This is a genomic window from Sphingobacterium sp. xlx-96 (assembly GCF_011007365.1).
In the GTDB taxonomy this organism is placed as follows: domain Bacteria; phylum Bacteroidota; class Bacteroidia; order Sphingobacteriales; family Sphingobacteriaceae; genus Sphingobacterium; species Sphingobacterium luzhongxinii.
Genome location: NZ_WFKM01000003.1, coordinates 461,372 through 519,042 on the forward strand (window position 1 = coordinate 461,372; position 57,671 = coordinate 519,042).

The following is a 57,671-nucleotide window of genomic DNA, read 5'->3' on the forward strand; positions in this document are numbered from 1 at the left end:
AAGTACGAATTTGGCAATAAGTGCCGAAAGCACGCTAAACGGCACCAACATCAGACCTGCCGAGGCAGCTGTATGTCCCATATCACTTTGTAACATCAAAGAAATCAAGAATAAAAAGCCAATAAAGAAAGCTCCTTGAATAAAGAACACCAAATTGGAGATCACCACAGAAGGGTGGTTAAATAAACTGAGCTTTATCAAGGGTTCTGACACGGTCTTTAACCTATAAATAACGATCCCCAATAAAAGGAGCCCTATCAAAATAGAACCGATAACGATTGTTGGGGTCTCTTTGAAATCTGGCAATTGATGCGAACCGTAAGCAAGGCTTAGCAACCCCAGCACCAGCAAAATTCCGGACAAGGTATCCGTACGCTGTGAATCTGCAGAAGCTTCATCCTTCGGTATGTAAAAGTAAGCCAGCAAAAGCGTAACGGCCAAAATAGGGACATTGATCAAAAATACCCAGTGCCAACTCAGGTATGTACTTAATAACCCTCCTATGGACAGTCCACTTCCCGATCCTATTGCAGCGAAAGAGCTGAAAACTCCGATCGCTCGATTACGCTCCTGCGTCTCCCTAAAGGTGTTTGTTATAATGGACGAAGATGCAGGCATAATAAATGCGGCACCCAAGCCCTGCAAAGCGCGAAAAATAGCCAATGATTCAAAAGAAGTCGACAGCCCTGCTCCCAGCGAGGTTAGCATAAATACCAAACCTCCCCAAAGAAAGACCTTCTTACGTCCCTTCTGATCCGACATCCTTCCTCCGATGATCAAGAATCCTCCAAAAAGAAGGACATACAAAGTCTGTAGCCATTGGGCCTGTTCTACCCCAATGTGAAACTGCTCCTGGATAGATGGAATAGTCAAATTTATAATCGCAATATCCAACGCTTCCACAAAAGTGGCCACAGAGGCTATTATTAAAATAAGGTTCTTTCGTAACTGCATTATCAGAAAATTTTCGGCAAAGGTACTCTTTATCAAACAAACAGAATAAGATACTTCCCATTTTGTTTATCTTTATAGGTATAATAATGCACACAACACCTCAAATCACTAGAAAAACATGGAATTCAGAAAATTAGGCAACTCAGATATAGACGTATCCGTAATTACTTTCGGGGCTTGGGCCGCCGGCGGCTGGATGTGGGGCAGTACAGATCGTAAAGAAGCCATCGAAGCCATTAAAGCATCCTACCACGAAGGTGTTACCTCCATTGACACGGCTCCGATATATGGTCAGGGAGTTAGCGAGGAGATCGTTGGCGAAGCCATTAAAGGCATACCCCGTGACAAAGTACAATTACTTACCAAATTCGGTATGCGATGGGACCTTGAGCAACCCAAGGGTATATTGGCAATGCACAGCAAAAATAATGAAGGGCTTCCCATAGATATTTACAAATATGCCGGCAAAGAGAGCGTCATCAAAGAAACCGAAGCCAGCTTGAAAAGGCTAGGTACAGATTATATCGATCTGATGCAAATTCACTGGCCCGATGTCACCACACCAATAGACGAAACGATGGAAGCCTTAGAAACACTAATTCAACAAGGCAAGATCCGTGCAGCCGGTGTGAGCAACTATACGACAGACCAAGTCAAAGAGGCGCGTCACACCTTAGACATTGTAAGCAATCAAGTACCTTACAGCATGCTTAACAGAGGCATAGAACAAGAACTAGTACCTTATGCTCAGGAAAATAATCTAAGTATCATTGCATATAGCCCTATGGAAAGAGGTCTACTCACCGGTAAATACTTTAATAAGCTCACCCTACAAGAGGGAGATCATCGCAACCAATATTTCAAAAACTTTGATCTGGCAAAAGTCAAGTCCTTCCTCGATCAAATCGCACCATTGGCCAAAGAGAAGCAAGCATCGTTATCCCAACTTGTATTACGATGGACTAGCCTACAGCCTGCTATTACAGTAGTTTTAGCAGGAGCACGTAATGCAACACAAGCTATTGAAAATGCAAAAGCTTTCCAGGTTAATCTATCACAGGATGAATTACAATTCATTCGCGAGGAGCTAGACAAGATTTAGCTATTAAAAAAGTCATCCCGCTATAGCGGGATGACTTTTTTAATAGCTACGCATAATACGCCTCAAGGAAGTTTTTAACCTGTAAAGGAGTTCTACCTAAAATAGCTTCGAGATCCATTCCCGTCTTATCAAACTCTCCTGCCTTTATACTTTTTAATATTCCAACAAAGAGACCTACAACGATCGGCGGCAAACCAGCATCGAGCAATGCCTGCTGGTATTCTGTATCCGAGACATTCAAATACATTATCTTCAATTTGAGAACATCGCCCAATTGATCAGCGATCTCCTGAAAGCAAACACGTTGACCATTCACCAGATCTATTATTCTATTCTCAAATCCATCATTTACTAATACGTTTGCCGCCGCTTGCGCTAAGTCGTTACGGGATGTAAAGGCCACGGGGGTATCACCCGCTGGGGCAAAGAGGACTTTTCCTTCCCGGATAGCAGGACCGATAATATCAGGCAACATATCCATATATATACCATTGCGTAGAATAGTGTAGGTCAAGCCACTCGCGATCAACAGATCCTCCGTAGTCTTATAAACAGGCATCAACCCATTGGGCGAATCTCCAGCTGTAGATTGGTATTGAAAACTTGTAAAAATCACATGATTTACTTTGGCCGCCTTGGCTGCCGCGATCACATTTTGATGATGTGACGCTCTATTCTCCAAATCACTAGAAGAAACAAAAAGAAGCTTTTCAACGCCTTTAAAAGCATTAACCAAGGATTTATAGTCATTATAATCTCCAATTTTTACCTCCACTCCTCTTTCGGCCCATGATTTTGCTTTTTCATGATTCCTACTTAATACCGTTAGTTTGCTTGCTCCTTCCTGTTGCAAAAAAGCTTCTGCCGCAGCATTTCCCAAATGCCCTGTTACCCCTGTTATTAAATACATAGTTGTTATATTTTAATTTTTTATACTTACTTTTGGTAAGTCAAAGGTAAAAAGTAAGCTATAGATATACAAGAACTTAGCTCTTCGTAATTCACTTACCTAGAGGTTAGCATTACTGATTATCAGCACAATAATTTTTGATAAGTATGAATAATTTTTCAGATGCGAGCTCCTGTCCTGTACGCAATGTCCTCGATCGACTTTCCGACAAATGGACCATATTGGTTATTTTGGTTCTCGGTGAGACAGGCACCATGAGATTCAATGAGATTCACAAGCAGATTGGCGACATCTCCGAAAAAATGTTGACGGTATCACTGCGTAAACTGGAAGCCGATGGTCTTATTTCGCGTGAAGTTTATCCAGTCATTCCTCCTAGAGTAGAGTATAACCTGACTCCCTTGGGACAAGAATTACTTCCATTAATCGATACGATCAGCAACTGGGCCAATCGGCATATGCAACAAATATTAACGAATAGGCAACAATATAACGGATAAAGCTATTTAAAATTAAACACGGCCCTCAGCACAGCCATTCTTCCCCGCAAGTCGTAACTGTTCTGTGCTTGCATATTTGCCGAGATGGTATAGGTTTCAAACTTTTTAATATTCCCGATATTAGAAAGGTTCAATTCAAAATCTGTGTTCCACTTTTTATGCCTATATCGGACAAAAGTATCAAAAAACACATAGCTGATATTCTTCAATCCAGGTTGACGGGTATATAGATGACGGGCACTCACATTGAAATGAAATACGCGATACATTGTAATAGGGAACCCCATATTCTGCGATAGACTAAACGTATTCCGGTCCAGTCCATCAGCTCCTTCCAGCTGTCGGGTCGTATTCCATGATAGCTGACTTCTGTAGGATAAATTAACCGACTTCCATAACCGGGCTTCCATAGATGGAGTCAGGTTGTAGGCTATATTTTGAAAAGGAAGCAGCTCCTTGTTAAAAAGTTGATTATAATCTGTCAAGCTCCAACTGAAACCAAGTTTAACCGTACTCGCCAATGGAAATATATATTTATCTACACCAAGACTCGCATTATAGGAGTTAACTTTGTTTTCCTGAGCAATCAATTCTGTCTGTGTAATATCATCATTAATCTCATTGGATAGCATCGTAGTGGATAAAGAGTTGCTGTAGTTTATCCCGAAATTTACAAACAACAACTTCACTGTCTTAGAAAGCTTATAGTTCAATCCCAGATTATTACTTCTATTTTCATTAATCCCACCACTATTACTTGCCAACGTTCTATAATTTCTTAGAATCAATCCACGGTACACATTTTCTATATTGCCAAAACTATTCCCTCTTTGGTACGAAAAACTCAGCTCATCCTCCCGCCTGACGATATACTTTGCGTCAAATGCAGGATTAAAAAGAAGCTTGTTTTGGGTCTGGTCCAGGCCAAAATATGGGTCACTATAACCCGTCCGCTGCAAAGACAATGGAAGCGACAATCGGGAGGAAAATCGATTCATACGCCATTCGTATTCTGCACGAACGAAAAGCGACGATCGGAGCCAATGCATATCATTTTGCGAAGAGTCTATATCCACATCAACCACCTTCCCGGCCGTAGATACGGCTATCACAGAGCTCAGCTTTTGATCTTCAATAGACAACCCAGCGCTATAATACTGTCCTATCCTTCCTTTTGGGAGTCTATATCCCACAGTAGCCTGTGTAAAAAGAGTAGGTACCTTTAACCGTTGCAGTGTTTCATTATACGGTACTCCCGCATTAAAAATGTCTGGAAAAACACCTGGATTCAATGACAGTATCTGTGGTTTATTCGCATAGCTAAAATACCAATTGACCTGAATGATATCCCCATTCTTAAGTACAGGAACATATTCCAACTGATTCGAAAATCCTTTAATCTCGTGTTCCCGTCTTACATTTATCAACCCATTGTTACTATAGATATCGGCCGATCCATCCTCTTGTTCGTACTCTAGCGACAATGCATTACTGATATAAGCATTAGAAGCATTCTTATTCATATTCAGTCTTAACGCCCCCAGCCATTCCTTAATGGAAGTAGCCTGTCTTTCATCAAAGGAATAAACGTTCTCTCCGGTATTGTAGGATGTATTTCCAGCATATTCCAGTGTATTCCTGTCCCGCAACAGCTGAATGTTCGATTTTAACTGCCAGTCCTTTTTCAAGTTCACTAAATTATTTGCATCCAGCGCGACCGAATTGTTCATAAAATAATTCGATTTCGCCAAGGGAGGCGCCCCCACTGTTCCTAAAGATAGAAGGTTATTCACGGCAGAAGTCCCCATACTAGATAGAACAGTCTGTTTGTTAAAACCAGAGAATCCCCCACTTAGGTCGTTTCCGATATTATTACCCTGCAATACATTCAGAAGTTTATGCTTCTTATTGAATAAGATTGCATTAACCTCCCCGTCGTATTGCTTTGGTAATCCTCCACCCAATTTGACCTGACCGGTCAGCTTAAGCTTTGCATCATCTTTAATCACGAGGTTAAGCGCTACCTCATCCGTATATCGTTTGTTTTTAAGCACCTTTTTATGCTCATGGTTATTGAGCACCTGTACATCCTGCACCATTTTATGCGGTATTGTTTTTGAACCTATCGCATAGCGGTCATCCAGAAGATCGTCTCCATCGATATAAAAATTAGAGATCGACTTGCCTTGGTATTTTATTTGTCCCGATTCCGAGACCTCTACGCCGGGCATTCGTTTTAATACATCCCCTATGGATCGATCTTCCTCCTTCGCAAAAGACGACACATTATAAGCCAACGTATCACCGATACGATGTACACGAGGTCTGCTCTTTACATCCACGTCTTCCAAACGTATAGAAGCCTGTTCCAGCTCTATCCGCAACTTCTGCACAGGGCCCAAGGGGACAGACTTCTTTTTGTAGCCAAGATGATTGATTTCCAGATAAGCTTCTGCTATATCTCTGCTCGTGGTCAGCACGAAATTACCCTCTTTATCCGATGCTTTAAAAGCAATTATCTTATGCTCCGAGGATTTAAGTAATACGGTAATGGCTTTCAGTGGTTCCTGCGAGTTCTTATCGACCAATACCCCTTGGATAGTAGATTGCTGCGCCAAAGTTTCAAAAGCTGTGCATATAAAAAGGAAGAAAACGGCTAGTCTTATCAACATACTTAAGGAGTCAGTTCAATCGGGTTATTTGTTGTTTTCGAAGGTTTATAACTATCATCATTCTTAACTGACATCGACTTAATCTTTGAGACATCCATCGCCGGGTTTGATCCCCCTTTAGCGGCACGTCCTACTGCAACACCATTTGAACCTACCGAGATCATATTGCTACGACCACTTCTAGAATCCATGTAAGCACTTGGATTCGCTCGGAACGCCTTTTCCAACTTTTCTACCTCCACGGCTGTAGATGGAATTGCCTTTGCAGAAGGCGCTATCCGAATAGTAGTTTCCGCTTCCAGTTTATCAAAACCGGCATAGGTAAACTCGACTTCTCCTTTATCATCTTTAGCAGATAGTATTAAGCCAGGTAAACCATGCAGCTTCCAGGGGCCTGCGGAAAAAGGAATGTCCGTGGTAAACCAAGCCGTATAATTACGGCCCTTAAATTTCGTGGTTGCCTTCTGGCAGTTGTACCCTCCTACTTCTTGAGATTCTTCAAATATCTCCCATTCTTGCTCTGGATACACTCCTGACAGGATAAATTCATCCGAAGCCACCCTCGCTATCTCGATCAACTGTTGTTCTGTTGGTTTGATAATATAAGATTCTTTAATAGCTGTTGTTCTATTTATAATGACAAGCTGTCCATCAAAAACGGGATCTTCTATCTGCGTCTTGACATCCTCTTGCATACGTGTGGCCGAGTAGCTGGTATAATAGGAATCCTTTTCGCCCAGGTAAGTCACTACTTCGTCCCTGACATGTTTATCTCGCTGGGTCGTGTCGTTCACATGTTTAAAGATATAATGCACTTTTGCCAAAGGCTTCTCTTGTGCTTTAGATAGTGTAGCCCACAGCACCATGAAGCTAAAAAACAGAATTCTTCTCATATAATTACGGTTTAAAAGTAAATATACGATTTTTTCGTAATCAACAAATTATTAATTCACCTTTACTAAAAAATTATTTTTTTGTAACAAATTGTGAGTACAACAGACTTACTGTACAGATCACAGATTAATCTTAACAGCATAATGATAAAACAAATAATAATTTCTTCTATGCAAATAAACTTCTGCACATGCAAGGTATCTTGCCCACGGCAAGGCATGCGCTGTCATAACATAAACCAGGTAACATACCGCACACTATAACTATCGTCAGACTGTGAACCAATTAAACGAAAAACTATTCTTAAACCGCCTGGAAGAGCACAAGAGTATCCTTCACAAAGTAGCCCGTATGTATATGGACAACAAAGAGGATCGTGAAGATCTCCATCAGGAAATCATTGCACAACTGTGGAAATCCTATTCCAATTTCAAAGGAGATGCAGCCTTCTCTACCTGGATGTATCGTGTAGCTATTAATACCGCCATCACTTACTTCAAGAAAGACAAACGCCGTAGGGATAGGTATAACTACGCGCAAGCCGAAGAACCCGAAAATGAATCGTACGACAGTAAAAAAGATAAACAGCTTGAGATCTTCTATACAGCAGTACAGCAATTAAATCCGATAGAAAAAGCTTTAATCTTCTATTTCATGGAAGGGCTCTCCCACCGAGAAACCGGTACCCAGCTAGGAATTAGTGAGGGTAATGTACGCGTGAAACTCAACCGAACGAAAGAAAAACTACAACATATAATAAAGAAATTTAATTATGAATCTTGATGAACTAAAATCGGCTTGGAACGCAGAGAGCCCCCAAGATGTAAATATACCCACACACATCAAACAGCTACGCCAAGCCCAACATCCTTTGGATAAACTAAAGCGCAACATGAGAAATGAATGGTATATGCAGATCGCAGCCATTATATTTATGGCCTTTGCCCCGCAGTTATTTGAGATACACCCAAGCACTTACCTTATATACTATACGGCCTACACTGTCGTATTGATCGTTTCCATATATTATTTGAACATTTTTCGTTTATTTTACAAACGAATCAGCCATTATACGGCAGATACCAAAGATAATCTCAACGAGATCTATTACGAATTCAAGCTAAATATTGAGCGCTATCATTCCTTCGGATTTCTATTGATTCCTTTCGTGCTTGTATGGGCCTCTGTGTATACGTACAGTCGTCTTTTAGCAGAAGGACAAGACCTCTCTAATATGCCAGAGTCTGTAAAAAAAGCCTTTCTACTTATAGCATTCATTACCACAATTCTAGTTACGTTAGGTGTATTAGCCTGGACCAAATACTTCTATACGCCTTATACTAAACAGATAAAAACTGTTCTAGACGAATTGAAAAAGGACGAAGACTAAAGCAGGTGTCGACCTGATGGTCGACACCTATAGAAACACCTGTGTATCAACAAAAAAAACAGCCGTTTTTGTGACAAACGATAAATCGATCGTAAAAAAATAAATTCCTAATCAAAGGCAAATTCCTTTCCTGATCGTATAAAAAGAACATTGGAACCACGTAGAAATCACTTTCACAAAACCACTTCGATTTTTGTAGCGGCAATCCTACAGTATATCTAGTTATTTTTTTTATAACTTTAGTTTAGGTTTTTTTTCCAAAATACCCTCTCAAATAACACTAAGAGAAATTTGGCAAAAAAACAGCTACTAATGAATCAAAAATTATAAAACTTAAAATCATGACAAAAAAACTATTCGCCGAATTTTTCGGCACATTTTGGTTAGTCTTCGGCGGCTGTGGCAGCGCCGTTTTCGCAGCTGGAGTTCCGGATATTGGGATAGGCTTGCTCGGTGTTTCTCTCGCCTTCGGCCTCACCGTCCTTACCATGGCCTATGCAGTCGGACACATTTCGGGAGGACACTTTAATCCTGCTGTCTCCGTTGGATTATGGATAGGCGGTCGATTTTCAGCCAGTGAACTAGTTCCTTATATCATCGCTCAGCTATTGGGCGCTGTAGCAGCCGCAGCATGTCTTTATACCATTCTAAATGGTGCAGGCGCATTTTCTACAGATGGCCCTGGCGCTTTCGCCACCAATTTTTACGACATGCCCGGCTATTACGGTAGGAGCTACAGCATGGTAGCCGCATTCTTAGCCGAGTTTTTGCTTACCGCATTCTTTTTGATCATCATTCTTGGCGCAACGGACAAATGGGCAAACGGTAAATTTGCAGGTATAGCCATCGGTCTTGCTTTAACCTTGATTCATTTGATCTCCATTCCGATCACCAATACATCGGTCAACCCAGCCCGTAGTACGTCACAGGCTCTTTTTGTTGGCGGTGAAGCTTTATCCCAGTTGTGGCTGTTCTGGGTGGCACCGATATTGGGCGCCGTTGTAGCAGGTATCATCTATAAGTTTCTACTTCAGAAAAAAGACAGCAGCGTAGCTGCTTAGCACCAGTTCCATACGACAATAGCCTCTTTTCAACCGGCAGGGGCTATTGTTTTTAATGGCAATATGATGTATATTTCCATACCGATCTATCGCTTTGATTGTCACTTTTTTTCACTTAGAACACAAAAAGAGTCGCTAATTTTCACATTAATCACCTATATTTAACTGCATTTTATAGAGAGGTCAATTTTCACTTCTCTTTGTGGGTACCCCACCGGTTCATAATGATGGACCAACTATGAAAAACATTAGGCTGATCAAAGATTACTTTATCGGCTTTATTTATGTATCCCCTGTAGTGATTATCAATTGATCCATACGCAGAAGGGATGTATTTTTTTTAACTGGAAATTAGAATGGAGAGCAATTTTAATTACGTTCAATTCTTTAAATCAATTCCGTGTCCGTCTGTTATCCTAAAGGTCAATAACAATGGCTTCGAAATCGTTGATGCGAATGATGCGTACTCAAGACTTTGCACATTAAATATAAAAGATATTATCGGAAAAGAGTTCTTTGAACTTTTCCCGATCAGTCCTTATATCTATCCCGAAATATGGTCAGACAGCTTCGAATCGGTATTGAAGGAACAAAAAGCCATAAATCTAGGCGTTCGAAAACTCGTAGCCCCGCTCAATACCCATACCACCTTCTTAAATATTAGGCATTATGAAATACATCACCTGCCCATATTCGACACCGAGGGCAATATCGAGTATATTGTACGCTCACTTACTGATGTAACACAACAAGTCATCCAAGAAGAACTTTACAACGAGTCTCAGGCCTCAGCACAATACGGCAATTGGTGGTTGAATAGTGAACAAAATACAATGGAATGGTCTACGGGATTTAAGGATATCCTGGAGATATCTCATGATTTTCAGCCCAGCATCGAGTCCGCTAGACAATTTTATCATTGTGAAGAGGAAGAAGCAAGTTTTTACAAATCTGTCGACGAGGCGATCGAAAACAAAACGATGTTTAAGACTGTCCTGTCCATTATCACAGCAAACGGTAATGAGCGATGGCTTTTATTGATTGGGAAACCAATTATTGTTGAAGATATCTGCGTAGGCATGCGGGGCGTCGCAAAAGACATCACTGAAAAACTTGCCTACATTGACCAGATTGAAAACCAGCACAACAACTTGAGAGATATTGCTTTTGCGCAATCCCATCTCGTCCGTGCTCCCTTAGCACGGATACTTGCTCTTGTACAATATTTGAAACAAGAATATAATGAAGGACCTTCCGAGACCACTCTACTTGATGCACTTAACCACTCCGCTAAAGAACTGGATTTGGTGATTCATGATATTATCAAGAAGACCGCCCCCGAAGAAATGTTAAGATAATAAGTAATTAAAAGCCATGAAACTAACCACCGCTATAGTTGATGATGATAAAATATTTCATTTCCTAATGGAGATACTGCTCAAAGAAGCAGCAATTTCCAACGCTCCAATAGGTCTTCATGGAGGACCTCAATTTTTAGAATGGTGGCAAGACAGACAAAGCGCATCCGAGGCTTCGCTCGTCTTTCTAGACCTCAATATGCCGTTAGTAGATGGCTGGAAGGTGCTAGAAAAATTACACGAACAAGGTGCGAAAAACACCTTCGTTGTCATTATCACCTCCTCCATAGATCCTAAAGACAGAAAAAGAGCAGAAAGCTACCCGATGGTTATCGATTTTCTTGTCAAACCTATACTTTTAGAAAATCTGACCGCTATAAGGCAGTCACCCTTTCTTAAAGAACATTTCTAGACATACTTAGGTGCCAAAAAAAATAGGCTGATCATATGACCAGCCTATTCTTTCGATTATCGGAATCAAGTTCCTTATTTTAACAACTCCGCTAATTTCTTGTGAAGCTCTTCGCCTCTCAAGTTGCTTGCTACAATTTTACCATCAGGACCGATCAAATAGTTCTGCGGAATTCCACGAACACCGTACAAAGTTGAAGCCGCATTTTTCCATCCTTGTAAATCACTTACATTTGTCCACTCCAATTTATCATCAGCGATAGCTTTCAACCAATTATCTTTTTTACCCGGATTATCCAAAGAAACTCCCAATACCGTAAAGTTTTTGTCTTTAAACTTATGGTATGCCTCTACTACATTTGGATTTTCGTGACGGCAAGGGCCACACCATGATGCCCAAAAATCAAGCAACACATATTTCCCCCTGAAGTCTGATAATTTCACTGGCTTGTCGTTTACATCATTTTGTGTAAAATCAGGAGCAATGGCACCTACTGCAGTGGTTTTTGCGGCAATAATACGTTTACTAAATGCCTCTCCTGCAGGGGTACTCTTCACCTCAGCACTCAATTTATTAAAAGCGGGTTCAGCAAAATTGACATCAAGCTGCGAACCAGATAGATCCTGTAATGCCAACAATGCAAAATAAGAGGTCGGGTTTTTAGTTAAATAATCTTTCTGCGCACGCTTCTTCTCTTCCATCAATGGAGCAGCCATACCTCTCAATTTTTCGGCCAATTTACCGTCTTTACGTTGTTCATCTGTAGCGCCATACCACTCTCTATCCAGAGCGGCCAAACCTTGGGTAGAGCGCTCTAATGATTTTGCATATTGTGCGTATTCAACACTAAGTGGTGATCCTGAAACGGTTGCATTCTTTATCGAATCAGTAGCCAATAATTTTGCAGTGCCTTTATCGATGTATAAGCTGTACGAATCCGCATTTTGTGCGCGACGATCCAACTTGCCGGTTGGCACGTAAGTAATCGTCATCGGCGTAGGACCTTCTACTGTTCCTGCAAAAGAAAATTTGCCCCCTTTTACAACAACGCTATCCTGTGTCATACCATTACCTGTACGGTAAGATAAATACGCTTTCGCATTGTCATTTGATTTCTTTACCTGAGCTTCGATTTTAAAGCTCCCTTGCTGTGCTAACACCGACAGTGGTAAGGCTAGCATCATTGTTAAAAATGTTCTGTTCATCTTAAAATTTAGTAATTGATTACATGGTAACCAGAAGCTAAATTAGATATTTTCAAATTCGTCTGCTATTAATACACGTATCAATTACGTTACCACTCCTTTCAAAACATAATTACGTAGCCTACAACAGGAGAACGAACAATATAAAGCAGACTTGAAAAACTACTTAGCACGAATAGGGTCAAGTAGGATAAACAAACAATAGACACTAGGCAGACATCCCGGCCGATACACCAACTGATACAAACGATACATCAGATGGCCTGAATGATCAATTTGTTGGTACCATCCCCATAGATGTGATAGTTGGTGTAGACCACTCGCCCCACCGCAGATGATACCGTCGTTGAAAGAACTCTCAAAGTATGATTTCCAAGCGACAAAAATCTTATCGCTACATTAGACGGATACACAGAGGGAGTAAATCAAGTGGGTTTCGTTGATTATGTCACATCCAATAAGGCTCGAGCTGTACTGTATATACTTATAACGAACTGAACTCGAATAAAGAATTATGCACGCTTAAATTTATTTTTAGCGCACCATTTGCCTCAATAAGTCTAGCGCGAGAAACTATTAAATGTGGGATTGGAGAAAGAGGTAGATAGCTAAACTTCAATATTCAAACGGCACTAAAACACGCTATTCTCTAAAATTTTGTATATTTTTATCCCCTATATTATAAAAGTATAATCTGTTTTATGGAAGGCTAGCTAATTTTCGGAATTCTTCCTTTGAGATATTTAAGCACAAAATGGCACCAACTATTATAAATAATGAATGCTTGCTGTTAGCAAGAATAGCTAAAGGTGATCAACAGGCATTTGAAAAAATATACGTCTCTTATTTTCCTAAATTATACACATTTGCCTACCACATCCTGAAATCTAAGGCTATAGCACAAGAAGTAGCTCAGGAAATAATGCTATCAATATGGCTAATGGGCGAAAAAAGTACAACCATACAAAACCTTGATGCGTACCTAAAAACGTTAGCTAAAAGAAGAGCTATAGACCAACTGAGGCGAATAGAAACAGGACGAAAAGCAGCTAATATAGCTGTACATGATTCGAATGAAATACATAACGAAACCGAAGAGTCTGTCATTCTGAAGGAAACTAAACGAATAATCGAAGAGGGTATAGATCTACTCCCTCCTCAACAAAAACTGGTATACCAACTCTGCAAACAGCAAGAACTAAAGTATGAAGAAGTAGCACTGCAACTCAATATATCGCCCGGGACAGTACATCGGCACATGAAACTGGCGCTACAATTTCTCAGGGCTTTTTTGAAAAAACGCATGGACATCCCGGTATTATTAATCTTAATGGGTTTGTAAAAAAAAATAAAACACTCACAAACAACATCTTATAATATATTTCATTTTTACATTGCCCCTCTCCCGCCCTTATAAACGACTACTCCCTAAAAACTGTTAATAATTTTCTGAATAAACAGTAAATACAAAACCTACACATGGAAGAAAAATATATAGCCTACTTATATCAAAAGTATCTACTAGGTATATTGAGCATAGAAGAGCAAGATGATTGGTACAATGTGGTTATAGATGAAAAATATGAATACGTCCTGTCTCGAATGATCGATGGTGACTGGAGTCGAGAAAGTCTTTTGGCTCCCATTCTTGATCAAAAAGACCAACAGGCACTATTCGAGTATATTATCGCTCATGACCAACCAATAAGTGTAAGGATGAAGGTGTTTAAAATAGTCCGTATTGCAGCAGTAGCCTGCCTAGCTGTAATCATATCGACCACAATGGTATGGATGCACCACCAAGAACAAGAGCCTAAATTATCTGACGATAAGGTTATAAATAGCCTGATCACACCAGGAAAGACAGGCGCAACACTGACGTTGGCGGATGGGACACGAATAAACCTTACAGAATCGGAAAATGGCGAATTGTCGACACAAAAAGGTGTATCGATAAAGAAAGGTAATAACGGGCAACTAACCTATATTGTCGAAGGAGATGTAGACCTTAACAATAGGTCAGAAGGAATAAACACGTTGTCTACAGACAATGGGGAAACTTATCGTATACAGCTACCTGATGGATCTCAGGTATGGCTGAATGCTGCTTCTAACCTATCTTTTTCATCAAATCTCCTTCGCGATGGTCAACGAACGGTCAGACTAAAGGGAGAAGCATATTTTGAAGTAACAAAGGACAAAAAACACCCATTCGTGGTAGAAACTAATAATCAGAACGTAGAGGTATTGGGTACACACTTTAATATCACTGCTTATGAAGATAAAGCGCAAATTGCGACAACGCTATTGGAGGGAAAAGTAAGAGTGCACTCTGCTAACAAATCGGTACTGCTAAAACCTGGACAACAAGCGTTATCCGACAATGGGAAACTGCAGATAAAGACGTTACCGTCACCCCAACAGATGGTAGCGTGGAAAAATGGGGAGTTTAGTTTTGACAATTTAACACTTCACGAGATTATGATGCAAATAAGCCGCTGGTACGATGTAGAGATAAGCTATGCGCCCCATGTTTCGGATCCAGGTTTTGGAGGCACCATAAAACGCTCCAAAAGCATTGATGAGGTATTAAAAGCACTAGAAAAAACACAAGGAATTAAATTTAAAATCGAAGGAAGGAGGATACATGTAATGCCATGAAACTAGACTGGAGAACTAAAGCTGGGAGGAAGTGCGCGAACACTCCCGCCCAAAAAATGGGCTCCATAATAAAAATTATGTTCGAAAAATGTATTTAACGAAATGATATCACTAAAAGCCTCCATCGCATATGGTAGAACGATGGCTGTAGTGATATAAAACCCTAACCAAATGTACAAAAAAATACTAACCAAGGGAAAGCTCTCTCCTGGAGACTATTCCAATTTAAATAAATGGATGATGCGAATCAAAATCACCGGCCTATTGATATTGTTTGCATTCTTGCAAGCAGGATATTCAGCGCACGGACAAAAAATTTCGATCCAAGCTGAAAGCATATCTATTACCTCTCTTTTTAGAGAAGTGAAAAAACAAAGTGGATACGACTTTGTCTACACCAATAACCTGATAAAAAGTGCGAAACCTATCCATATCGACGTTAGGAACATCGCACTTAAAGATGTACTGGATATGTGTTTAGCTGACCAACCGTTTGACTATGTGCTCCAAAATAGAACCGTAATCGTGGTACCCAGAAAAAACACCGAAAGCGCTGTGTCAAAAACAATAAAAGGAAAGGTGGTAGACCAATCTGGAAAGGCTGTATCCGGGGCATCTGTTATTGTAAAGACAACTAAAAATGGAACTTCGACAAATGAGAATGGAGAGTTCGAGCTGCAAGAGGTTAATATTGGTGATATCCTACTAATAACCCACATGGGATATAAAGGAAAAGAATGGACTCTTAAAGATCTTGACGATATCCCCGTAATCACGCTGATGGACGTCACTACCGAGCTGGACGAAACGGTAGTGATCGGCTACGGTACAGCCAACAAGTTGACTTATACCGGAAGTGTATCTACGGTAGAGTCTAAGGATATCGTAAAAAACGGAACTCCAAACATCACGGACGCACTAATAGGTCGTCACTCTGGACTAAATGTCGTACGGCCAAATGGAAATACACCGGGTAGCAGCGCTTCTTTTAATGTGCGGGGGATGAATACCATAAATGATGGATATCATACAAATACGCCGCTAATAATCATCGATGGAATGCAACGGAACTTCTCTTCGGGACGTACAGAAACAGATGTATTTGCCTCAATAGATCCAAATGACATTGAGAGCATATCGGTACTTAAGGACGCAGCCGCGGCCGCAGTATATGGTGCCCGAGCGGCGAATGGTGTTATTTTGATAACCACAAAAAGGGGAAAGGAAGAAAAGCCAACATTAAGCTATAACTTTTTGTACGGCGTTGACAAGCCAACCCGAATGCCTAAACCTCTTAATTCCTGGGACTGGGCAACACTGTATAACGAAGCTCTTAGAAATGATGCACGAGATGAAAATGGGAATATACCTGCCAGTTTTAAACCCATATACTCGGACGAGGATATCCAAAAATTCAGAGATGGATCCGATCCAGATATTTATGCGAACACGAACTGGCTGAAAGAAATATTAAAACCAACGGCGCAACAGCAACAACACAACCTGTCGCTGCGCGGGGGCAGCAAGAATATCAACTATTTTGTTTCGCTAGGCCATACCGATCAGGGAGGATATATCGACAATTATAACTTCAAGCGATATAACTTAAGATCTAATATCGATGCTAACGTCAATAATACACTAAAGGTATCTGTAGATATGGCTGGTACATATACACAAACGGATAGCCCTCCAGGATACTCATACACTATATTCGGAGATATGCTCAAAGCTTCTCCAGTGTACCCCAACCGATACCAAAGTGACCCTAGCAAGTATGGTGTAGTGTCTGGGGCCAATGACCGTTATAACCCTTATCTATCGACCCAAAGAGGATATGACCAGAGTAATAAGATGTCGCTGTTCAGTACGTTGAGTGCAGTACAACAACTGAGCTTTGTCCCCGGATTATCACTCAAAGGTTTGTTCTCTTTTAACAAAACATACGGCGATCAAAAGACTTGGTCAAAGAATTATAGACTCTTCACAGATGATGGAATGTATTATAAAGAAAATACATTCGGAAGCGCATACCTAAATGAAGGTAATAGTAGATTCCAAAGTGTGACGAGTGAGTTACATCTAAACTATGCAAGATTCTTCGGTGCTCACGATATAAAAGGTCTCCTTCTATTTACGCAATCGAAAGACTATACAAGAAGCCTGAACGCTTCGAGAAGAAATTTCTTGTCGACCGCAGTAGAAGAACTGTCTGCTGGTGAAGCTGAAGGACAGGAGATTAATAACGGATTTGAAGAGTCCGCACGCCAAGGTTTTGTAGGACGATTTAACTATAGCTACAACAAAAAGTACCTTGTGGAAGCAAACTTTAGATATGATGCTTCATCCAACTTTCCTAAGGATAGCCGCTGGGGGCTTTTCCCTTCTTTCGCCGCAGGCTGGAATATATCGGAAGAAAATTTCATCAAAAACAATACGGCTTGGTCATTTGTCGATCTATTGAAAGTCAGAGCCTCATGGGGACAGCTCGGAAACGACAGAATATATGCTTCATTTGCCTACCTCGATCAATTCAACACGAGCTATAGCAAGATATATCTTGGAGATAAAGCTATGTCTATCTTGACACCTAGTGCGATGTCAAATCCGGATATTACCTGGGAAAAAGCGACGACCTCGAATGCAGGGGTAGAAGCCTTATTATGGAACGGATTGTTGGGTTTGGAATTTGATTATTTTAAAAAGCGGACAACAGATATCTTAGCACAACCCACTTTGGCATTTCCTGCGACATTTGGCGCATCACTGCCGATGATGAATAATTCGACTGTACGAAATGAAGGTTTTGAAATTGTGTTGAGCCATAGACTAAAGCGCGGAGATTTCTCCTATAGTATTAGACCAAATATTGGCTTCTCAAAAAGCAAGATTGAATATATGCCCGAAAATCAGGCTAATCCAAACCTTGTAAAATCAGGACGAACACAAGACTACCTCGCATTTGGCTACCAGAGCATAGGCTTATTTCAATCGTATGAGGAAATAGCCAATAGTCCTAAACAGACCTTTGGACGGGTGCAACCTGGAGATATCAAATATGCAGACATCAGTGGTCCGGATGGTGTACCCGACAACAAAATAGATGCATTTGACCTATCACGCATAGGTAATCCAAGCGAACCCAAAATCACGTACGGAATATCAGGAGATATAGCTTATAAAGCATTCGACATGAGCTTTCTATTTCAAGGGGCAGAGAAAACTTCATTAAACCTTTCTGGAGATCCAGGGTGGGCCTTTGCCAGCGGCCTATTGACCCTAGGAAGTGCCTATGAACATCATCTAGACCGTTGGACTCCAGAAAATACCGATGGAAGCTATCCGCGCTTATTCTACAGTAGTAATAATAATAAAAGGGGATCGAGCTACTGGTACAGAGATGCCAGCTATCTAAGACTCAAAAATCTGACTGTTGGATACACACTGCCAAAAGAGATTACGGAAAGAATAAAAATGAGTTATTTCAGGGTATTTGTGAGCGGCACAAACCTAGTCACTTGGGACAAACTAAAAACATTTGACCCTGAACTTAGGGGGGTATTTAGTAGTGGTGGATTCTACCCCTTACAAAAAACGTTTAATATAGGTGTTAACATTAATTTCTAGTCTTGAAACGATTCGCTTAAAAAATTATAGTGAACTATTGTGAGGCAATCATTGCTAAAACTAAAAAGACCGTGATTTGCAAATAATGAAATAAAAATGAAAAAAATAATATATATAGCACTGGCAAGCACCCTGGCCTTTACGGGATGTAAAAGTGACTTTCTAGACCTGAAACCAGCGTCTTATTCCGAAGATAATCTATTCTCGGACATTGCCCTGTCCGAAGCTTTTGTTAATTCGCTATACCTTAGCATACCGCTAGATGTGGCAAACTACCCCCTAAATCTAAACGCTGCATCTGACGAAGCCAAGACGACAAATCCAATAGCAAGAGCTAATTATATCACGCAAGGCAACTATGACGCTACGACGAATACCCTGAGTACCTGGAACGGTAGTTATCAGGCAATACGTAATGCCAACTTGTTCTTAAAAAATTATGAACAGCTCCCCGCCGGAGACGAACGTGATAGACTAAAGGGCGAAGTGTTGTTCATGCGGGCATTTTACTACCAAACCTTGTTAAAGCAATATGGTGGTAAAGGTCTCGGAATACCACTAATACTACACCCACAGAATATCAATGAGGATATATATGTAGACCGGGCTTCCTACGAGCAGACTGTAGAAATGATCGTAAAAGACCTAGACGAGGCTACAGATCTGCTACCCATACCAAATAAAACAGCTGCCGCTAGAGCCTCCAAAGGGGCAGCAATGGCACTCAAAGTAAGGGTATTAATGTATGCAGCTAGCCCTATGAACAACCCTACTAATGATAGACAGAAATGGCAGCGAGTAGCGGATGCCGCAAAAGTGCTTATTGAGAAAGATTACTATACACTAAACGATAACTACGAGAAGCTCTTTCTGGAAAAAAACAACGAGCTAATTTTTTACAAACTATACACAAACGGACCCGGAAACTATAGTCTGCTAGATTTCAACATACAACCGCCAACCACAGGAGGGAGAGGTAGTTCGGCCCCATCACAGCAAGCTGTAGATGCCTATGAAGTAGTCACAATGGAGTCTGGAATAAAGACGGCGACTTCCTTTAATTGGTCAAACCCTGAACACGCATCTGCTCCTTACCAAAATAGAGATCCCAGATTCTATGCTTCTGTACTATATGATGAAGCAGAATGGTCTGATGGAAAAGGAGGAAAACGAAGTCTGGATCTCAAAGACAACGGAATAGACCGCACAATGAGGCCTGAAAATGCGACTAAAACGGGATATTATCTGCGCAAATTCATGGATTTTGACTTCTTCCCTAAATTTCAACGAACCGGGGATGCAAGGTCATTTTCTCCAGTCATTGAAATACGCTACGCCGAAGTACTACTAAATTATGCCGAAGCACTAATCAAATTAGGAGAGCATAACGAGGCGCTAAAATATATCAATATGATAAGGGATCGCAAAAGCGTAAAAATGCCGCCAATACCTCTAGGGCAATTAACCTGGGAACGTTATGTAAATGAACGTCGCGTAGAGTTAGCATTTGAACAACACCGTTTTTGGGATGTAAGGCGTTGGGGGATAGCGAAAGAAAAATCTAAAGAGCTATGGGGGATTTCCATCAAGGTGAAAGACGGCGGAAAAATATATACTCCCGTATTAATCGAAAATAGGGTATACGAGACTAAAATGGATATATTCCCTATACCTCAGGGAGAGATAGACAAGTATAGATCGGTTATCCCTAGTTTTGAGCAAAACCCCGAATGGGACTAAAAAAGTTTTCAAATTTTCAAATTATTAAATATGTACAAGATAACATTATTGTCGACCATATTCCTCTTAGTGACGTATGTGTTGGCTATAGGCCAACAATCGACTAGACTAAGCGGTCAAGTCAAGAACAGACTATCTGACACATTGGTCCTAAGTATTGAAAGCCCTGCCTATTTTTTTGGAAACACTCGTACAAATATCATATTGGACGAAAATGGGTACTTCGAGCTCGAAGTACCCATGAAAAATGTTGCTATGCAGTTTTCATTATTCGGAGGGCCAAAGACAACCATAAAAGATCTGTTTATAGAACCCGGACAAGCTTTATCTATCGAAATAGATGCTAATAATCTTAAGACTGTCGTGTTCGGTGGTGACAAAGAGGCTGCGAGTAACAATGAAACCGGAAGACTGTTCAACAGTGTGTTTGCCAAACCAGATTTTTGGAAGGACCTAAAAAAGGATACTACCGTCGGTATAGAACGCTTCTTCAACATTGTGGATAGTGTTGCTGAAGCAGAAATTGCGTACTGGAAGGGCAAGGAGGATAGAATTACTAAATCCTATTACGAAAATAGGAGAATCAATATTATTGCCCTACAGGCAGCTCAAAAATATACTTATGCGAGCACGCGCAACAATAATCAACAGTCTAACAAGGCTATTGATCACCGCTATTTGGCCTTCATGGATAGACTGCCTGTTATCCAAGAAACACATTTGAGCAGTATGGGCACTTGGCGACTTATCAATTTGATAGTGAAGCATGCTCAAAACAAGGATAAACCAATAACCTCAATCAGTAATATGAATACGGCTGACCGTATATTTGACGGACCGATCAGGGAGTTTGCGGTAGCGGACGTCATACGACTAGCACTGGTCTGGGAAAAAGACGCAGACAAGATGGGAAAACTAATGACTCGCTATCTAACACTAGCTCAAAACCCTGACTACCGCAACCCGCTGAATAAACACTATGAAACCTATCAAACGTTGAAAGTCGGAAAGGCTGCTCCTGACTTTGAACTGGAAGGAGTAGACGGTAAAACGTATAAACTAAGTGATTTCAAGGGTAAAGTCATCTACTTGGATTTTTGGGCCTCATGGTGCGGACCATGCCGGTATGAAATGAAAAATCATGCCGCGTCATTGCACCATCAGTTTGAAAATAGTGACGTAGTCTTCTTATTCGTAAGTATGGACAACAACAAAAGTAATTGGATCAAGGCTATAGAAGAAGATCGTATAGATGGGGTACATGTGATATCTCCTGATGGACATGGCGGAGAATTTGCAAAACGCTATAACATATCGGGAATACCACGATACATGATTATTGATAAAAACGGGGTCATGTATAACAACTATGCGCCCAGACCTAGTCAACCGCATACTGTAGAAGTTATAAATAAAGCACTAGCTGAACAGTAAGCAAATCATTTACTTCAAAAAAGAGAAGGCGACCTCTCTGGTCGCCTTCTCTTTTTTGACCGTAGAACTCATCAACATACTATGACTTCTTGATTTTCAGAACCGAGGCTGTAACAAATCATTATTGTGATCGACATATAGTCCTGAATACATTACCTGAACAAAACAACCTATAATGAAAAGCCATCTGGTCATATTCCAAATGACTTTTCATTTTACAATCAATAACCGGGATTTTGCTCTAGGTTAGGATTGACAGATTTTTGAGGGTTTGGGATCCGGATACACCAACGTCTTAGCATCGAGATTGGCTGGTTTTTCCAGCCATCCCAATAAGAACTTACCAAAACGGATCAAATCCTTCCGACGCCACCCCTCCCAATAAAGCTAACGTGCACGTTCGTCCAACAAACCGTCCAAAGTCAACGACGTAAATAAGCTTGCCCCACGCTCCGTACTTATAGCATTGATCAGTACCAACGCATCTCCAACGGGGCCGTTGCCACCTCTAAGTATGGCTTCGGCTTTCTTCAACAATACATCGGAATAGCGATATACCACCCAGTCATTATTACGCTGCCCCAATACACCAGAAAAACCCGGGCCCCGTAATGCTCCGGTCTCCTAATAGCCCAAGAGACCACTTATACTATTCTTAAGGAAAGTCACATTACCAGTCATATCCCAGGACCAATCACTGTTTTTGATAACAGTACCTGTAAGGGCGATCTCTACCCCTTTGTTTACAACCTCTCCATCCAGATTGACCCAGATACGACCAGAAGTTGATCCTCCTAACAAATCACCTATTAGATTTTAGAAAAGCAGAAAACAATAATATGAGCCTTATTTTTACACAAACAGACACTAACGCCCTGCTCAACGAGGTCTTTAAAGATCTGCAAACCCTCGCTAAGGAAAGAAACCTAAAGTATGAACTATCTCTGCCACGTATCACTCTGACAGCAGATGTAGACAGTGAGGCAATCTGGAAAATATTCACCAATCTGATCCACAACGCCATCAAATATGCCTATAGAATAGTACATATAAAACTGTTGCCATTCAACAGTGATGATATCATGTTTAACATTGAGTTTGGCAACGATGGTCCGATCATACCTTTCGATAAAAAGGATAAAATATTTGAACCTTTCTACAGGCTACATGATGTCGATAAAAATACGGGAACAGGTATAGCCCCCCCCTCTTTCACGTTCGTTAGCCGAATTACACTATGGTGCATTATCCTTAATCCATACAAAGGGGGAACGAAACCTATTTTTATTTGCTTATCCTATACTTCAGGACCAGGCTTTCGATATTCAGTCATTTGCCGACGATAGGGATAAACAGCAGCAGCGCATTTCTTCTTATGTGGATAACCCAGAAAAGGTAAACCCCGTCATACTAATAGTAGAAGATAATAAGGAGATATTGGCATACCTCAACAAGGAACTAAAAGGACACTATACAATTCTACGGGCTGGTAATGGCGCTGAAGCCCTGGATATCCTAGACGCCAATGACGTACAACTGGTCCTAACAGACATCTTGATGCCCATAATGGACGGCATCACCCTATGTAGAAGAATTAAATCTGATATTCTATACAGTCATATTCCATTAATCTTCCTGACGGCAAAGAATAGCCTTGATGCTAAGATAGAAGGCTTAAATATAGGAGCAGATGCCTATATTGAGAAACCTTTTTCGCTGGAGTACCTGCTGGTAAATATCAGTAATTTGCTTACCAATCGTGAAAGACTACTTTACGGCACCATCTACTTCAAACCGATTGGACATGCATGTATCGGTACGAGACAAGGACTTTATACACCATCTATACAAGATCATCCGTGAACATATCGACTCGGTAGATCTCAATGTGGAAGTCCTCGCCAAATTCATGAATATGAGCCGCCCAACGTTGTGCCTCAAAATAAAAGGACTTTCGGATCTTAGTCCAAACGAATTAATAAATATATCAAGACTCCGCGAAGCGGCGGAGCTCCTGCCCCTTAAAAAACACTCTATCGCTCAAATCGCGACAATGGTAGGATATTCTGTACAATCAAACTTTTCAAGAGATTTTCATAAACACTACGGTATGACACCGAGTCACTTTATGAATACGCATAGTGATAAGACTTTACCGTATATAAGATAACTTGTAAATAACGCTATTAAAACGGCGGATATAAAACGAAAATAATACCCCAATACTAAAAAAACTTTGAGTGGTTTTATCAACCACCCAAAGTATAAACATATCAGGAAAACAACTTAATTCGTTACGTTAAAAAATGTGTACTCCAGCTTTAGAAACACACCGTCTTTTACCGGACGATGAACCGACCCGTATAGCTCTTTTTGATACGCAACATCAATACGTGCCTGGCTATTTATGATAAACTGTACTGCTGGAACAATGTCCATATACGAACGTCCGTTTTTGGTGATCGTCTGCCCTACCAACTCAAGCATGGCATTTATATTGGTCTGTTTATAACTCGTATACCGATTCGGGTACATCAACCTTCCCACGGAAAACGTATAATTAATAGCATCTTTTCCCTGTAATTCTGGAAAATCGTTACCATCGTTGTTCCAAGCTCGTCCATAACTCACATTGGAACTGAGAGCGACTTTCTTGATGAGCTGTGTGGCGACCAAACCGACTTCAAAACCGGAGTTTTTGCCCATAAGATCTATTGCTTCCTGCCTAACGGGTGTCTTATTCCAACTATACCTTCCAAAAGCGGCCATCCGGAAATGACTCTGTAGATCATCAACGGAATAAAAACGGTATTTGGCATATGCACTGGCTCCGGCTAGATTGAGTCGATTTGCGGAATTATCAAAATAGGTAGAACCCCGAACCATCAAATTCTTATTGATACCCCAGGTTACTTCCGGGGCAAGGGAATACATATAATCATCATCTAGATCATTTTTCATCAAAGACTGCCCTACACGCACACTGAGAGAACCTGCCGGCACATTGCTGGCGGGTTCTGTCACGACAAATAGTTCCTGAGCATATAGACCAAATGAGCTGAATAAGCACAAAAACGTTACTATATACTTCATATTATAATGCTACTATATGAAATACCTGATCGTTCTCTACAGAATAGCTCCCGTGCTTTGCATAGGTTTTTGACAGCTTCTTATACTCCTTCTGTGTTACGAAACCTTTATCTACGACTTTGTACTGGTTTGAGCCAGCTTTCTTGTCATCAATAAACACCAAAGAATCGTCTCCTACAGTAACTTGCTGCGCAGCAATTGCTTCTGGCGACAGTGTCAAAACCATAGAGCCAACAAAGAAGCCGGCTTTTTCAACAGCATCCTTTAACACTTTAGGGCTTACAGTTTGATTATCATTGAAAGAAATCGTAAACGTATTGGTATTCAAATCTGTAGCAACATTAGATATCTGTGACAGAGATTTTAATTGCTTATTGATCGCATTGGAGCACATCGAACAGGTAAGTCCTGTAGCCATGATATCTACTTTTGATATTTGCGAATAGCCTGCAACGCTGGTTAATAATAGGCCCAAAGCTGCTATAAATGATTTTATTGTGAAAGTGTTCATCTTTATCTTATTTTTTAATTTGTGAAATAATTTGTTCTTCTGAAGGGTTGATTGCAATGAGTTTGCCGGAGCTGTCAAACAGATAAGCTGCCGGTAAAGCCTCGACACCAAAAAGAATAGCAGACTGTGCATCAAATCCTTTTGGGTCGATAAGTTGCTGATGCTTTAGTCGATCCTGCTGAATGGCTTTAAGCCATTTGCTGCTTTCTGTATCTATAGAGATCCCCACAATTTCAAAATTCTGTTTTTTGTACTTGTCATACAGTTTTACAAGATGCTTATTCGCTTTTCTGCAGGGCAAGCACCAAGAAGCCCAAAAATCTACCAAAACAGTCTTTCCTTGAAAAGAATGAAGTGCTATTTCGGTATTTTTATCGTTTTGTAATGTGATATCAGGAAGTGTATCCCCAATTTTTAGCTGTGCATACGAATTCGTAACAGCCAATAAAAGGATCATGATTATCCCTACTATGTTTATTCGCTTCATGTAATTATCAATTGATCATAAGAGCGTGGGCAAATAATAGTTTGATATTATTATACCCTATTGTATAAGAATTCAGCCTGTCTATTGACGGTATTCTTTACAAAAGGATCTTATAAAGTGAATATTGACCTGAAAAGGTGTTTAGAAAAGACAGTCCATGGGCTGTCAGGAAGGAATTTTAGCTTATTTTAGGAGGAAGCCAGATGGCACGCGCATCATTGGAGTGAAATATTTCTACGTAAAAATATTTTTGCTTTTTTTCTAAAAATTCGAAAAGGGCACCACTATCTATCACACTGGCAATCAAAGGGGGTTTTACATCTACAGCGTAAGATACACAGGAACAGCTTTCACAGCCTGCCTTGCATTTGTGTATTTTGCTGGCTTCTTTTTTCGTTTCCTTGCAGCAGGACCTTTCGGATGACATCTTCTTACAACATACCTTCGTGGCTTCGACACGTAATGCCATAGCCGATTGTGGCCCCATGAGAAGGGCTATAACAACGAATAGTAATATGTAAATCTTCTTAGCCATTATATCAAGGAATAAAGGTAGCACTTTTTTGACCTCTTTCTACCAAAATCACTGTAATCATACTGATACATTATGTACGGAAGCTATTTCATAGTATCCCAATAGGGGATTTAAACACATGCACAAATGTCCTTTACTACGCTAAAGTATCTGCGATATTGTTTTTAAGGGTACGAAACTGGCAAATTCTAGTTATATTGGGGCTTATATTTATTATAGACCTAAATAACGTATAACAAACAAATGATCTTTAAGGCACTTCGTTCCAACACCGATGTCGCGGATAGTATATTCAATAAGGTATATCCACCGCATATCCAAGAACTATCTGAACGTCACTGGACTCCGGTCGCTGTAGCTAAGATCGCGGCGCAATATCTAGCCGACGGCCCTAACACGAAAGTGCTGGACATAGGTGCAGGCGCTGGCAAGTTCTGTTTGGTGGCTGCAGCCTGTACTGAGGCTCGGTTTTATGGGGTCGAACAGCGCGAATCACTCACGCAGCTTTCGAAAGAAATTGCCGTAAAACACCATATTCATAATGTAGAATTTATTCACGCCAACATCAATCAGATTACATTTTCGGACTACGATGCTTTTTACTTCTACAACTCTTTCTATGAAAACATAGATACTTCGTGCCCCATCGATAAGGAGATACAACCGGATAGAAAACTATTCCGTATGTATAACAGATACCTCAAAAATGAATTAGACAAACTGCCCATCGGCACCCGAATAGCAACCTATTGGGGCGGCTGGAACGAAATACCCCGCAGCTTTGAGCTGAACGGCTCAGCATGCAATGGGTTGTTGAATTTTTGGAAGAAGGTGGTATAACTCGTACTCTACTTAACAAAAGAGCCATCGTCGCTTCGCCCTTTGCTGGTATCGTACATCCATCACCATTAAACTAACAATTCCATTTTTCTGCTTGAAGCCTCTCTTTTCTATAGTTGCATTTAGCACAAATGGTCTTGCTTTATCCAACCACTTGACCTGACTGTAAAAAAAGGTATGCTGCAGTGTCAAGTATTTGCGTAGTTCCTGTTTGCCATTAGCCAAGTACGGATTCTCGTTGTTCATGATATAAAACCCTTTATCATGGCCTTATCTTAAAAAAGAACACAAATAATCGGTAAGTTTATTAAATAGGGGCAATTAGAAAACTAATTAACCCTTATTTTCCATTTTTAAGGTTTCTATTCTAAAAAAATTAATTAATCACAAGCAGGACTGACTACTTCCCTCAAGAAACTGCAAACTCTTTAGCTAGATATCAGAAGGAACCTGGCTATATTTGCTCTGTAAGGATTTATTCATCGGAATTTCGAATAAAGATTTTTCCTTTAACTAAGCCAGAACTATATTTCCCGCATTAGGATTGTTACCATAGTTATTGTACCATACTTTGTTTTTACTATCTGCATGGAATTGTGTCTTAGTAGCCGTAAATATTCTGCAGAGCAACGTCAATATCATCAGTTGCTGAAGCAGTAATTCTCAAAAGAATCTTCCCTTGAGCATCGACTAGTATTTTAGTCGGAAACCCCGTAATATTGTAAGACTTTACGATATCAAATTCCTCTTTGTTCTCATTATTGAGGACGTTGATCCAGTGTATTCCTAATTCATCAATTGCTTTTTTCCAGCTTAACGTTGCTTGTTCCATGGTCTTGCCGTGTTCTTGTGCCAACCCCACGACCTCAAAACCCTTATCCTTGTACTTATGGTATAACTCCAATAGATGTGGCATGCTAGCTCGACATGGCGCGCACCAACTGCCCCAAAAGTCAATTAGAAACACTTTACCTCTAAGATCTTCTAGCTGGAAAGCTTCTCCTTTGTCGGTAGTACGTGCAAAAGATGGGGCCAAAGTACCTTTGGCAGTTACGATTTCGTGCTGAATATTATTTCGTATCTCTTTGCCGATTCTTGTATTATGATATTGATTATCTATAGAAGCAAAGGTATTTGCATAGTCATCTGAAGTGTAGATATTCTTAAGTCTATACAGTAAAAACAGACTAACATAAGATTTTGGATGTGCTATTATAAAGTTCTTCTGTGCATCGTACCCCAATCGGTTCAATCGTCTTATCTCCTGCATTACAACAGCTCCACTCTCAGATTCGCTATTTACTTCTCCTTTTAATAACGGAGCATATAGCGTAGACACCTGCCGATTAATACCTGCTATTGACTGTCGCAAAGTATTGTATTCATCATTTTCTTTACCTCCAGACACACGAGCTAATTCTAGTTCATTAACGAGTCCATCTATCTTAATATCTTCTTCATGAATAAAAAGATTTAATGGACTTTGCATGGTACCGGCTTTTCGTTCTGCGCCAACGGTCTGTAATACGGCATCAATTACAAGTTCTTGCTTAGGCAAACGAATTTCGAAATTTCCAGAATGAGCATTCCCGACATAGGATTGCCTTTTACCAAAGTGATCTATATAGGTAATTCTGAACTTTTCAAAATCCTGACCATCTGTAGACTTCAATCTTCCACTAATCAATAGACTATCTCTCTGTGCTAAAACAAGCACAGGAGATAATAAAAGACTTGCTAAAATAAATATCCAAATTGTCTTCATAAGTTTACTTTTTTTCTGATAAAACTCTTTCTAATAATTCCTTCAGCGCGGGTTTGGAGGGACGTGGAGAATCAATAGTCACAATATTTCCACTTCTATCGAACACCATAAAGCGAGGAATTCCGTTTATTTTGTAATATTCGGCAATACCTCCCCAACCAGAGGCAAATAGCTGTATACCACCTAATTTTTCATCCTTTATCATTTTAAGCCATTTCTCTTTGTCTTTATCTTCATCAACAGATATACTTACTATCTCCAAATCTGTTCCATTCATCTCTTCTTCTAATTTCTTAAGGTGCGGAATCTCTGCTTTACAAGGTCCACACCATGTTGCCCAAACATCAATAAGCACCACTTTACCTCTCAAATCACTAAAACGAACGACCTTGCCATTTTTATCTGGAAAAGAAAAATCTAATCCTTGTTCACCAACTTTCAAGGGAGCAATATTATTCATAATAGAAGACGCCTTTGTTTTCTGAGCATCCGTTAATAAAAATCCCTTGTACTTATCAGCAGCTTCCTTATATAATTTATAATCTTTTTGCTGTGCTAAATATTTCAACACCACATCGCCTTTCAACGTATCATTGCTCAATAGCTCTGTATCTTTCTGCAAACCGCTTATACCCTTTCCTGGGGGCGTATTGTTAATACGACGAAAAATCGAGGATACGCTAGATAGTGTACGGTTTCCCCAAGGAAGATTGTAAACAACAAACGCATCCTTTGAAAAGTCAGCTAATGAGAGCGTCTTGTAATAATCGGAATACTCTTCTATCGTAGGGTGAACCGATCTTGGTGTCATCATGAAATTCACAGCAATAGCGGCTATGTCCCATTTGATATAGGTCTCGAATCTATTGTCAAACCTAGGATTACCCGATTTATTAGTCTTTACAAATCTTTTTGTTTCCTGATTAACCGAGTCCAGCTGCGGATAGAAGTCTAAAAACGTACTGCGTATTTGTCTCCAACTAAAGGCCTTATCCTCGATAGGGTTAACTAACTTATGCCAATTCGATAAGATTTTATTTTCAGGACTATTTCCTGTACCTATTAAATCGTAGCTCATTTCTTTAATAGTCAGTTCCAATTCATCACCCGATTTGAAATAAAAAGTAAGATTATCTGTCGGGCTATTCAATTCGCCTGTTCCTAATGCATAAAACCCTTCGTAATCGGGATAAAAAGTAAAGCCGAATTTTTTGTCTGCTTGTGGTATAGCGGAAGCGATTTCTTCCATATCTCCATTGACTACTTTAAATAGTTTCACCACACTTACCGATTCCTTTTCTAATGTCCCTTTCACTTGAACTGGGGACTGTGCAAATAACGCAGCGCTTGAAAGCGCTGCTGTTACGGTTAAAAATGTTTTTTTCATTAATATCTTTCTTTATATGTTAGACTCTTTATTCGACCAAAACCAGAATAGCTCTCGTCCAATTATAATATCTGCATTAAGCGCCGGGGACAGTATAAATGTCTAATTGACCTTCAGTCCCATCACTTTGGCTGGATCATACGTTCCTACCATCAATTTGTTACCTCCTTTATACTTCGCAAAGTTTTTAAATTCATAAAAATTATGATATGAAATTTTATGTGTTCTATAATCTTTCATGAATTTGGACGTTTTATAGGTCATGTCATATTGATAAACTTTTCCGCCAACCGCATAAAATATATAACCAAACTCAGGATTGATTGCGTAGTATTCCGCTTTATCAATATCTTATACCTAATATTTCGTTGTAATAAGACTGTACATTATTAGCTGAGTTAAACCTAGCCAAGTATTTCTTGTTCGAATTCAAAGGCTTAAACCCAGAGAAAATTACGCTACCACTATAGGGCGCCCAACGCATATACGCCAAGTCCAGACCTCTACTTAAAGCTGACGACTATAGAAATAAGTATTACCCTTTCCAATTAAAGGATCTACTTTTTAGTACCCTTATCTGTTCCAAAGTATAAGCCATAACTTATTTTATCAGGGCCAATTAAAAGTCCAGCAGCATAACTACAAATCATTACAGGCTTTCCCTCAAGCTTCAACTCAGAACCCATAGTTTCGAACAAATCCAACACTAAATCAAAGCTTCCTTCATTCGCCAATGAAATTACGTCAATCCGAGCAGAGACATTTACTTCATTCATCATTATTCACCCCTCGTTGATTTCATTAACAACCTTAATACTGATTTTTTTCCTATACTTCACCCCTGTAGCATTTTCAGTACCCCAATACGCATCATACGTACGTGGTAGAATAGTTATCCTTAAATTGAGGTCTTTTCTGTTTGCTAACACAATTAGTTCACTTATTGATCTATGGCCTTCAACTACTCATCGGGTTATGCGCCAACAGAATCCGATTATGTTGGCTACCCCAAGGCGATCCTGAATTACTGTACTTCATTTTGTTTGTCTTCATGTTTTTTAGATTACATAATAGTTAAGTTAATTCGCTTGTCTTTGCCCAATACGGCCTTAGTCTGCAGCTCGGCGTAGTTTAACAACTCAATCAGTCTGTCCAACGGTAAATTGCGTGGAATCTTGCCGATATACTGTGCAACGTTACTTTTGCGTTCGTAATCGATGTCAATGTCATACCAGCGTGCTATCTCTTGTAAAACCTCGGCTGTATTCGTGCCATCAAAATTGAACTGCCCCCTAGTCCAACTCAAAACATCATCAATATTGACAGTCTTGGTCTCTAAACGTTGGGCGATAGAACTCGCCTGCTGATTGGGCTTTAGTATAGTCGTATTAGCGTCCAAGAAAACTTGTACGGAGCCTTCGGCTAATGTCGTTTGTTCTTTATCCTCCTGCGGATAAGATTTGACATTAAATTTGGTTCCGAGAACTTGTATTTTCTGATCCCTCGCCTCTACGATAAAATGGCTCTTGTTACTTGTTTTGGTGACCTCAAAATACCCCTCTCCCTCCAGCTGTACAATACGGTCTCCTGTCCCAAAAGAGGAAGGATAGGTTAGTTTAGAATCCGAATTGAGTGTGACACGCGTACCATCGACAAGCGTCAATTGATAGGTCGCTGCTTTAGGGACACGTAAACTGTTGAATTGAATCCTTTCCTTTCCGTCTGCAGCATTATGATAGCGAACCTTACCTTCGGCATCTTTGGTAATAATGTTCTCTCCCACGCGCAAGCTTTGATTGAGCGCGAGTTGATCCAAATCAATTTCCTCTCCCCCCTCCAATACAATGATCGCCCGTTCTTTTGCTGGCTCCACCTGCGCCAGTTGTTCTACAGTAGCTATCTCTTGAAGGGACATCGAGTTCCAGATGAAGTAGCCCCCAACAAGAAGCACAGAAGCCGCTGCTGACCAACGGTAGATACGCTTTAGATTAAACGGCTTAGCCTCGTTCTTAATAGAAAATAGAACCCGCTCTTTGGCTCTTTGCTGAATATGCCCGATCTGTGTATCGTCCGTCGCAGCGTTTGTGTTTAAATCGTCGTACCACGAAGTCACCTCACGTCGATCGCTCCCCCTTGCATTCAAAAAATTAGTTAGCTGCTGATATAATTGCTTTATATACATCATAACAAAATGGCCAAAATATAAGGTCAGTTATTAGATAAGTGTATAAAAAGAGGGGGAGCTTCTACTCTATTTAGAAAAAAAGTAAAAAATTTTTCGAAACATCACGCAACTTACTGATAGCCTTATTGATATGCTTCTCAACAGTAGACTCCGAAATATCCATCCGTGCTGCTATTTCCTTATTAGTAAGATATTCGTTGCGACTCAATTTAAAAACGGCTCTACATTTATCGGGAAGATTTTCGATTTCATTGGTGACAATATCGATAACATAGCGGTAATGCAAACGATCTTCCAAGGGTACAGTATCATCCAAGAGATCCAACTCTTCAAGATCCAAAGGATTAGCGCGCTTCAAAGCATCCCGATAATGTGCTAAAATAAGATACCGGCAGGAGGAATAAAGATAGGCTGGTAAAGAGGTTATCTCAAGCATATTATGGCGATTTCGCCAAAGGGATAGAAAAAGGTCGTGTAGTATGTCTTCCGCAACCTGAGGATCAGCAACCTTAGATAAGATATGCCTAGTTAGGTCAGTAGAAAAGAGGTCATAAAGTAGCGAGAAGGCCTTTTCGTCTCCTTTTACAATACGCTCCAAAAGCGAACGAAAATCTGTTAATTCACTCTCCTTCATGACTATTCGCGACTAAAGCTAACAAATTTATAATACAAACGAATATGAAACTTACTTCACGACAAAATTATAGATCTTAGAATCAGCAACAAACATAAATAAAGACGATTGATTTAGTGGTTTATTTTATATAAATCAAACAATCCACTGGATATCAACTCCATCTTTCTCCATTTTTCGAAGATAAGTCATCTGCCGCTTAGCATATCTATGGATTTCCGTTTCAAGTTTCGTAACGAAGGCCTCGTAAGTTAACTTGTCCTGTAGGTAGTAACTAATGTATTTGTACTCCAGTCCATAATACGCTAACTGTTCGTAGGTTATTCCTTGATCCAAGAGCTTTTCGACTTCTTCAACCATTCCCTGCTCCAAACGTTGGTGAAGACGTCGGCTAATTCGCTGCCGTCGGATCTCAACAGCTGGATCGAGGCCTAAGATAGTCGCTGTATAAATGGGTTGAGATGCAGGCAATACGTGTATTGGATCTGAAAGCCATCGTAAGACTTCGAGGGCGCGTACCATACGCTTCTTGGAGGAGTAATCTATTAGATACCCCTCAGGCACCGTATAATCACTTAAATATGCTTCGATTTCTGCTTTGGTTTTACGTTCGAGCTGCTGCCGCCAGATTATATCTGTCGGTATCTGGTTATAGGGCTGACTAGTCAAAAGTGCTTGGATATAAAACCCTGTTCCTCCGCATACGATAACCTGCTTTCCTTTCGCTTTAATCTGACCATAGGCTTGTTCAAAATCGGCCAAAAAACGGGATACATTATACTGTTCTCCCGGATTGACGATATCGATAAGATGGTAAGGGACATCTTCGTATTCCTGAATATCCTTACCTGTACCGATGTCCATACCCCGATACACCTGACGGGAATCTGCACTGATAATCTCGGCATTAAGGGATCGAGCTAGCTGTACGGCTAATTTCGTTTTGCCCGAGGCAGTGGGCCCTAAAAGGATTAAAATATCTTGAGCGCGAAAATTTGTTTGACGCTCAAGATACATTAAGACATTTATACTGTTTATCACAGTACAAATTTAGTCCATTTTTCGTTACTCTCGTTACTCTTTACTACGGTATCAATAAATGCCATACCACGCACACCGTCTGCTACAGTAGGGAAGTCCAATGTCTCTGCGCTGGGTGTTAACCCTGCTTTCTTTGCAGATACAGTCGCTGCAAAATTGCGGTATATGTTCGCAAAGGATTCTAACAGTCCTTCTGGATGCCCAGCTGGCACACGTGTGTTATGCGTAGCGAAAGAACTTAGGGTATAAGGTGCTGCATAAGCATTGCCTGTACGGTACAATTGGCGAGGCTGATCCAACATTTTAATGATCAGATTATTAGGATCTTCATTAGCCCACTCTAACCCCCCTTTTTCGCCATAGATCCGAATGCGTACGGCATTCTCCTCTCCTGCTGAAATCTGTGATGCCATTAGGACTCCCTTTGCTCCGTTATCAAAGCGCAACAATACCGAACCATCGTCATCTAGTAACCGGCCTTCTACGAAGGTTGTTAAGTCGGCACAAAGTTCTGTTATACGCTGACCAGAAACATACTCTGCCAAATGAGCAGCATGTGTACCTATATCTCCCATTACTAACGACTTGCCCGAACGTTTAGGATCGGCTCGCCATGCTGCGCCTGCATTGCCTTCACGCTCGGATAGACGGCTCAACCAACCTTGCGGATACTCTACCACGATCTTGCGGATCTTGCCAAAATGCCCTTCTCTAACCATCGCCTTTGCCTGCTTAACCATCGGATAGCCGGAATAGGTATGTGTAAGACATAAGGTACGGCCAGTACGTTCTACGATAGTCTGTAGCTCTTGAGCCTCTTCTAGGGAAACTGTTATTGGTTTTTCTACCACCACATCAAAGCCAGCTTCCATCGCCAACTTTGCAGGCTCAAAATGTAGAAAATTTGGTGTCACTATGGTTAGGAAATCCATACGCTCGTCTGCGGGCAACTGGGCTTCTTTTTCAATCATGGTTTTATAGTCTGGATAGACCCGGTCTGCCGCGACAAAAAGATCTTCTCCTGACTGCTTTGAAATTTCGGGATTAACACTGAACGCTCCACAAACCAGTTCAATTTTCCCATCCATAAAGGCTGCTATGCGGTGTACCGCGCCAATAAAGGCGTCATTACCACCACCTACCATACCCATGCGTAATCTACGTTTCATATGTGTTTAATTTGACTTTTAATGGTCATATGTGATAAATAATTATTCCCTTAATATGCCATTAAGTAGTTTAAGTTTTACTATTGAAGGTTGTCTAAAAATAACAAATACTTATCAAAGAATCAGCTTTAATTTTAAACTTCCTTTATTTTCAACAAAATAGTCTGCGGTTTCTCCTTCTGGAATAGTTATAAAACGTCTTCCTCGGATGATAGCAAACCGCTGGGGAGGAAGATCTGCGACAACCTTAAAACCAATAGTCGCTAATGAGGAATCTTCTTGAGCCCAATCTTTATCAGCATAGGTCATAATGTCCTGTGGATTAAAATTACCAACAAATGCTTTTACCAATTTAGAAAGCCCCCCCACAACTAAGGTGTCACCTTTATGGCAAAAGCGGATCAACTCAAATGATCTATAATTCGTTCCTAAAGCATGAATAATACGTCCTCCGCTGAATACAGCAACAGACACCAATTCGCCCTGATGAAAAAGTCCATATCGATATTTGCCCGGTAGCGCTCCCTGAAGATGGTGTTCTTCTTGAAAAGCCATGGATACACCCTTGTCAATACGTGCTACAACAGTGGTCCGCCCATAAATCCGCTGACCAAAACCCTGCAATCCACGTAGTCGATTTATTATCTTTACGCCAGCAGACATCAACTGATCGTAATCAATATGTATGTGCAGCACAGCTTGGTCAGTCTCCATACGAAATGTACCCGGCAAATATAGTATGATAACTGCTTTTTCTGTTTGCAGCAAATAGTAAACCTCGTGCTCTTCGATAGCTGTAATAGGAATCTGCTTCGTCAATCGTCGGATAAATTCTGTTATGTTTTTTTTCTCTTGCTGCACAGCCATAAAAGTACGGCTTAAACCGTTTTAAAGCAATTCGACAGAGCAATGGGACAAAAAATATGATTGATTTCCTATATCCGGTGAACACTTTGCTGAAAAAAGCGATTACTTATTATTAGATGACGCTCTCTTTTTATGTACAAGTGATCCTTTGGGGGTAAACAGTAATCACGCTTTGCTAAAAAGCATTCACTCGTAGTTTTTTGCATTCACATTTTGTAAAAAAAGTAGCCACAAGGTATTCTCGGTGAGGTACTTGTTGCGGATAAACATTCACATTCTGCTACAAAATGATCACTGAAAGCAGGAAACCTATCACATTTTTTTGGATGGTGCCATTTTCTGATTTAGAATGAACCAACAGCAACTGAAACAAACCAATATACAGCGCTATAACGCAAAAATGAGTGGGTTAGGAAATCAAATAAATATTAAAATCCGTACCTTTGCAATAGAATTAAACAAATGAAATTACCAATAGTAGCATACGGTGATCCGATATTGAGGAAAAAAGCCGAAGAAATAGAAGAAGATTATCCTCAACTTAAAGAGTTGATTGATAATATGTTTGAAACCATGTATGGAGCCCATGGGGTTGGTCTGGCAGCACCTCAGGTTGGCCTTGCTTTGCGCATGTTTGTAATTGATGGCTCTCCTTTCGCGGAAGATGAGGATGGTGAAGGTGACCCTAATCTGAAGGATTTTAAGAAAGTTTTTATTAATCCCATTATTGTAAAAGAACACGGAGAAAAATGGGCTTTTAATGAGGGATGTCTTTCTATTCCGGATATTAATGAAGAGGTTTTGCGCCCTTCGAACGTCCTTATTAACTATCTGGATGAAAACTTTGAGGAACACGAAGAAGAGCTGTCTGGTTTAGCCGCACGCATCGTACAGCATGAGTATGATCATATCGAAGGCAAACTGTTTGTAGACAAACTCGGTCCATTGAAAAAGACCATGTTAAAAGGCAAGTTAGACCAAATTTCTAAAGGTCAAATACGTGTGGGGTATAAAATGAAATTTCCCCTTCAAAAGAAAGGAAGATAAAGCAAATGGGGACGAAACATTTCGTCCCCATTTATCTTTTTAGCTTAGCCCTAAAATTTCTTTATTGAATGCAGCATCGGCTCCTGTAGAGGCAAAATCATCAAAAGCCTTGTCCGTAACACGGATAATATGATCGGCTATAAACTTCGCTCCCTCCGTCGCCCCATCAATTTGATTCTTGATACAGCATTCCCACTCCATGACAGCCCATCCATCGAAACCATATTGAGTCAACTTACTAAAAATTGTTTTGAAGTCCACTTGCCCGTCACCAGGTGAGCGGTATCTACCCGCCCGATTTAACCAACTCTGGTACCCACCAAAAGTACCTTGCTTGCCCGTAGGATTAAACTCCGAATCTTTTACGTGGAATGCCTTAATACGTTCATGATAAAAGTCGATGTACTGTATGTAATCGAGCTGCTGTAATACAAAATGTGATGGATCATACAACAGGCAAGCTCTAGGATGATTATTCACCTTCTCCAAAAACATCTCGTAAGTAATCCCATCAAATAGATCTTCTCCCGGATGGATTTCGTAACAGACATCGACACCGCAGTCTTCAAACGTATCAAGAATTGGGGTCCAACGCTTAGCAAGTTCGGTAAATGCTTCGTCTACCAAACCGTCAGGGCGTTGTGGCCAAGGGTGAAAATATTGCCACAACAATGAACCACTAAATGTCGCATGTGCAGTGATTCCCAGATTTTGGGAAGCTTTAGCCGCATATTTGAGTTGTTGAATAGCCCATTCGGTACGTGCCTTAGGATTGTTTCTGACCTTCTCTGGAGCAAATGCATCAAAAAGCTTGTCGTAGGCTGGATGAACAGCCACCAATTGCCCCTGCAAGTGGGTAGACAATTCAGTGATTTCTAAGCCGGCTTCGTGCAGTTTACCTTTATACTCGTCAGCATAAGTCTTGCTCTCTGCTGCCTTTTGGAGATCAAAGTATTTTGCATCTCCCGTAGGAATTTGTAGCCCCTTAAAACCTAAGGATTTTGCCCATTGAGCGATATTATCGATAGAATTGAATGGTTCTTCTTCAGCAATAAACTGCGCCAAAAAAATACCAGGACCTTTAATTGTTTTCATTCGTATGTGTATAATTATTCGTGCATTTAATTGTTTTCTCGATGGAACTCATGAATGCTTCGCATTTATTTCATGATTCGTCAGTTGACGGATCGGTTTGATTTTTATCTATTTCAGCAAAAGAAACTACGATTTACAAACAATAAAGATAAGATTTTAAAGTGGCAAAATTTACCGATTAGGAACAAAAAGGTTTGTAAAATATTATTTCATGATTCATCTATTTCTTAGAATTTATGCGAGATTTTATTAAGTTTGATAATTAATTAAGCAAGTTATGCACACAAATTATGAGTCAAATCCTATTTTAGACCGCCTACCCCAACACTTAAGGCAGTTTATTAAACCCCAGAATTACGAGGATTATACACCTATAAACCAAGCTGTATGGCGTTATGTCATGCGGAAAAATGTAGACTATCTTTCTAAAGTGGCACATAATTCTTACCTAGAGGGCTTAAACAAAACAGGATTGGAAATTGACAATATTCCTGATATGTACGGAATGAACCGTATTTTGAAAGAAATAGGATGGGCCGCTGTAGCTGTGGATGGCTTCATCCCTCCAAATGCGTTCATGGAATTTCAGGCCTATCACGTCCTGGTTATCGCATCCGATATCCGTCAACTGGAGAATATAGAATACACTCCTGCTCCGGATATCATCCATGAGGGTGCTGGTCACGCACCTATCATCGCGAATAAAGAATACGCAGAGTATTTAAGGCGTTTTGGAGAAATCGGAAGTAAAGCAATATCATCGGCGCATGACTACCAAATTTATGAAGCCATACGCGAGCTGTCGATACTTAAAGAAGCCGAAGGAACTCCGATAGCCGAAATAGAACGGGTTGAAAACCTGGTCAATGACCTACAGAATAAAAAAATTGAACCATCGGAGATGGCTTTGATTCGTAATCTACACTGGTGGACTGTAGAATATGGCCTAATCGGAACCCTAGATGACCCGAAAATATATGGTGCAGGTCTACTTTCTTCCATCGGTGAATCGACTTGGTGTATGCGCGATGAGGTAAAGAAAATTCCATATGATATAACTGCTGCTTATCAAGGATTTGATATCACAAAACCACAACCACAACTGTATGTAACGCCGGATTTTGCCTTTTTAAGTCTTGTTTTGGAAGACTTTGCCAATACAATGGCTTTGAGAACCGGTGGGGTCAATGGTGTAAAAAAATTGATAGAATCACAGGCTCTGGGTACCTTGGAGCTGTCTACCGGAATCCAGATATCCGGTATTTTCTGCCGTGTCATTGAACATGAAGGAAGGCCTATCTATATTCAAACGGGATCTCCAACCGCGCTCGCTTATCATGACAAAGAGCTGATAAACCATGGTATAGACTATCATAGTCATGGATTTGGTTCGCCAATAGGCAAGTTAAAGGGCATCAATCTCTCAATAGAAGACATGAGTCCTAAAGATCTGCAAGCCTACGATATCGAAGAAGGAAAAGACGTTCGTTTAGAATTTGAAGGCGGGGTGACAGTAGAAGGACGTATCGTGACGGGACGTCGCAACATCAAAGGAAAAATAATTCTGATAACGCTTGAAAATTGTACCGTGCGCCATCACGAAGAAGTACTCTTCCAACCAGACTGGGGTACATATGATATGGCTATTGGAAAAAAAGTGATATCCTGTTTTTCAGGACCTGCGGATGCCAGAAGTTTTGATCTACACGCACATGTCTCGGAAACAAAAACTATAAAGCAACCCAAAACGAAGCAGAAATTAGACTTAGAAAAACTATACTTAAGTGTTCGTGAACACCGGGCTCTAGATCATAAAGCGGACTTAAATTCTATATTGCAGACGGTAAATACGTCCTATCCCGATGATTGGTTACTTACAATGGAAATCTGCGAAATAGCATATAAAGAGGGGGATAGCATCCTTTTTGAAAAATCAAAACAGTTCTTAAACAGCCTAAAGCTTTCCAAGCCGGCGGTAGGCCATTTAATTGAAGATGGCCTTCAATTAATAATCATTTAGGACAGATTCTTATTTTTAGCTTCAATCCACAAAGACATGTACTTTGTGGATTGAAGATATTGATGCATCAATATCTTACCGATGAAGTTGCTTTTCCTAAACATGACGATATCCTCCAATATTTCCTGGATTAAGCCAAGTAATATTTCGCTAGAAGAAGTATCTGCATATATATGATTAAATAGCTGAAAACCGATCTCTTGTTTTTCCTTCCAAACCTCGGCATTCCTATATAAATCAACGCTTTTTTGAACAAAAGGCAATACATCGTCTTCTACAAAACCCGCCCAATCCTGATTGTCATACATAGATTCTACTCCAATGTTGCTGCTTACAGAGGGTGTTCCCGCATACATCGCATCAACGAGCTTACCCTTGGTTCCCGCGCCAAAAGGAATCGGAGCCAATAAGACTTTGTAATTCGCTATGGTCTGGCGGGCATCCTCTGCCCTCCCTTTAATAAAAAAGCCTTCTTTAGGTTTATGAAGTTGAAAAACCTTCTCCGATGCATAGGCCCCAAAGATATGGAGCTCAGCATGAGGCTCTTTCTTTCTTATTTCTGGCCAGATTTTATGCTTTAATATCTCTACGGTTCTCCAATTGGGTTCGTGTACAAAATTACCAATGAAAACAAAATCTTTACGCTGTTCGAAAGTAGGTAAAATACCCGGGTGGATATCTTGTAATTTTTCCTCCTGAAAGGGTAAATAGAACAACCTTTCTGGAGAAACGGCAAAGCTATCGACCAAGAGCCCCATTTCTGTCTTTGAAATAATCAGCGATAAATCTGATCGTAAGATTGCTGCGATCTCTCGCTTAGCCACATCTGTATCAAAGTTTAGGGGAGCACCCTTTTTGAAGGCCTCCTGTCTCGCTAGGCGAACGAAATGAAGATCTTCCGTATCTAATATCCTTAGTGCATCAGGACAATGCTCAGCAACCCGCCACCCATACTGCTCTTCAACCATAAACCGATCAAAAATAACTATAGTCGGAGATAGCTGTCGAATAAAATCATCAAACGACGAGTCATTCAATTGAATGGCATGTTCGTTTACTCCTATGTTTTTCAAGTCAAAAGAGTATTCGCTCTTGCCTGCTGCGGAAGCAAAATGAACTTCATAGTGCCTTGAGAACAAGCGTATCAAATGCAAAATCCGCCAACCGGCAGCCGAAGATGTCGGTTCTGGCCAAACCAAACCGACAAAAAGTATTTTTAGCATTTATATAATCTATGCTTTTGTTTTTTAATTATCTTTAAGCAAACTTAAATATAAAAATAGAACAATTAAATAAACCTATTAATAGATGACATCTTTTCAGATCATTGAAGATACTACTACCTATGATGCAATTGTTGTGGGATCCGGTGCTGGAGGGGGAATGGCCGGCTACATCCTAGCCCATGCAGGCCTCAAGGTCCTAATGCTTGAGGCCGGGCCATTTTTTGATCCTGCCAAAGATGCCCTACAGCTAAGGTGGCCCTGGGAGTCTCCGCGGCGAGGAGCAGGTACAACCCGGCCTTTTGGAGATTTTGATGCCGCATACGGTGGCTGGCAGTTGGATGGAGAGCCTTACAGCACAGAAAAAGGCACTGAATTCGATTGGTTTAGAGCCCGTATGCTCGGGGGGAGGACAAATCACTGGGGACGGATTTCATTACGCATGGGGCCTGATGATTTCAAACCAAAAGATGGTGTGACGGAGCAATGGCCCATAACCTATGAAGAAGTCAAACCTTTTTACGATCGGGTCGACCGTCTTATTGGTATATATGGCACTGTCGAGAATCTACCCAATGAACCGGATGGCATATTCCTAAAACCACCTAAACCCCGGTTAAATGAACTGTATATCAGCAAAGGTGCAAAAAAAGCTGGAGTCACCGTAATTCCTGGCAGAGGTTCTGTATTGACGGAAGCACTGCCTGGAAACAAAGACCGGGGAACTTGCTTTTATTGTGGACAATGTGGCAGATCCTGCAAGGTATATGGTGATTTTTCCTCCTCATCATGTCTCGTAATTCCTGCTATTAAAACCGGTAATCTTAAGGTAATAGACAACGCCATGGTCAGAGAAGTACTTACCAATGAGGAAGGCGTGGCAATAGGCGTATCCTATGTCAACACCAAAGATTTACAGGAATATACTGTAAAAGCTAAAACGATTGTACTCGGCGCATCAGCCTGTGAAAGTGCCCGTCTAATGTTAAACTCGAAATCTGCCGCACATCCAGCCGGAATCAGTAATAGTTCTGGGCTGCTCGGGAAATATCTTCACGACTCTACCGGAGCCAGTCTCGGTGGCTTTCTCCCTCAGCTCCTGGATAGAAAAAGATATAATGAAGATGGTGTAGGTTCCGTACATATTTACTCTCCTTGGTGGCTTGGTGATAAAAAGTTAGATTTTGCCCGGGGATATCATATCGAATACTGGGGAGGAATGGGAATGCCTTCTTATGGCAGTATGCATGGCATCCCAAATATGAATCATCTCGTCCCACGAAAAGACGGATTGCCGCAGGAAAGTGGTGGATATGGAACTGCTCTAAAACAGGATTATAGACGCTTTTACGGATCTAGTGTCGGTATGGCCGGAAGAGGTACAGCGATCGCCCGAAAAGAAAACTACTGCGAAATAGATAATACCAAAGTGGATAAATACGGTATTCCTGTATTGAAATTTAACTATACCTGGTCAAACGAGGAAGTCAAGCAAGCAAAACACATGATGGAAACGTTTCAGTCTATCATGCATGAAATGGGAGCTGTAATAACGTCTCCTATACCTGGTGCTGATACACTTTATGGACTAGAAACACCTGGAAGAATCATTCACGAAGGTGGTACCACACGTATGGGCAACGACCCCAAAACATCCGTCTTAAATAAATGGGGACAAGCCCACGAGTGTAAAAACCTTTATGTGGTAGACGCAGGACCATTTGTACAACAAGGCGACAAAAACCTGACGTGGACAATATTAGCACTGTCTATGCGTACCGCAGAATATATATTGGAAGAACGAAATAAACTAAATACCTAAGAAAAGATGAATAGAAGAGATTCATTAAAAGCCCTCGGAATTTTGGCTGCCGGAACGGCCGTTCTCACCCAGAACTCCTGCAACTCTAAGGAAAAATCGGCGAACACAGCAACAGATCAGACCGATAAATTACCCGGTGTACAGGATTTTGAATACGATAGAACGAAAAGACTTGAGGAAGAAACTTTCTTCAACGAGCATGAGATGGCTACGATCACATGCCTAGTAGATATTATCATTCCTAAAGATGAAATATCCCCTTCCGCTTCGGAGGTAGGCGTTCCTGCATTTATTGAATTTATTGTCAAAGATATTCCTGAACACAAAATTCCAATGCGAGGAGGTCTCAAATGGCTGGATATCCGTGCGCAGAAAAAGTATAAAAAGGTATTTATACATTGCGAAGACAACCAACAGATTGCTATTATTGATGAAATAGCTTACCCTTCCAAAGCTAAACCCGACGTCGCTCAAGGGGTCAGTTTTTTTTCGAGAATGCGAAACCTTACAGCTTCAGGTTTTTACACGACCAAAGAAGGAATAGCGGATTTAGGATATCAGGGTAATAGACCTGGTGTGTGGACGGGAGTACCGGAAGATGTATTAAAAGCACATGGATTTAATACTGCATAAGAGTGAAAGTAAGAGGTCATCTAGTATAAATTATCTAAGTTTGTAAGTAAACAAATCTAGAATAACAATGTTAGGATTAAAACTATTAACGGATCCGCGCTGGGCCAATGTGGCGGAATCCAATTTAGAGGAAATTTTGACGGACCATGCTTGGTGCGAGCAAAAGGCCGCTTCCAACGCTATCATGCTGATTACCCAAAACCCAGAATTTGAAGATCTCGTTCACGAATTAACAGACATCGCTCTTGAGGAAATGGAGCATTTCAAAATGGTAATCGAGATTATTAAAGCCCGTGGCTATACATTAGGAAGAGAACGAAAAGACGACTATGTTGGCCAATTAATGAAGTTTTCTAAAAAAGATGGCTCCAGAAACCAAGCTTTTATCGATCGATTGCTTTTTGCGGCGATGATAGAAGCCCGTAGCTGCGAACGCTTTCGTGTACTTTCTCAAAACATTGCAGACCAAGAGTTAGCCAAATTTTATCACGACCTTATGGTTTCTGAAGCCAATCATTATACAACATTTCTAAATTTCGCTCGCAAGTATACAAAAGATGTCGATGTCGAAAAGCGCTGGAAGGAATGGTTAGACTTTGAAGGGGAACTGATACAATCATATGGTACCAAAGAATATATACATGGCTAGTTTTCTTAAACTACCTTAATTTTTACAATCCACACGCTCCCTATCTTTGTATAATTAATATGGTCGGGGTATCTGGATTAGATTGATAATCTTGACTTTTAGTTTTACGTTATACATCAACAAAGTATGTTAGAATTAGGAATAGGAATGTTTGGTGATCTACAGATCGATCCTCAAACTGGACAAATACAGTCTACACAACAACGTCTTCAAGAAATCATAGAAGAGATAAAATTAATGGACGAAGTAGGGCTTGATTTCTTTGGAATGGGCGAACATCACCGTTCAGATTATGCCGTGGCTTCACCGGAAATCATTCTAGCCGCAGCAGCAACAGTTACAAAAAAGATAAAGCTCGGTTCGGCAGTCTCTGTATTGAGCTCGGCAGACCCCGTAAAATTGTATCAAGACTTCGCTACGGTAGACTTGATCTCGGGCGGCCGCGCTGAAATCATGGCAGGTCGAGGATCTTTCATTGAGTCTTTTCCGTTATTTGGTTACGATTTGAAAGACTACAGCGCTCTTTTTGAAGAAAAACTAGAGTTATTGTTAAAGCTTAAGAAAAATGATACGATAAACTGGACTGGAAAATTCAGAAAATCATTAATCAATCAAGAAATACACCCTAGAGCAACCAAGGATGGACTCCCGATATGGATAGCCGTTGGAGGCACTACTTCGTCAGTAATCCGAGCCGGTAAATTAGGACTGCCAGTCATGTTTGCTATTATCGGCGGTGCATGGGAACAATTCAACCCTCTATTTGAAATGTATAAACAGGCGTATGAAGATAATGGGCATGATATGTCTAAATTTCAGGTTGGCGTACATATGCATGCTTTCTTTGGAGATAGCAGTAAAGATGTGGCAGAAAAATATTTTCCGATATATGCTGCTCAAATGAACCGTATCGGAGCTACTAGAGGTTGGCCATCGTACCAAAGAACTCAATATGACTTTGGTAGGTCTAATCATGGCCATCTTATTGTAGGAGATGCAAATGAATCTATCGAAAAAATATTAGCCGTTTGGGAAACTTTTGGTCTCACACGCTTTTCTGCCCATATGGATCTAGGAAGTCCTGATCATAAAGATATGATGAAGGCAATCGAAATATTCGGAACCAAGATTGCTCCAAAAGTAAGAGAGGCAACAAAATAAAAAAAGCGCTTTAATAAGCGCTTTTTTTATGGAATAATACTTGTTATTACATCTTCAAAAAACAAGATAGGACTTGCTGTTTGTAAGCAGTAATTAAAAAGGGTTTTACTTTTATAAAAAAATTCTAAATGTTTTGAAAAATGAATATAACATTATTTAGCAGCTTGCTCTTAGGTCTCACTCTTTTTTGGAGTTGTGGACAAGGTAACAAAGAAATCTCAGCTCCCCTTGACGCCAAGACAGCGGAAATGGCCAACGACGCGTCAGCAGCTCTGCAAAGCGAGAGCGATCTTCAATCAAACAAAACTGAACCCGAAAAAACAGCATTAGAAAAGAAAATTATCCGTACAGGAAATATCTCGGTAGAATCTAAAGACTTAAAGAAAAGCAAAACTAACTTTGATGTCCTAGTAAAGAAGGCTGGAGGCTATTATGAGCAAGAAACCACGTCTTCTGGGTCTACCTACACCAACTATAACTTGACAATACGAATTCCTTCTCTTCAATTTGATAATTTCCTAGAAGAAATCGAAAAAGGGAAAGACAAAATAACTGAAAAATCAATCCAGGCACAAGACGTATCACTGCAATACTATGATCTAGAATCTCGCTTAAAAAGCAAAAGGACATATCTGGAACGGTATCAAAAGATGGTGGCGACCGCAAAAAGTGTGAAAGATCTTCTTGAAATAGAAGAGCAGATACGACAGCTACAAGAAGAAATTGAAAGTACAGAAAGTACGTTACGTGCAGTAAAAGATCAGATAAGTTATAGTACTATCCAAGTAAACATATATAACTCTGACACTCTTATGCCACACAGCGATAGTGGTTTTTGGATGAAAGTAAAAGAAGCCTTGGATTTCGGGTGGGAATTAATTGAGCATATAATTTTCGGTTTGGTAGGCATATGGCCTATCCTCCTTCTAATAACAGGCGGAATATTTACCTGGCGTCGATTTAGAAAAAACAGGAAGGCTAAACAGTAATAGAAAAAGGGGAACCTCAAATAGTTCCCCTTTTTCTATTATTTAAGTGTGGAAAGATCCATTTTTTTGAAAATAGCAATAAGCTCATCCAGTGAATAACCATCACCTTCCAATTCCACGACAAACCGCTTGTTATAAACCCACTTTATTTCAGAATCTTTTATCCCCTCATATGTGTCTTCCTTTACAGCTACACGCATACCATCGATATCCATTGTCTTTTCAAAACCAGTTTCGGTTATTTCCTCTTTATCCGCATGTAATCCCATGAATACCAAAGATACAATACTCGATGCCCCCTCACCTGCTCCATCCATAATATCAACGTTAATCCGTTTAGACCCATCTTCATTTTTATATTCCGCTTTGGCACTAGCAAAATTCAATACACTCATTTCCCCCACCTTTAACGAAGTTCGCTTTAATCCATGAAATGTCTCCGGTAGTACACTCTTTAGCACATCGTTAGAAACAGGTGTTTCCGCTTTCAAGGTATTCATCTGCGATTCGAGTTCTTTACTGTAATCTTCGAGTTTATTAAGGTTCTTTAAAGCTCCCGCAGATTCTGAAACCTGTTCCAATGCTCCTTTGTCATCAACCGCTTCCCGTTGTTTATCACTATTGCCACATGAGTACAAAATGCCTATTCCCAACAAAGCTGTTAAAATAATTTTTGTTCGGTTCATATTTTCAATCATTACGTATATAGATCAATAACATACTCAAAAATTATACCCTAAAGTACAATCGTCAAAACAATCTAATAAGTTTAAACTATTTATTATCAACTCCTAATAGAATTATGATTTTTAAAACATAGTTCCTAATTTTGAAAATATGATTACACAGTCAACTGCAGGAATTAACGTATCTGTAGAATGCATCTATCAATCGGAATATTCCAATCCTGACAATATGCATTTTATGTTTGCTTATCGTATAACTATAGAAAACAGTTCGGATTACACCGCACAGCTAGTAAGCAGACATTGGGAAATATTTGATTCAATAGGAGAGCACAAGCAAGTACACGGAGAAGGAGTCGTTGGTGAACAGCCTATTTTACTTCCTGGAACATCTCATCAATACGTGTCGGGCTGTAATCTAAAAAGTGAACTTGGCTATATGGAAGGACATTATATTATGGTGCGTGAGATTGATGGACAGCAATTCAAAGTCGATATTCCCCGCTTCAATCTTATTGCTCCATTCCGTTTAAATTAACAGCATACGTTAATAAGTCCCCATCTATACTCTTTTTCTGAGTAAAAAACAATAATTTGCTTATTTTTGTAATTGGATAATTGTGTCTCTACAGATTCGTATTAAGACAGTAAAAATACAATTATCTATACGGCTATTTTTATTGTTATTCAATAAAAATAGCGATTATAAAAACAACGGTACTCTCATCTCTTAAATTAAGATATAAAAGAGCTGAGAATAAAAGAATAAGTCTTCAAGACAAGAGAGACAACGATATAATATAAAAAACGTGAGTATACTTAGCACAGAACAAGTTGGCCATTCTTTTAACGACAGATGGCTTTTTAAAGAGTTGCATTTCGCACTTCAAAAAGGTGATCGTGTAGCATTAGTTGGAATAAATGGAACAGGAAAATCCACGTTATTGAAATTACTGGCTGAAGTATTCCCTCCGGAAGAAGGCAAGATAGTTAAGGAAAAAGGTATACGTATAGGTTACCTTCCCCAGGAACCTAATTTCACAGGTTTAAATACGATAAATGACTTTATATACAGCGCTGATAATGAACAACAACAATTGATTAAAGAATATGAAGACCTTATTGACTCCCCTACGGTAGACGAGAAGAAGCTGGCCTTAATAACAGACCAGTTAACTGCCCTTAATGCCTGGGAATACGAATACAATATTAAAACAATTTTAAATAGGCTACAGATATCAAATTTTGATCAAAATATTGATAGTCTATCTGGTGGACAGAAAAAAAGACTTTCTCTAGCTAAGTTATTAATTGATGAACCCGATGTATACATTCTAGATGAACCTACCAACCATTTGGACATAGAGACTATCGAATGGTTGGAAAAATTATTAACAACGGGTCAAAAAACAGTATTGACAGTATCACACGATAGATACTTCTTAGACAATATTTGTACAGAAATACGCGAACTAGACAAGGCCAAAGTACATCTTTACAAAGGAAACTACGCCTACTTTCTAGAAAAGAAAGCAGAACGTGAATACAACGATGTGATCCAAGCTGAAAAAGCGCGCAATCTATTAAAGAGGGAACTAGAGTGGATGCGCAGACAGCCTCAAGCTCGAGGAACTAAATCTAAATCAAGGATAGATGCATATTATGCTTTGGAAGAGAAATCCAAAGGGCCGCGTGCTCATGATAAGGTAGAACTTAGTGTTAAGGTATCTCGCCAGGGTTCTAAAATACTCGAACTGACTAACGTATCCAAATCTTTTCACAACAGCACACTAATTAAAAACTTCTCTTACGTATTTAAAAAAGGAGATCGAATAGGACTTGCAGGAAAGAATGGAACGGGCAAAAGTACATTCCTAAACTTGCTAACAGGATCAATCCTTCCTGACAGCGGTGTCCTCGATATCGGGGAGACTACAAAATTTGGTTACTATAAACAAGGTGGATTAAACTTCAATGATGGAGATCGCGTTCTTGATATTGTAAAAAACATAGCCGAATATATTAAAATGGCGAATGGAGATACGTTAACGGCCTCTCAGTTACTAACGCTCTTTCTCTTCCCTCCCGATAAGCAGTTTGGCTTGGTAAGTAAATTAAGTGGCGGAGAAAAGAAACGTCTTCAACTCATGCGTGTACTTATGGCTAATCCTAATTTCTTGATACTGGACGAACCATCCAACGATCTTGATATAGACACCTTAAACGTACTCGAAGACTTTCTTACCAACTACTCAGGTATACTCATACTTGTATCACATGACAGGTATTTAATAGACAAATTAACGGAACAACTTTTCATTTTCGATGGCGCAGGTAATGTAACCATATACAACGGAAACTATGCAGATTACAAAATAGAGCAGGAATCAAAACTAAAAGAAGAAAAGCTTATTGAAAAAACAATAAAAGAAACCCCTACCTCAACCTCTAACAACACTGAAAAGAAAAAACTGAGTTATAAAGAACAACTCGAATATAATAGTATAGAAAAAGAAATAGAGCTATTAGAGAAAAACATATCGGAAAAAACAGAGCTATTAAACAATACGACAAAACACGAAGTTCTATCGGAAATATCAAAAGAAATCGAAAACCTACAACAACAGCTTGATAAAAAATCAGACCGTTGGATTGAGTTATCAGAATACATTTAACCTGTTCCACGTGAAACATCAGTAAAAACAAACCCTGTTTCACGTGGAACATCATTAACATATATGTTTAATAAATATAACGTAATCGTAGTTGGTGCCGGACATGCTGGTTGTGAAGCTGCAGCGGCTGCCGCAAACCTAGGGTCTTCTACCCTACTAATAACTATGAACATGGGGGTCATAGCTCAAATGAGTTGTAACCCCGCTATCGGTGGCGTAGCAAAAGGACAAATAGTAAGAGAAATAGATGCCATAGGTGGATACACAGGAATTATAGCCGACAAATCCACCATTCAATTCAGGATGCTCAATAAATCCAAAGGACCTGCTATGTGGAGTCCTCGAACGCAAAATGATCGCATGCGCTTTGCAGAAGAATGGAGACTTCAGCTCGAATCCATCCCCAATCTCGATATGTGGCAGGATACCGTCAAAGAAGTCATCGTAGAAAACGGAACAGCAAAAGGTGTGATCACATCGCTTGGAATTCGTATAGAAGCTGATGCAGTAATTTTGACAAACGGAACCTTCCTAAACGGTATAATTCATATAGGTGAGAAAAAATTTGGTGGAGGCAGAACCGGAGAAAAATCAGCAACTGGACTTACAGAACAATTAGTATCTTTAGGTTTCGAGTCCGGTCGAATGAAAACAGGAACTCCCCCACGTATAGATGGTCGTAGTCTAAACTATTCGCTCATGGAAGAACAATGGGGTGACGAAGAAAAAGGGCGATTCTCCTATACAGATGTACCGTTACCTACAGAACAACGTTGTTGCTGGATTACCTATACAAACGATAAAGTTCACGAAATACTAAAAACGGGTTTCGAAAAATCACCTATGTTTACCGGTAGAATAAAAGGATTAGGCCCGAGATACTGTCCTTCTATAGAAGACAAAATAAATAGATTTGCAGAACGAGAACGTCACCAAATATTTGTAGAACCTGAGGGATTCCAGACAGTAGAAATTTATGTCAACGGTTTTTCAACATCTCTTCCGGAGGATGTACAGCAAAAAGCACTGCGTCTTATCCCTGGATTTGAAAATGCAAAAATGTACCGTCCGGGATATGCCATAGAATATGACTACTTCCCTCCTATGCAATTGGATCTTACTTTAGAAACACTAAAGGTTAAAAATCTCTTTTTCGCCGGACAAATAAATGGTACTACAGGCTATGAAGAAGCCGCTGCACAAGGACTCATTGCTGGCATCAATGCTCACCAAAAAATAAACGATTTACACGAGCTCATTATGAAACGCTCTGAATCCTACATCGGCGTTCTGATAGACGATTTGGTAACTAAAGGAACTGAAGAGCCTTATAGAATGTTTACCTCACGAGCTGAACATCGATTGCTTTTGAGACAAGATAATGCAGATATACGTCTCAGTCCGATCGGACACAAACTGGGATTAATATCTGATGATCGTCTGAGAAAAGTAAAAGATAAAATTTCCAACTCGGATAAATTAGTAGAACATATGAAACAGGTCTCCGTAGCACCAGAATCTATAAATGAGATTCTAATACGCGAAAATTCAAGTCCTATTACACAAAAAGCTAGAATGTTTAATATGTTAACACGGCCGCAGATAAATATATATCATCTCGCCGAAGCCGACATGGAATTCAAACAGATCCTCGATCAATATGATAAAGAATCCGTAGAGCAAGCAGAAATAAAAGTAAAGTATGATAGCTATTTTGAGAAAGAAATTGAAATTGTAAATAAAATGAAAAAAATGGAGGATAAAGAAATAAATCCTAATTTTGATTATTCTTCATTAACATCATTGTCTATTGAGGCTAGAGAAAAATTACTAAAAGTAAAACCACGAACGCTGGGTCAAGCTTCACGTATATCTGGGGTTTCACCATCTGATATAAGTGTATTAATGGTTCATATGAGCTAAATAACTACATATCAACACATTACACAAAATATAGTAGAATTAAAACAAAGCGATATAAGAGAATATTTCTATAATTATGACACAAGAGTCCATGAATAAAAAAAATTCAATAAAAGGCTTAAAAACAAGCTTATTTCAAAAATTAGTAATTTTAGGTTTCACTTTTCTTATATCGCTTACATTTTTTCGCTGTGCAAACATGCAAAGACCAACGGGAGGGCCAAAAGACTCTCTCCCTCCCAAAATATTGAATGAGTCGCCGACAAACTATTCTACAAACTTTAAAGCAAACGAAATTGTACTTACACTTGATGAATACATCAAGCTTAATAACCAATTCAAAGAGTTTAGTATTTCTCCAGATCTCGACAAACAGCCAGAATATAAAATAAGAAAAAAAACACTGCACATTTTATTGCCGGATTCATTAGAAAAAAACACGACCTATACAATAAATTTCGGAAAAGGCCTTGTAGATTACAACGAAGGAAATCCTATTCTTAACTATAATTACGTGTTTGCCACCGGGCCAGAACTCGACTCTTTACAAATCAAAGGATCAGTCACTAACGCTTTCACAAAGGTATTTGATGAAAAAATCGATAAAGACGTAAAAGTCTTACTTATTCCAACCAGTCAAGACAGCATATTTGGAAAACGTAAAGCAAATATCTTTACGTTAGTGGATTCTTCAGGAAACTTTACATTCCGGAACCTTAAAGAAGATACCTATCGTATATATGCCTTACAAGAACAAAATAACGACCGAATATATAACAATCCAGAAGAATCGATAGGCTTTATAAAAGACAGTATTGTACTGAATAGCAACGTATCAGGTATAAAAATAGCATATTCGAAAGGAAAGCCAGAAAAATTCAGAACAATTGAAAAAAAGATCGAAAAAAATGGTAGAGTGCTGTTAACGTTCAATCAACCTATTGATAATCCAAATATCACTATAATAGATCCAGCAATTCAATCTAGCGCACATTCCATTAGCTATTCAAATGACAAAGATTCAGCTTTCGCATTTATAAATAAACTGGATTTTGATTCTATTAAGTTCCAAATTGCGGATAGTAATCTTGTATTAGACACGGTGTTAATCCGACGATCCAAAAACGAAAAATACGAAAGATTTATAGAACCCCTATTAAACATCAGTAATAAAGTAGACAAAATAAAACATATCACGTTAACAAGTATCTATCCAATTGCAACTGTAGATAAAAATAAAATAATACTAAACGAGGATAGTACTTCTAGACGCAACTTCCAACTGCAACAGGATAGTATACTCAAAAACCAATATCATATACGTTTCAATTGGAAACCGAACAAGAACTATGAACTTATTTTGGAAGAAAAGGCTATCTTAAGTCCATTTGAAGACTTCAATAAAGAATTCAAAATTAAGTTTACGCTGGATCAATCAGAGAATTATGGTGACATTAAATTCAAGATAGCTGGCGTGGAAAAAGACGTACAATACATTGTACAGCTTATAGATGAGAAAAAGGAAAAAGTTTATGATTCGCGTATCTTGATCAATATGGAAGAAATAGCATACAATAAATTTCAAGGGGGAAAATATAGCCTACGGATCATAAAAGATCTAAACAAAAACAAAAGATGGGATGGCGCTGATGTATACAAGAAACAGCAAGCCGAACCGATATGGTACTTGGATAAAGCTTTTACAATCCGTGCAAATTGGGAGCAAAGCGAAAATATAGTACTTAAATTTGACGATTAGTCGTTAATTCTAATTACAGAAACCAAGAAGCGTACTTTACATAATTCTGCGGCAATTTCTGCAATAAATTAAGTTGCTCTTCCGTCAGTGGTTTTATTTTCTTAGCAGGTACGCCTGCATATAGAAAACCGGATTCGCATACTGTATTCTCCAATACCACGGAGCCAGCAGCAATAATAACATCTTGCTGAATATGTGCTCCGTCCATGACAATCGCTCCCATGCCGACTAATACATGACTGTCTATGATGCACCCATGCACAATTGCATTGTGCCCTATATTGACATGGGATCCAATATCTGTTCCATTACGCTCATAAGTACCGTGTATGGTTACATTGTCCTGGATATTTGAGAAATCTCCTATTTTAATATAATTAACATCACCGCGTATCACTGCATTAAACCATACGGAACAGTTTTGCCCGATTGTTACATCGCCTACAATCGTACTATTAGGAGCTAAATACGTATGATCACCTATAAAAGGAAAACTTTCTTTGACTGGAAGAATAATAGCCATATATCTATAAAATTGTATCTGCTAATTCATTAGCATGTTCAGGATAATCTGTCGTATAATGCAATCCCCTACTTTCCTTTCGGGTCATTGCCGATTTAACAACCAAGTACGCCACTTGTATAACATTTCTCAACTCACAAAGTTTAACAGACAATTTGGTACCTTTATAAAAGGACTCTGTCTCCTCATGTAATAGTCCAAGACGTCGCATGGCCCGCTCCAATCGAAAATCTGATCGTACAATGCCTACGTAGTCGCTCATAAATTTCTGTGTCTCACGTAAATTATGTGTCACTAAAATATCTTCGTTTAACAACTTTGTATTAGAATCGTCCCAATCTGGAATCCCCTCCATAAAGGAAATAGATTCAAATTTCAATTGAGCATTTAGAAAAATCCGATGCGCATATACTGCCGCTTCCAATAAAGAATTGGAAGCCAACCTATTAGCACCATGAAGACCTGTTGATGAACACTCGCCGCAAGCATACAAATTACCTATAGAACTAGCACCAAACTCATCGACCATTATACCTCCACAAAGGTAATGAGCAGCAGGTGTAACAGGAATAAAATCATTTGTCATATCCAATCCGATGGATAAACACTTCTCATAAATATTTGGGAAATGTGATAACAAATCGGCTTTATTTTTATGAGTAATGTCGAGGTAGACGTAGTCCAAACCTGACAATTTCATTTCGGTATCGATCGCTCTAGCGACTATATCACGTGGAGCCAAAGAACCTCGATCATCATACTCCTCCATAAAGGAATCACCATTCTGTCTTCTCAAAACCCCACCAAAACCTCTTACAGCCTCAGATATAAGAAATGCCGGATACTCGCTCGGGTTATATAACGAAGTGGGATGAAATTGGATAAACTCCATATTACGAACCTTGCCTTTTGCTCGATAAACCATAGCAATTCCATCTCCGGTAGCTATTATTGGATTTGTCGTACTGGAATATACATGCCCAGCACCCCCCGTTGCCATCAATGTTACTTTCGCGAGAAACTTTTCCACATTGTTGGTATAAGTGTTAAAAGCATAAATACCATAACATACAATATTGTTAGACCGCTTATCCACATGTTGACCCAAATGATGTTGCGTAATAAGATCTACTGCAAAATAATGTGTTAATATCTCAATATTGGGTTCTTGGTGAACCTTTTCCAACAAAGCTCGTTCGATCTCATACCCCGTAATATCCTTATAATGAAGGATTCTGTGTTCAGAATGCCCTCCTTCTTTGGCTAAATCATAACTACCAGAATCCTCTCTATCAAAGGAAGTTCCGTAAGCTATTAATTCGTCGATACGTGCCGGACCTTCCTTTATCACGTTTTCCACAACATGTGAATCACAAAGACCATCACCAGCAATTAACGTATCCTGGATATGCTTTTCAAAACTATCACTATTATCTGTCACCACAGCCACACCGCCTTGTGCGTATTTTGTATTGGACTCATCCTCATTAGACTTAGTGACTATCAGTACCTTACCTAACTTGGCTGCTTTCAATGCAAAACTCAACCCTGCAATTCCCGAGCCTACTATTAAAAAGTCAACCTTTCTCTCCGACATAAAAAACTTAAACTTATAACCTATATACGTTAACAAATTAACAAAATATGTGGAAAACGTGTAAATAATTAGTGAATTAAATTTGAAAACTATTTTTTACTCCACAATCCACATAAAATACACACATATCAACAGGTATAATTAGACAAATATGAAGAGGATATTAACAAATTGTAAACATAAATCAACTCACAACTTAATATGGAAAAAATAAAAGTAGAAAAATTACAGTATTGAAAATCAATGTATATCACCTACAAATCTGTTGATAACTTGTTGATAAAATAGGATTATCTCAAAAATAAAATAAAATATATGTCACTTATCCCCATTTTCCACAGACTAATAAACAATAAGTTCGATTTATATAAAATAGATTATTAATTATTGAAAAAAAGGAATGTGGATTTCGTTTGAATTTCTTTGTTTACTTTTGTGATGTTGATTTAGTCCCATTGATTGACATATTAAAGAAGAGAGATGAATATTACTTTTGAGAGAGACTTAGAAGCCAAAGGCTTTGTCGATGTACCTATTGATCCGAGTATTGATTTGGTCGATGAAATAAAAAGACTGAAAAAAGAAAAGAATGCTGTTATTCTTGCGCATTATTATCAAGAGTCTGAAATACAAGATTTGGCAGATTATATTGGTGATAGTTTAGGTTTATCGCAGCAGGCTGCAAAGACAGATGCCGATGTAATCGTATTTGCAGGAGTTCATTTTATGGCAGAGACAGCTAAAATATTGTCCCCGAGTAAAAAAGTATTGTTGCCAGACCTAAAAGCGGGATGCTCACTGTCCGACAGTTGTCCACCACATTTGTTTGCAAAATTTAAAGAGCAATATCCAGATCATCTGGTGATTACCTATGTGAACTGTACAGCGGAATTAAAAGCACTTTCGGATATTGTATGTACTTCGAGTAATGCAGTACAGATTGTTGAAAGTTTGCCTATCGATCAAAAGATTATTTTTGGCCCGGATAAAAACTTAGGTGACTACGTAAAGAAGAAGACTGGAAGGGATCTGGTATTGTGGAATGGTGCATGCATGGTGCATGAAATCTTTTCCCAAGAGAAAATAGAACGTTTACGTGGTGAATATCCAGATGCTAAATTTATTGCACATCCCGAATGTGAAGAGCATATCTTGCGTGAAGCTGATTATATCGGATCTACATCCGGAATGTTAAAGTTTACCATAGAAGATGCTAGCCAAACCTTTATTGTAGCGACGGAATCGGGTATTTTGCACCAGATGCAGAAGGCCAGTCCTAATAAAAAGTTTATCCCTGCTCCGCCAAACAATGCCTGCGCCTGCAATGATTGCCCACATATGAAACTAAATACATTGGAGAAGTTGTACAATTGCCTCTATTATGAGCAACCTGAGATTATCCTTCCTGAAGATGTGATTTTTAGAGCTCAGAAGC

55 protein-coding genes (2 of these 55 running past the window's edge) are annotated in these 57,671 nt (G+C 39.7%); 28 read left to right on the forward strand and 27 right to left on the reverse strand.

Annotation, left to right across the window (positions count from 1 at the left end; translation table 11 throughout):
- Positions 1-954, reverse strand: the 5' portion of a protein-coding gene (locus G7B20_RS07700; protein WP_164109898.1) for an MFS transporter. Its footprint begins 423 nt before the window's first position; the window shows 954 of its 1,377 coding nt (coding positions 1-954); it begins with the start codon at positions 952-954; its stop codon lies beyond the left edge, outside the window.
- 118 nt (positions 955-1,072) lie between these two features.
- Between G7B20_RS07700 and G7B20_RS07705 the strand changes: the two genes are divergently transcribed.
- The gene (locus G7B20_RS07705; RefSeq protein WP_164109900.1) at positions 1,073-2,056 is read left to right on the forward strand and encodes an aldo/keto reductase; all 984 of its coding nucleotides are present in this window, start codon (positions 1,073-1,075) and stop codon (positions 2,054-2,056) included.
- Between the two features lie 46 nt (positions 2,057-2,102).
- Here the strand turns inward: G7B20_RS07705 and G7B20_RS07710 are convergent, their stop codons facing one another.
- Positions 2,103-2,966 (reverse strand): SDR family oxidoreductase, encoded by an 864-nt coding sequence (locus G7B20_RS07710; protein WP_164109903.1) that lies wholly within the window; start codon positions 2,964-2,966, stop codon positions 2,103-2,105.
- Positions 2,967-3,112: 146 nt separating this feature from the next.
- Between G7B20_RS07710 and G7B20_RS07715 the strand changes: the two genes are divergently transcribed.
- Positions 3,113-3,466 (forward strand): winged helix-turn-helix transcriptional regulator, encoded by a 354-nt coding sequence (locus G7B20_RS07715; protein WP_164109905.1) that lies wholly within the window; start codon positions 3,113-3,115, stop codon positions 3,464-3,466.
- 2 nt (positions 3,467-3,468) lie between these two features.
- Here G7B20_RS07715 and G7B20_RS07720 read toward each other — a convergent pair whose 3' ends face one another.
- Both G7B20_RS07720 and G7B20_RS07725 read right to left on the reverse strand, forming a co-directional pair.
- Entirely contained in the window at positions 3,469-6,138 is a 2,670-nt protein-coding gene (locus G7B20_RS07720) for a carboxypeptidase-like regulatory domain-containing protein (RefSeq protein WP_164109907.1), read from the reverse strand.
- 2 nt (positions 6,139-6,140) lie between these two features.
- Complete coding sequence (locus tag G7B20_RS07725) at positions 6,141-7,031, reverse strand: GLPGLI family protein (RefSeq protein WP_164109909.1); 891 nt, start codon at positions 7,029-7,031, stop codon at positions 6,141-6,143.
- Positions 7,032-7,308: 277 nt separating this feature from the next.
- Between G7B20_RS07725 and G7B20_RS07730 the strand changes: the two genes are divergently transcribed.
- The 5 genes from G7B20_RS07730 to G7B20_RS07750 all read left to right on the forward strand — a co-directional run bounded on the left by G7B20_RS07730 (position 7,309) and on the right by G7B20_RS07750 (position 11,253).
- Entirely contained in the window at positions 7,309-7,815 is a 507-nt protein-coding gene (locus tag G7B20_RS07730; protein WP_164109910.1) for an RNA polymerase sigma factor, read from the forward strand.
- A complete protein-coding gene (locus tag G7B20_RS07735; protein WP_164109913.1) occupies positions 7,805-8,422 on the forward strand; it encodes a hypothetical protein in 618 nt (205 codons plus the stop codon). Before G7B20_RS07730 ends, G7B20_RS07735 begins: the two co-directional genes overlap by 11 nt.
- Positions 8,423-8,763: 341 nt before the next feature.
- The gene (gene aqpZ / locus G7B20_RS07740; RefSeq protein WP_164109915.1) at positions 8,764-9,483 is read left to right on the forward strand and encodes an aquaporin Z; all 720 of its coding nucleotides are present in this window, start codon (positions 8,764-8,766) and stop codon (positions 9,481-9,483) included.
- 356 nt (positions 9,484-9,839) lie between these two features.
- Positions 9,840-10,841: a PAS domain-containing protein gene (locus G7B20_RS07745; protein WP_164109917.1), complete on the forward strand. Its 1,002-nt coding sequence runs from the start codon at positions 9,840-9,842 to the stop codon at positions 10,839-10,841.
- 16 nt (positions 10,842-10,857) lie between these two features.
- Complete coding sequence (locus G7B20_RS07750; protein ID WP_164109919.1) at positions 10,858-11,253, forward strand: response regulator; 396 nt, start codon at positions 10,858-10,860, stop codon at positions 11,251-11,253.
- Between the two features lie 74 nt (positions 11,254-11,327).
- On the opposite strand, the gene G7B20_RS07755 is transcribed toward G7B20_RS07750, so the two are convergent.
- The gene (locus G7B20_RS07755) at positions 11,328-12,458 is read right to left on the reverse strand and encodes a TlpA disulfide reductase family protein (protein WP_164109921.1); all 1,131 of its coding nucleotides are present in this window, start codon (positions 12,456-12,458) and stop codon (positions 11,328-11,330) included.
- Between the two features lie 754 nt (positions 12,459-13,212).
- Between G7B20_RS07755 and G7B20_RS07760 the strand changes: the two genes are divergently transcribed.
- From G7B20_RS07760 to G7B20_RS19670, 5 genes are all read left to right on the forward strand, one after another.
- The gene (locus tag G7B20_RS07760) at positions 13,213-13,800 is read left to right on the forward strand and encodes an RNA polymerase sigma factor (RefSeq protein WP_164109923.1); all 588 of its coding nucleotides are present in this window, start codon (positions 13,213-13,215) and stop codon (positions 13,798-13,800) included.
- Positions 13,801-13,937: 137 nt separating this feature from the next.
- Complete coding sequence (locus tag G7B20_RS07765) at positions 13,938-15,119, forward strand: FecR family protein (RefSeq protein WP_164109925.1); 1,182 nt, start codon at positions 13,938-13,940, stop codon at positions 15,117-15,119.
- A 171-nt stretch (positions 15,120-15,290) separates the two neighbouring features.
- Positions 15,291-18,746 (forward strand): TonB-dependent receptor, encoded by a 3,456-nt coding sequence (locus G7B20_RS07770; protein ID WP_164109927.1) that lies wholly within the window; start codon positions 15,291-15,293, stop codon positions 18,744-18,746.
- Between the two features lie 96 nt (positions 18,747-18,842).
- Positions 18,843-20,486 carry a RagB/SusD family nutrient uptake outer membrane protein gene (locus tag G7B20_RS07775; RefSeq protein WP_164109929.1) on the forward strand — a complete coding sequence of 548 codons (1,644 nt, stop codon included), beginning with the start codon at positions 18,843-18,845 and terminating at the stop codon, positions 20,484-20,486.
- A gap of 30 nt (positions 20,487-20,516) precedes the next feature.
- Positions 20,517-21,920, forward strand: a complete 1,404-nt coding sequence (locus G7B20_RS19670) for a TlpA family protein disulfide reductase (RefSeq protein ID WP_317164282.1) — start codon at positions 20,517-20,519, stop codon at positions 21,918-21,920.
- Between the two features lie 387 nt (positions 21,921-22,307).
- Here the strand turns inward: G7B20_RS19670 and G7B20_RS19445 are convergent, their stop codons facing one another.
- Positions 22,308-22,481 (reverse strand): RagB/SusD family nutrient uptake outer membrane protein, encoded by a 174-nt coding sequence (locus G7B20_RS19445; protein ID WP_240465991.1) that lies wholly within the window; start codon positions 22,479-22,481, stop codon positions 22,308-22,310.
- Between the two features lie 63 nt (positions 22,482-22,544).
- Entirely contained in the window at positions 22,545-22,721 is a 177-nt protein-coding gene (locus G7B20_RS07790; RefSeq protein ID WP_164109123.1) for a hypothetical protein, read from the reverse strand.
- A gap of 38 nt (positions 22,722-22,759) precedes the next feature.
- On the opposite strand from G7B20_RS07790, the gene G7B20_RS19450 reads away from it, so the two are divergent.
- The 3 genes from G7B20_RS19450 to G7B20_RS19460 are packed head-to-tail and all read left to right on the forward strand — an operon-like array spanning position 22,760 to position 24,090.
- Positions 22,760-23,266 (forward strand): sensor histidine kinase, encoded by a 507-nt coding sequence (locus tag G7B20_RS19450; protein ID WP_240458458.1) that lies wholly within the window; start codon positions 22,760-22,762, stop codon positions 23,264-23,266.
- A gap of 31 nt (positions 23,267-23,297) precedes the next feature.
- Positions 23,298-23,783 (forward strand): PleD family two-component system response regulator, encoded by a 486-nt coding sequence (locus G7B20_RS19455; protein WP_240458459.1) that lies wholly within the window; start codon positions 23,298-23,300, stop codon positions 23,781-23,783.
- 52 nt (positions 23,784-23,835) lie between these two features.
- Positions 23,836-24,090: a helix-turn-helix domain-containing protein gene (locus tag G7B20_RS19460; protein WP_240458461.1), complete on the forward strand. Its 255-nt coding sequence runs from the start codon at positions 23,836-23,838 to the stop codon at positions 24,088-24,090.
- A 116-nt stretch (positions 24,091-24,206) separates the two neighbouring features.
- Here G7B20_RS19460 and G7B20_RS07800 read toward each other — a convergent pair whose 3' ends face one another.
- From G7B20_RS07800 to G7B20_RS07815, 4 genes are all read right to left on the reverse strand, one after another.
- The gene (locus tag G7B20_RS07800) at positions 24,207-25,013 is read right to left on the reverse strand and encodes a hypothetical protein (RefSeq protein WP_164109931.1); all 807 of its coding nucleotides are present in this window, start codon (positions 25,011-25,013) and stop codon (positions 24,207-24,209) included.
- A 1-nt stretch (position 25,014) separates the two neighbouring features.
- Positions 25,015-25,524: a heavy-metal-associated domain-containing protein gene (locus G7B20_RS07805; RefSeq protein ID WP_164109933.1), complete on the reverse strand. Its 510-nt coding sequence runs from the start codon at positions 25,522-25,524 to the stop codon at positions 25,015-25,017.
- Between the two features lie 7 nt (positions 25,525-25,531).
- Positions 25,532-26,011: a TlpA family protein disulfide reductase gene (locus G7B20_RS07810; RefSeq protein ID WP_164109935.1), complete on the reverse strand. Its 480-nt coding sequence runs from the start codon at positions 26,009-26,011 to the stop codon at positions 25,532-25,534.
- A 178-nt stretch (positions 26,012-26,189) separates the two neighbouring features.
- Positions 26,190-26,546 (reverse strand): hypothetical protein, encoded by a 357-nt coding sequence (locus G7B20_RS07815; RefSeq protein WP_164109936.1) that lies wholly within the window; start codon positions 26,544-26,546, stop codon positions 26,190-26,192.
- Positions 26,547-26,789: 243 nt separating this feature from the next.
- Here G7B20_RS07815 and G7B20_RS07820 point away from each other — a divergent pair, with 243 nt between their 5' ends.
- A complete protein-coding gene (locus G7B20_RS07820; RefSeq protein ID WP_164109938.1) occupies positions 26,790-27,386 on the forward strand; it encodes a methyltransferase domain-containing protein in 597 nt (198 codons plus the stop codon).
- Positions 27,387-27,398: 12 nt separating this feature from the next.
- On the opposite strand, the gene G7B20_RS07825 is transcribed toward G7B20_RS07820, so the two are convergent.
- From G7B20_RS07825 to G7B20_RS07875, 11 genes are all read right to left on the reverse strand, one after another.
- Positions 27,399-27,632 (reverse strand): hypothetical protein, encoded by a 234-nt coding sequence (locus G7B20_RS07825; protein WP_164109941.1) that lies wholly within the window; start codon positions 27,630-27,632, stop codon positions 27,399-27,401.
- A gap of 355 nt (positions 27,633-27,987) precedes the next feature.
- Positions 27,988-29,151 (reverse strand): TlpA family protein disulfide reductase, encoded by a 1,164-nt coding sequence (locus tag G7B20_RS07830; RefSeq protein WP_164109943.1) that lies wholly within the window; start codon positions 29,149-29,151, stop codon positions 27,988-27,990.
- A 4-nt stretch (positions 29,152-29,155) separates the two neighbouring features.
- A complete protein-coding gene (locus G7B20_RS07835; protein WP_164109946.1) occupies positions 29,156-30,538 on the reverse strand; it encodes a TlpA family protein disulfide reductase in 1,383 nt (460 codons plus the stop codon).
- A 102-nt stretch (positions 30,539-30,640) separates the two neighbouring features.
- The gene (locus G7B20_RS07840) at positions 30,641-30,778 is read right to left on the reverse strand and encodes a hypothetical protein (RefSeq protein WP_164109948.1); all 138 of its coding nucleotides are present in this window, start codon (positions 30,776-30,778) and stop codon (positions 30,641-30,643) included.
- 317 nt (positions 30,779-31,095) lie between these two features.
- Complete coding sequence (locus G7B20_RS07845; RefSeq protein ID WP_164109950.1) at positions 31,096-31,317, reverse strand: hypothetical protein; 222 nt, start codon at positions 31,315-31,317, stop codon at positions 31,096-31,098.
- A 3-nt stretch (positions 31,318-31,320) separates the two neighbouring features.
- Positions 31,321-31,467 carry a hypothetical protein gene (locus G7B20_RS07850; protein WP_164109952.1) on the reverse strand — a complete coding sequence of 49 codons (147 nt, stop codon included), beginning with the start codon at positions 31,465-31,467 and terminating at the stop codon, positions 31,321-31,323.
- A gap of 134 nt (positions 31,468-31,601) precedes the next feature.
- A complete protein-coding gene (locus tag G7B20_RS07855) occupies positions 31,602-32,723 on the reverse strand; it encodes a FecR family protein (RefSeq protein ID WP_164109954.1) in 1,122 nt (373 codons plus the stop codon).
- A gap of 70 nt (positions 32,724-32,793) precedes the next feature.
- Positions 32,794-33,357, reverse strand: coding sequence for an RNA polymerase sigma factor (locus G7B20_RS07860; RefSeq protein WP_164109956.1), 564 nt, complete (start codon positions 33,355-33,357; stop codon positions 32,794-32,796).
- 135 nt (positions 33,358-33,492) lie between these two features.
- On the reverse strand, positions 33,493-34,398 hold the full coding sequence (miaA, locus tag G7B20_RS07865) for a tRNA (adenosine(37)-N6)-dimethylallyltransferase MiaA (protein ID WP_240465992.1): 906 nt from the start codon (positions 34,396-34,398) through the stop codon (positions 33,493-33,495).
- On the reverse strand, positions 34,395-35,567 hold the full coding sequence (locus tag G7B20_RS07870) for a Gfo/Idh/MocA family protein (protein ID WP_164109958.1): 1,173 nt from the start codon (positions 35,565-35,567) through the stop codon (positions 34,395-34,397). The genes miaA and G7B20_RS07870 overlap by 4 nt, the downstream gene beginning before the upstream one ends.
- Before the next feature lie 114 nt (positions 35,568-35,681).
- Complete coding sequence (locus G7B20_RS07875; RefSeq protein WP_164109960.1) at positions 35,682-36,434, reverse strand: hypothetical protein; 753 nt, start codon at positions 36,432-36,434, stop codon at positions 35,682-35,684.
- A 462-nt stretch (positions 36,435-36,896) separates the two neighbouring features.
- On the opposite strand from G7B20_RS07875, the gene def reads away from it, so the two are divergent.
- Positions 36,897-37,481, forward strand: a complete 585-nt coding sequence (gene def / locus G7B20_RS07880) for a peptide deformylase (RefSeq protein WP_164109962.1) — start codon at positions 36,897-36,899, stop codon at positions 37,479-37,481.
- 39 nt (positions 37,482-37,520) lie between these two features.
- On the opposite strand, the gene G7B20_RS07885 is transcribed toward def, so the two are convergent.
- Positions 37,521-38,576, reverse strand: a complete 1,056-nt coding sequence (locus tag G7B20_RS07885; protein WP_164109964.1) for a sugar phosphate isomerase/epimerase family protein — start codon at positions 38,574-38,576, stop codon at positions 37,521-37,523.
- Positions 38,577-38,853: 277 nt separating this feature from the next.
- On the opposite strand from G7B20_RS07885, the gene G7B20_RS07890 reads away from it, so the two are divergent.
- Positions 38,854-40,596: an aromatic amino acid hydroxylase gene (locus tag G7B20_RS07890; protein WP_164109966.1), complete on the forward strand. Its 1,743-nt coding sequence runs from the start codon at positions 38,854-38,856 to the stop codon at positions 40,594-40,596.
- Here the strand turns inward: G7B20_RS07890 and G7B20_RS07895 are convergent.
- Positions 40,593-41,819: a glycosyltransferase gene (locus tag G7B20_RS07895; RefSeq protein ID WP_164109968.1), complete on the reverse strand. Its 1,227-nt coding sequence runs from the start codon at positions 41,817-41,819 to the stop codon at positions 40,593-40,595. The two genes, G7B20_RS07890 and G7B20_RS07895, sit on opposite strands and share 4 nt — an antisense overlap.
- Positions 41,820-41,904: 85 nt before the next feature.
- Between G7B20_RS07895 and G7B20_RS07900 the strand changes: the two genes are divergently transcribed.
- The 5 genes from G7B20_RS07900 (at position 41,905) to G7B20_RS07920 (ending at position 47,073) form a co-directional block, all read left to right on the forward strand.
- Positions 41,905-43,641: a GMC oxidoreductase gene (locus tag G7B20_RS07900; protein WP_164109970.1), complete on the forward strand. Its 1,737-nt coding sequence runs from the start codon at positions 41,905-41,907 to the stop codon at positions 43,639-43,641.
- A gap of 6 nt (positions 43,642-43,647) precedes the next feature.
- Entirely contained in the window at positions 43,648-44,274 is a 627-nt protein-coding gene (locus tag G7B20_RS07905) for a gluconate 2-dehydrogenase subunit 3 family protein (RefSeq protein WP_164109972.1), read from the forward strand.
- Between the two features lie 67 nt (positions 44,275-44,341).
- Positions 44,342-44,923: a tRNA-(ms[2]io[6]A)-hydroxylase gene (locus G7B20_RS07910; protein WP_164109975.1), complete on the forward strand. Its 582-nt coding sequence runs from the start codon at positions 44,342-44,344 to the stop codon at positions 44,921-44,923.
- 126 nt (positions 44,924-45,049) lie between these two features.
- Positions 45,050-46,084 (forward strand): Atu2307/SP_0267 family LLM class monooxygenase, encoded by a 1,035-nt coding sequence (locus G7B20_RS07915; protein ID WP_164109977.1) that lies wholly within the window; start codon positions 45,050-45,052, stop codon positions 46,082-46,084.
- 140 nt (positions 46,085-46,224) lie between these two features.
- Positions 46,225-47,073 (forward strand): DUF4349 domain-containing protein, encoded by an 849-nt coding sequence (locus G7B20_RS07920; protein ID WP_164109979.1) that lies wholly within the window; start codon positions 46,225-46,227, stop codon positions 47,071-47,073.
- Between the two features lie 38 nt (positions 47,074-47,111).
- Here the strand turns inward: G7B20_RS07920 and G7B20_RS07925 are convergent, their stop codons facing one another.
- Positions 47,112-47,759, reverse strand: coding sequence for a hypothetical protein (locus G7B20_RS07925; RefSeq protein WP_164109981.1), 648 nt, complete (start codon positions 47,757-47,759; stop codon positions 47,112-47,114).
- Between the two features lie 151 nt (positions 47,760-47,910).
- Here G7B20_RS07925 and apaG point away from each other — a divergent pair, with 151 nt between their 5' ends.
- The 4 genes from apaG (at position 47,911) to G7B20_RS07945 (ending at position 54,116) form a co-directional block, all read left to right on the forward strand.
- Entirely contained in the window at positions 47,911-48,297 is a 387-nt protein-coding gene (apaG, locus tag G7B20_RS07930) for a Co2+/Mg2+ efflux protein ApaG (RefSeq protein ID WP_164109983.1), read from the forward strand.
- Between the two features lie 271 nt (positions 48,298-48,568).
- Entirely contained in the window at positions 48,569-50,434 is a 1,866-nt protein-coding gene (locus tag G7B20_RS07935) for an ABC-F family ATP-binding cassette domain-containing protein (RefSeq protein ID WP_164109985.1), read from the forward strand.
- 63 nt (positions 50,435-50,497) lie between these two features.
- Complete coding sequence (gene mnmG, locus G7B20_RS07940; RefSeq protein ID WP_164109987.1) at positions 50,498-52,357, forward strand: tRNA uridine-5-carboxymethylaminomethyl(34) synthesis enzyme MnmG; 1,860 nt, start codon at positions 50,498-50,500, stop codon at positions 52,355-52,357.
- Positions 52,358-52,556: 199 nt separating this feature from the next.
- On the forward strand, positions 52,557-54,116 hold the full coding sequence (locus G7B20_RS07945) for an Ig-like domain-containing protein (RefSeq protein ID WP_240465993.1): 1,560 nt from the start codon (positions 52,557-52,559) through the stop codon (positions 54,114-54,116).
- A 13-nt stretch (positions 54,117-54,129) separates the two neighbouring features.
- Here G7B20_RS07945 and G7B20_RS07950 read toward each other — a convergent pair whose 3' ends face one another.
- Together G7B20_RS07950 and nadB are read right to left on the reverse strand one after the other, a co-directional pair.
- Positions 54,130-54,639, reverse strand: coding sequence for a gamma carbonic anhydrase family protein (locus G7B20_RS07950; RefSeq protein ID WP_164109992.1), 510 nt, complete (start codon positions 54,637-54,639; stop codon positions 54,130-54,132).
- 4 nt (positions 54,640-54,643) lie between these two features.
- On the reverse strand, positions 54,644-56,236 hold the full coding sequence (gene nadB / locus G7B20_RS07955) for an L-aspartate oxidase (RefSeq protein WP_164109994.1): 1,593 nt from the start codon (positions 56,234-56,236) through the stop codon (positions 54,644-54,646).
- Positions 56,237-56,716: 480 nt separating this feature from the next.
- Between nadB and nadA the strand changes: the two genes are divergently transcribed.
- A protein-coding gene (gene nadA / locus G7B20_RS07960; RefSeq protein ID WP_164109996.1) for a quinolinate synthase NadA crosses the window boundary here: on the forward strand, positions 56,717-57,671 show its 5' portion. The gene runs 44 nt beyond the window's last position; the window shows 955 of its 999 coding nt (coding positions 1-955); the start codon lies at positions 56,717-56,719; its stop codon lies off the right edge, out of view.

Bases quoted from the DNA above. Each gene is read 5' to 3' on its own strand.
- G7B20_RS07705 (WP_164109900.1), top strand. From the start codon at position 1,073: ATGGAATTCAGAAAATTAGGCAACTCAGATATAGACGTATCCGTAATT.
- G7B20_RS07710 (WP_164109903.1), bottom strand. From the start codon at position 2,966: ATGTATTTAATAACAGGGGTAACAGGGCATTTGGGAAATGCTGCGGCA.
- G7B20_RS07715 (WP_164109905.1), top strand. From the start codon at position 3,113: ATGAATAATTTTTCAGATGCGAGCTCCTGTCCTGTACGCAATGTCCTC.
- G7B20_RS07720 (WP_164109907.1), bottom strand. From the start codon at position 6,138: ATGTTGATAAGACTAGCCGTTTTCTTCCTTTTTATATGCACAGCTTTT.
- G7B20_RS07725 (WP_164109909.1), bottom strand. From the start codon at position 7,031: ATGAGAAGAATTCTGTTTTTTAGCTTCATGGTGCTGTGGGCTACACTA.
- G7B20_RS07735 (WP_164109913.1), top strand. From the start codon at position 7,805: ATGAATCTTGATGAACTAAAATCGGCTTGGAACGCAGAGAGCCCCCAA.
- aqpZ (WP_164109915.1), top strand. From the start codon at position 8,764: ATGACAAAAAAACTATTCGCCGAATTTTTCGGCACATTTTGGTTAGTC.
- G7B20_RS07745 (WP_164109917.1), top strand. From the start codon at position 9,840: ATGGAGAGCAATTTTAATTACGTTCAATTCTTTAAATCAATTCCGTGT.
- G7B20_RS07750 (WP_164109919.1), top strand. From the start codon at position 10,858: ATGAAACTAACCACCGCTATAGTTGATGATGATAAAATATTTCATTTC.
- G7B20_RS07755 (WP_164109921.1), bottom strand. From the start codon at position 12,458: ATGAACAGAACATTTTTAACAATGATGCTAGCCTTACCACTGTCGGTG.
- G7B20_RS07760 (WP_164109923.1), top strand. From the start codon at position 13,213: ATGGCACCAACTATTATAAATAATGAATGCTTGCTGTTAGCAAGAATA.
- G7B20_RS07765 (WP_164109925.1), top strand. From the start codon at position 13,938: ATGGAAGAAAAATATATAGCCTACTTATATCAAAAGTATCTACTAGGT.
- G7B20_RS07770 (WP_164109927.1), top strand. From the start codon at position 15,291: ATGTACAAAAAAATACTAACCAAGGGAAAGCTCTCTCCTGGAGACTAT.
- G7B20_RS07775 (WP_164109929.1), top strand. From the start codon at position 18,843: ATGAAAAAAATAATATATATAGCACTGGCAAGCACCCTGGCCTTTACG.
- G7B20_RS19670 (WP_317164282.1), top strand. From the start codon at position 20,517: ATGTACAAGATAACATTATTGTCGACCATATTCCTCTTAGTGACGTAT.
- G7B20_RS19450 (WP_240458458.1), top strand. From the start codon at position 22,760: ATGAGCCTTATTTTTACACAAACAGACACTAACGCCCTGCTCAACGAG.
- G7B20_RS19460 (WP_240458461.1), top strand. From the start codon at position 23,836: ATGAGCCGCCCAACGTTGTGCCTCAAAATAAAAGGACTTTCGGATCTT.
- G7B20_RS07800 (WP_164109931.1), bottom strand. From the start codon at position 25,013: ATGAAGTATATAGTAACGTTTTTGTGCTTATTCAGCTCATTTGGTCTA.
- G7B20_RS07805 (WP_164109933.1), bottom strand. From the start codon at position 25,524: ATGAACACTTTCACAATAAAATCATTTATAGCAGCTTTGGGCCTATTA.
- G7B20_RS07810 (WP_164109935.1), bottom strand. From the start codon at position 26,011: ATGAAGCGAATAAACATAGTAGGGATAATCATGATCCTTTTATTGGCT.
- G7B20_RS07815 (WP_164109936.1), bottom strand. From the start codon at position 26,546: ATGGCTAAGAAGATTTACATATTACTATTCGTTGTTATAGCCCTTCTC.
- G7B20_RS07820 (WP_164109938.1), top strand. From the start codon at position 26,790: ATGATCTTTAAGGCACTTCGTTCCAACACCGATGTCGCGGATAGTATA.
- G7B20_RS07825 (WP_164109941.1), bottom strand. From the start codon at position 27,632: ATGAACAACGAGAATCCGTACTTGGCTAATGGCAAACAGGAACTACGC.
- G7B20_RS07830 (WP_164109943.1), bottom strand. From the start codon at position 29,151: ATGAAGACAATTTGGATATTTATTTTAGCAAGTCTTTTATTATCTCCT.
- G7B20_RS07835 (WP_164109946.1), bottom strand. From the start codon at position 30,538: ATGAAAAAAACATTTTTAACCGTAACAGCAGCGCTTTCAAGCGCTGCG.
- G7B20_RS07840 (WP_164109948.1), bottom strand. From the start codon at position 30,778: ATGAAAGATTATAGAACACATAAAATTTCATATCATAATTTTTATGAA.
- G7B20_RS07845 (WP_164109950.1), bottom strand. From the start codon at position 31,317: ATGATGAATGAAGTAAATGTCTCTGCTCGGATTGACGTAATTTCATTG.
- G7B20_RS07855 (WP_164109954.1), bottom strand. From the start codon at position 32,723: ATGATGTATATAAAGCAATTATATCAGCAGCTAACTAATTTTTTGAAT.
- G7B20_RS07860 (WP_164109956.1), bottom strand. From the start codon at position 33,357: ATGAAGGAGAGTGAATTAACAGATTTTCGTTCGCTTTTGGAGCGTATT.
- G7B20_RS07870 (WP_164109958.1), bottom strand. From the start codon at position 35,567: ATGAAACGTAGATTACGCATGGGTATGGTAGGTGGTGGTAATGACGCC.
- G7B20_RS07875 (WP_164109960.1), bottom strand. From the start codon at position 36,434: ATGGCTGTGCAGCAAGAGAAAAAAAACATAACAGAATTTATCCGACGA.
- def (WP_164109962.1), top strand. From the start codon at position 36,897: ATGAAATTACCAATAGTAGCATACGGTGATCCGATATTGAGGAAAAAA.
- G7B20_RS07885 (WP_164109964.1), bottom strand. From the start codon at position 38,576: ATGAAAACAATTAAAGGTCCTGGTATTTTTTTGGCGCAGTTTATTGCT.
- G7B20_RS07890 (WP_164109966.1), top strand. From the start codon at position 38,854: ATGCACACAAATTATGAGTCAAATCCTATTTTAGACCGCCTACCCCAA.
- G7B20_RS07895 (WP_164109968.1), bottom strand. From the start codon at position 41,819: ATGCTAAAAATACTTTTTGTCGGTTTGGTTTGGCCAGAACCGACATCT.
- G7B20_RS07900 (WP_164109970.1), top strand. From the start codon at position 41,905: ATGACATCTTTTCAGATCATTGAAGATACTACTACCTATGATGCAATT.
- G7B20_RS07905 (WP_164109972.1), top strand. From the start codon at position 43,648: ATGAATAGAAGAGATTCATTAAAAGCCCTCGGAATTTTGGCTGCCGGA.
- G7B20_RS07910 (WP_164109975.1), top strand. From the start codon at position 44,342: ATGTTAGGATTAAAACTATTAACGGATCCGCGCTGGGCCAATGTGGCG.
- G7B20_RS07915 (WP_164109977.1), top strand. From the start codon at position 45,050: ATGTTAGAATTAGGAATAGGAATGTTTGGTGATCTACAGATCGATCCT.
- G7B20_RS07920 (WP_164109979.1), top strand. From the start codon at position 46,225: ATGAATATAACATTATTTAGCAGCTTGCTCTTAGGTCTCACTCTTTTT.
- G7B20_RS07925 (WP_164109981.1), bottom strand. From the start codon at position 47,759: ATGAACCGAACAAAAATTATTTTAACAGCTTTGTTGGGAATAGGCATT.
- apaG (WP_164109983.1), top strand. From the start codon at position 47,911: ATGATTACACAGTCAACTGCAGGAATTAACGTATCTGTAGAATGCATC.
- mnmG (WP_164109987.1), top strand. From the start codon at position 50,498: ATGTTTAATAAATATAACGTAATCGTAGTTGGTGCCGGACATGCTGGT.
- G7B20_RS07945 (WP_240465993.1), top strand. From the start codon at position 52,557: ATGCAAAGACCAACGGGAGGGCCAAAAGACTCTCTCCCTCCCAAAATA.
- G7B20_RS07950 (WP_164109992.1), bottom strand. From the start codon at position 54,639: ATGGCTATTATTCTTCCAGTCAAAGAAAGTTTTCCTTTTATAGGTGAT.
- nadB (WP_164109994.1), bottom strand. From the start codon at position 56,236: ATGTCGGAGAGAAAGGTTGACTTTTTAATAGTAGGCTCGGGAATTGCA.